Source organism: Streptosporangium sp. OZ121 (genome assembly GCF_051918885.1).
Lineage (GTDB): Bacteria > Actinomycetota > Actinomycetes > Streptosporangiales > Streptosporangiaceae > Streptosporangium.
The window spans coordinates 1-56626 of the sequence record NZ_JBPXMC010000037.1 but is presented as its reverse complement, the minus strand read 5'-3'; the positions used below and the strand labels follow the sequence as shown (position 1 = coordinate 56626).

The following is a 56626-nucleotide window of genomic DNA, read 5'->3' as shown; positions in this document are numbered from 1 at the left end:
CGGTCCTCACCGACCCCGAGCAGGCGCGGCGCATCGCCGAGCTGGGCGCGGAGGTGATCAAGCAGACCGGGGTGCTGGACCGGGTGGCCGAGATCGTCCGCCGCCAGTGCGACACCTGCGCGGAGCAGCCTCCGATGGCCAGCCGCATCATCAAGGCGGCCAACGCCTACGACGATCTCGTCGGTGGTTCCAGTGACCGCGACCGGGCGGGTGCCGCCCTGGAGCGGCTCCGGCTCGGCGTGGGGCGGGAGTACGACCCGACGGTCGTGGAGGCGATGGCCCGGGTGATCGACAGGCTGGCCCCGATTCACCGTCTCTAGGCCTCACGCGGGCCGCTCGGGCGACCCTGGGCGGTTCCTTCGTTCCACGCCGGGTCGCCCGAGCGGCCGGAGCTCGTCGGCGAAAACCGCGATACGAAACTGGCGGCCCGTATACGGACGTGATCGGCTCTGTCTGGCACAGTTGAAGAACGTTGACGATGGGAGTTTCCGGTGGCTGAGATCCGCGCCGAGATGGTGGCGAACGTCTGGAAGATCCTCGTGGCCGAGGGCGACCCCGTCGAGGCCGGTGACACCGTGGTCATCCTCGAGTCGATGAAGATGGAGATCCCGGTTCTCGCCGAAGACAGCGGCGTGATCGCCAAGCTGCAGGTCACCGAGGGCGACGTCATTCAGGAGGGCGACCTGATCGCCGTCATCGAGTAGTCCCGTCGTCGCGGACGAGCCGGGCGAGGAAGCGCTCGCGGTCGACGACCACGCGTTCGATCGTTCCCGAGGCGACGAGGGCCTTCCGGTCGCGGGCGGTGAAGCCGAAGACCAGGCGGCGCCCGTCGACCTCGGTGAGCTCGACGGCGATCTCGACATGCGTGCCGATCGGGCTGGCCTCCAGATGCTCCAGGGAGACCCGGGTGCCCACGGAGGTCTGGCCCGGGGCCAGGGCGCCCGCGATCGCCTGGACGGTGGCCCGCTCGGCGAAGGCGAGCAGGCGAGGAGTGGCCAGCACCGGCACGTCACCGCTGCCGACCTTCGTCGCGGTGTCCTCCCCTTCCACCATGATGAGAAGCCGTGCCTGCAGACCGGGAGCGAGCGTCATGCGCGTCAGCATAGGGTCTGGTCCCGTGACCCCGTACTGCGACCACTGCGGGCGCCCGGAGGGCGAGGCCGACCACGCCGCGTGCCTGGCGGCCCGTGCGATGGAGCCGCCCCGTTACTGTTCCCGCTGCCGCCGCCGGATGGTGGTGCAGGTGACCCCCGGCGGCTGGTCCGCGCGCTGCGCCGAGCACGGCACGACGAGCGGTTGACACCGGCCGGTTTCACCCCGGCTTAGGTGTTTTTTGCGTACCCTTGTAGGGTTTTAGGGAGTTCGCCCCGGATATCTCGGGGTGACGCCGTGGCACCCGGGTTGGCTGTTTCCTGCGTGACTCCCGAGTGGCCCTGGACACAAGGGCCTGCAAGGTGCACAAGTACGCCCAAAAGTGCCAGGTTTTGTGCGATGCTACGGCACGCGTCTCGTTTGTGAGCCATCCGGCACGCAGGGTTTCGTTACAGCGCCGTGACGATGCCGCGATACGGGTGCGCTTTGTTGAGAGCTCTGAGGTAGGAGTGGAGAGGGTTACGGGGGAGTCATGGTGGCCCAAGGCACGACGCTGGCGGGGCGGTATCGCCTAAGCACCCGCATCGGCGCCGGCGGTATGGGCGAGGTGTGGAAGGGCGAGGACATGGTCCTGGCCCGCACTGTCGCCGTAAAGGTGCTGCTCCCGGGCCGTACCGACGATCCGGGCTTCCTGGTTCGCTTCCAGGGTGAGGCCCGGGCGATGGCGACGATCAACCACCCCGGGGTCGTCGACGTGTACGACTACGGGGTTCACGAGGTGCCCGGCGCGGGGGCGACGGCATACCTAGTGATGAAGTTCGTCGACGGCGAGCCGCTCGACCGCCTGCTCGGGCGGCTGCGACGGGTCGCCCCCGGGGCCGCGATGGACCTCATCGCCCAGGCGGCCTCGGCACTGCAGGCGGTCCACGACCAGGGCATCGTCCACCGGGACATCAAGCCGGGCAACCTGCTGGTGCGCTCGGACGGCACGCTCGTGCTCACCGACTTCGGCATCGCCAGGTCCGACACCGCCAGCCGGTTGACGGACGCGGGCATGGTGCTCGGCACCGCCGCCTACTGCGCGCCCGAGCAGGCCGAGGGCGCGCCCGTCACGCCCGCCGTGGACATCTACGCGCTGGGCGTGGTGGCGTACGAGTGCCTGGCCGGGCAGCGCCCGTTCGACGGCGACACGCCCGTCACCATCGCGCTCAAGCACATCCGCGAGGCGCCGCCGCCGCTGCCGCCGGACATCCCGCCCGCGGTTCGCGCGCTTGTGGAGCGCTCCTTGGCCAAGGATCCGGCCCGGCGCTTCCCCAGCGCCGCGGCCATGAGCGCCGCCGCCAGGCAGGCGGCCTTCGGCGCGGAGGGCGGCGACACGCTGTCGGCGTCCGCGCAGCAGGCCGAGCCGCCGGGGACCGGATGGCAGGCGCAGGTCCCCCAGCCGGGCCCGCAGGGGCAGACCGGCTGGCAGCAGGGCCAGGGGCCGGCCACGCCGCAGACGGGCCGGCAGGGCGCTCAGGCTCCCGCCGGCGGCTGGCAGGATGCCCAGGCGCCGACCGGAAACTGGCAGGGATCGCAGGCGCCGACCGGAAACTGGCAGGGAGGCTCGCAGCACTTCACCGCGCCGACGGCGGGAGCCGGAGCGGCCGTCGAGGCGGGCGCGCAGGGCCGTGGCCGCCGTGCCGCGCAGAAGCCGCGGCGCAAGAGCGGGCTGGTCGTGGCGTCGGCGGTCGCGGCCGTGATGTGCGCCGGTCTCGTCGCGGTGGCGATCAACGGGATGGCGGCCTCCACGACGTCGAACACCGATCCCATGAAGTACCCGGTGGTCACGCCCAGCGCCGGCAAGCCGTCGAAGGTGTCCGGGACGAAGCCGCCCCGCAAGACGCCGACGGCCACCCCGAGAGCGTCGCGCCCGTCACAGAACCGGCCCACCCCGAAGCCCACTTCGGACGAGGGGTCACCGACTCCCACCCCGACGACGGCCACGAAGACGCCGAAACCGACTCCCACCCCCACGCCGACCCCGACGCCGAAGCCGAAGAAGAGTGTCCCGGACACCGTCGGCATGAAGCCGGAAGCGGCGACCGCGGCGCTCAAGCAGGCGGGTTTCAAGGTGACGCTCTCCTACAGCGCCGACGTCAAGCCGGAGAACTGCACCCAGATCGTCGAGTCCCGCCCGGGCGGGGGCACGATGTGGGACCCGTCCAAGCCGGTGGAGATCATCGCCGCCATCGCCGACTGCCCGCCGACGCCGTCGGCGACGCCGACGGCGACCGGCAAGCCCTACGCCAAGTGACGACCGGCTCGCGCCAGCGGACCTTCCGGTCCTCGTGCGCGAGCCCGGTTGCGCTCTCCTAGACGCCCGTGGTGTGCCGGGGGTAGGCCACCGAGGGGTCGGTGGCGATGTTGACCATGTAGGGGATGCCGGAGTCGAACGCGCGGCGCAGGGCAGGGCCGATCTCCGACGGGTCGGTGACGAGCTCGCCGCCGCCGCCGAGGGCGGTCACCACCTGGTCGTAGCGGCACTGCGGCTGCAGCTCGGCGGCCACGTCGTAGCCGTAGAGCATCTGCATGGGGTGCTTCTCCAGGCCCCACATGCCGTTGTTGCCGCAGATCATCACGACGGGCAGGCGGTGGCGCACGAGCGTGTCGACGTCCATCAGCGAGAAGCCGGCCGCGCCGTCGCCGAGCAGCAGCACCACCTGCGAGGAGGGACGGGCGATCCTGGCGGCGATGGCGTAGCCCAGGCCGGTGCCCAGGCAGCCGTACGGGCCCGGGTCGAGCCAGTTGCCCGGCTGCCGCGGCTCGACGTACTTGCCCGCGTACGAGACGAAGTCGCCGCCGTCGCCGATCACCACGGCGTCGTCGGCGAGGACCTTGCTCAGCTCCCCGTAGATCCGCATCGGGTGGATCGGGTCGGACGCGGACTCCAGCAGGGCGGTGTCGGCGGCGATGGCGGCCGAGGCGGCCTCGGACAGCTGCGTCACCCAGGGCGCGTAGGTCTTGGGGGAGACGCCCGCGTTGGCACAGGCCGCGCCGAGGCTCCAGAAGAGCAGCGAGAGGTCGCCGGCGGCGACGGCCGCGGGATCCATGTGCGTGGTCAGCTGCGACGGCGCGTCGGCCAGGTGCACGACCTTGGCGAGCGGGGCGCCGTCCTTGCCGCCGAACCAGCCGTAACCGAGGCGGAAGTCGATCGGGGCGCCCGCCACGATCACCAGGTCGGCCTGCGAGAACGCCATCCCCCTGGCCCGGGTGACCAGCAGCTCGTGACCGGCGGGCAGGATGCCGCGGCCCTGGCCGTTGGGGATGACCGGCAGGCGGTACTCCTCGACGAAGCTCCTGGCGACCTCCTCGGCACGGTCCATCCACACGTCCGAGCCGAGCACCAGCACCGGGTGCTGGGCTTCGGCGATCAGCTGGGCGATCGCGGCCAGCGCCTCGGGGTCGGGCTCCAGCGGCGACGGGGTCAGCGTCTCGGGGGCCTCCTCGAGGGCGGGCGCGGCCGAGAAGAGGTGGTCCATGTGGAAGTCGAGGAACACGGGACCGCGGTGCGGGGCGAGGGCCGTGCGGAAGGCCATCTCCACGTCCTGCGCGACGGAGTCGGCGCCGGAGCCGGTGAAGGCCAGCTTGGTGATGGGCGCGAACAGCGGCGGGTGGTCGATCTCCTGCAGCGCGCCCGACCCCCAGCGCGACTGCGGGGCACGGCCTCCCATGACCACCACGGGGGACCCGTTGAAGTGCGCGGTGGCCACCCCGCTGACGCCGTTGGTGATGCCGGGGCCCGCGGTGAGCACGGCCAGCCCGGGTTTGCGTGTCAGCCGCGCGGTCGCCTCGGCGGCGAAGACGGCACTCTGCTCGTGACGGACGTCCAGGATGGGCATGCCCTCGTGGACCGCGCCGTCGTAGAGCGGGAAGACGTGCCCGCCGGACAGGGTGAACATGGTCTCGATGCCGTATGCCTTGGAGACGGCGACCGCTATGTCACCTGCGTGCTTGGGAGACTCCATATCGCGCAACCTACCAGTCAGTCACTTAGCCGGACAGGGATTGTTCTCCCTGCCCAGATCCCTTCGCCTAATGCGGCCGTCGCATATCCCGTTTATCCGGAAATAGGCCACGCAACACCTGGTGGCGAGCCCGCGCGGGCCGTACGGCACCGGCGGGGGATCGGGTACGGGCCGGAGCGCGGACCCGCCGGGGTTATCGCCGGCTCGCGGGGCTTCTCGCGTCTCTCACGAGGAGCCTTCGCGCGGGGCTCAGAGGGTGTCGGAGAGCGCCTTGATGGGCATCTTGAGGTCCGCCAGCAGGCCGAGGTCGGCCTCGGGCGTACGGCCCAGGGTGGTCAGGTAGTTGCCCACGATGATCGCGTTGATGCCGCCGAGCATGCCGTCCCGGGTGCCCAGGTCGCCCAGGGTCAGCTCGCGGCCCCCCGCGTAGCGCAGGATCGTGCGGGGCAGCGCGAGCCTGAAGGTGGCGATCGTCCGCAGCGCCTCCGACCCCTCCAGCAGCGGGAAGGACGCGAAGGGGGTGCCGGGACGCGGGTTGAGGAAGTTCAGCGGGACCTCGTCGGGCGCCAGCTCGCCGAGCTGCCCGGCGAACTCGGCGCGCTGCTCCCGCGTCTCGCCCATGCCCACGATGCCGCCGCAGCACAGTTCCATCCCGGCCTCGCGCACCATCAGGCAGGTGTCCCAGCGCTCCTCCCAGGTGTGGGTGGTGACGACCTTGCCGAAGTGCGACCTCGCGGTCTCCAGGTTGTGGTTGTAGCGGTGCACGCCCATCTCGGCAAGCTCGTCCACCTGCTCCCGGGTGAGCATGCCCAGCGAGCACGCGACGTTGATGTCGACCGCCTCGCGGATCGCCTTCACACCCTGGCGGACCTGGTCCATCAGCCGCCGGTCGGGGCCCCGCACGGCGGCCACGATGCAGAACTCGGTGGCTCCCGTCGCCGCGGTCTCCCTGGCGGCCTCGACCAGCGATGGGATGTCCAGCCAGACGGCGCGGACCGGGGAGGAGAACTGCCCCGACTGCGAGCAGAAGTGGCAGTCCTCGGGGCAGCCGCCGGTCTTGAGGGAGACGATCCCCTCGACCTCCACCTCCGGGCCGCACCACTTCATCCGCACCTCGTGGGCGAGGGCCAGCAGCTCGGCCAGGCGGTCGTCGGGCAGCTCCAGGCAGCGCAGCGCCTGCGCCGCGTCGAGGCCGCGTCCCTCCTCCAGCACCTGGGTCCGGGCGATCTCGAGGATGTCGCTCATCAAATACCTCCAGCGTGGAGAGGAACTCCGCGGCTCCGGCTACGGGGAAAGCCTAAGGGTGGCGCGGAAGGAAGGGGGGTCGAAGCCGCCGCCCAGCGCCGGGCCCAGTCCCGCGCGGGCCGCGCGGGTGAAGGCGTCGCGCTCCAGCGACCCGGCCCCCTCAGGGAGGGCGCCCGCCAGCGGCCGGGCGGCCAGCATCTCCAGGTCCGCCACGTTGCTCCGCTCGGCGAGGCCGGGCTCGGCCGGCCAGGAGCCGATCACCACTCCGGCGGGCTCCAGTCCCCGGTGGGCCATCGCCTCCAGCGTCAGCGCGGTGTGGTTGAGCGTGCCCAGCCCGGCTCTGGTCACCAGGAGCACCTGGGCCGAGAGCGCCCGGGCGAGGTCGGCGAGGGTCGCCCCCTCCTCGTCGAAGCGGACGAGCAGCCCGCCCGCCCCCTCGACGATCACCAGCCGGTGCGAGTCGGCCAGCTCCTTGATCCGGGCCGCCGCCCGCGTGACGGAGACCGGCGGCAGGCCGGACAGGCGCGCCGCCGCGGCGGGGGACAGCGCGGCGGGATACCTGGCCAGCTCGAAGGTCGTCCGTACCCCGGACAGCCGGATGACGTTGTCCACGTCGCCCGGCTCGGCACCGGACACCCCGGTCTGCGCGGGCTTCACCACCGCCACCGAGGAGCCCCGCTCCCTGGCGAGCGCGGCCACCGCCGCGGTGACGACCGTCTTTCCCACCCCGGTGTCGGTCCCGGTGACCACGAGAATGCTCACCCGCCTCACCTTAGGCGGGCGGGGCCGCGCGGGCGCGTGCGTCCGCGCGGCCCGGCGCCGTCGTGGGCGTCAGGGGGCTGTCAGGGGGCGGGGCCGGGGCCGGGTCAGGGGCGGTGCAGGCGGGTGACGAACTTGTAGCGGTCTCCCCGGTACAGGGACTGGGCCCACTCGACCGGGTTGCCGTCCGCGTCGAAGGCGTGCCGGGTGAGCAGGAGCATCGGCAGGCCGACGTCGACGCCGAGCACCTGCGCGTCGTACGGGGTGGCCAGCACGGTCTCTATGATCTCCTCGGCGTCGGTCAGCCGTACGTTGTACGCGTTGTACAGCGTCTCGTACAGCGAGGAGTGCACCTCGAGCTCCCGCCGGAGGCGGGGGAAGCGCCGGGCCGACAGGTGGGTGGTGTCGATCGACATCGGCTCGCCGTTGGCCAGGCGCAGGCGGTGGATGCGCAGTACGCGGCCACCGGCGTTGATGGCCAGGCGGCGGGCCAGCGGCTCGTCGGCGGTGACGTAACTGGTGTCGAGGATCTTGGTGTCGGGTTCGAGGCCGGCGGTCCTCAGGTTCCCGGTGTAGGAGGTCAGCTGGAGGACCTGGGCGACCTTGGGCTGCGCGACGAACGTCCCCTTGCCCTGGATGCGCACCAGGCGGCCCTCGACCACGAGCTCGGACAGGGCCTGGCGCACGGTCGTGCGCGACGTCTCGAAGCGGACCGCGAGGGCCCGTTCCGGAGGCAGGGCGCTGCCCGCGGGCAGGCTCTTGGTGAGGGTGAGCAGGCTACGTTTCACGTCGTAGTACTTCGGGATCCTCGGGGAGTCGTCGCTCACATGGTCACCTTCATCTCGGCCACGGCGGTGAGTGCACCCCGGATCACCGTTAGATCATCGGAACTCAGATTGGCCCGTGCCGTCAACCGCAGGCAAGAGCGGCCGACCGGCACCGAGGGCGGCCGGAAGCATCCGGCGCGCACCCCGTGTTCCGCGCAGATGAGGGCGGCCCGAAGCGCGGTCTCGGGTGGGCCGAGCACGATGGGGACGACCGCACCCGCCGGATCGCAGGTCTCCAGGCCGAGATCGCGGGCCATCGCGGCCAGCTCCCTCGCCCTGGTTCGCACGCGTCCGGGCAGTTCGGGCTGATGGTGAAGGATATCGACGGCGGCGAGTGCCGCCGCCACGCTGCCCGGTGCCAATCCGGTGTCGAAGATGAACGAGCGTCCGGTGTCGACGAGGGTCTGGATCACCTCGGGGGCGCCCAGCACGGCCCCGCCCTGCGAGCCCAGGGATTTGGACAGTGTGATCGTTCTCACAACGCCCGGTTCGGCCGCGAGCCCGGCGGCGTGCACCGCGCCCTGCCCGCGAGTGCCGATGACCCCGATCGAGTGGGCCTCGTCGACGACCAGCAGCGCGCCCTGCCGCACCGCCGCCGCGTGCAACCCCGCGAGCGGGGCGAGGTCGCCGTCCACGGAGAAGACCGCGTCGGTGACCACGATCGCGTGCTCCTCGTCCCGGCCGGCCAATGCCTTCTCCACGGCCGCCACGTCCTTGTGCGGGGTGACCACGACCCGCGAGCGCGACAGCCGGCAGGCGTCCACGATCGACGCGTGGTTGCCCGCGTCCGAGACCACCAGGGCGTCCCTGCCCAGGGTCGCGACGGCGGCCAGGTTGGCCAGGTAGCCGGAGGAGAACACCAGGGCGCCCCGCGCTCCGGCGAAGGCGCGCAGGCGCGTCTCCAGGCGCGCGTGGAGGGCCGTGGAGCCCGTGACCAGGCGGGAACCCGTGGAGCCGGTGCCCCAGTCTCGCGTGGCCGCCACAGCCGCCTCGACCAGCCGCTCGTCCCTGGCCAGGCCGAGGTAGTCGTTGGAGGCCAGGTCGATCAGGCCGTCGTCGTCGGGGGTGCGGGCGCGCAGGACCCGCCGCAGCCCTGCCGCCTCCCTCGTGGCCGCCGCCGTGCGGAACCGGGCCAGCGGGTCGGGGGTCTGCTCCATAATCGGCATCTTTCCAGCCGGACTCACCCGATTCGCGTTCGGGCCTGCAAAGAACGCATGATGCACGGGTGCCGACTCTAAGCGACCTGGCGGTCCGTCACACCGCGCTCGACGATGCGGACCTGGAGTGGATGCACTCGCTGGTCTCCGACTGGCAGCTCCTCGCCGACCTCTCCTTCGCGGACCTGATCCTGTGGATCCCGCTGAAGGAGGGATCGGGCTGGATCGCGATCGCGCAGATGAGGCCCACCACGGGGCCGACGGTCTACCACGACGACATCGTGGGGATGACGGCGGCCAAGGGGGAGCGGCCGCTCCTGGAGACCGCCTGGAACGAGCGGCGCATCTGCCGCGAGGGCGACCCCGACTGGTCGAGCGGGGTGCCGGTCCGCGAGGAGACCATCCCGGTACGGCGGGCCGACCACTTCCTCGGCGTCATCCAGCGCTCGACGAACCTGTCCTCCGCCCGCACTCCCTCCAGGCTGGAGCTGACCTACCTGCAGAGCGCCTCCGATCTGGCCCAGATGGTGGCCGAGGGCCGTTTCCCGTTCTCCGGCGCCGAGCCGATCCTGGTCCGCTCGCCGAGGGTCGGCGACGGCCTGCTCAGGCTCGACCGGGCGGGCCGCGTCACGTACGCCTCGCCGAACGCCCTTTCCGCCTACCGGCGGCTGGGCCTCAACGCCGACCTGGTCGGCGCGGAGCTGGGCCGTACGACCGCGACGCTCTGCTACTCCGACGAGCCGATCAACGAGAACCTGATGCTCGTCGCGAGCGGGCGGGAGCCCAGGGAGACGGAGGTGGAGTCGGGCGGCACGGTCGTGCAGCTGCGGGCGATCCCGCTGGTCGTCGGCGGCGGGAGGATCGGCGCGCTGGTGCTCATCAGGGACGTGACCGAGCTGCGGCGCCGCGAGCGGGAGCTGATGACCAAGGACGCCACCATCAAGGAGATCCACCACCGGGTGAAGAACAACCTGCAGACGGTGGCCGCGCTGCTGCGGCTCCAGGCCAGGCGGATGCAGCTGCCGGAGGGCAGGGAGGCGCTGGAGGAGGCGGTGCGCAGGGTCGGGTCGATCGCGATCGTGCACGAGACGCTCTCCCACACGCCCGAGGAACAGGTCGACTTCGACGACATCGCCGACCGGGTGATCGCGATGACGGGAGAGGTCGCGGCCCCGGAGACGCAGGTGGTGCCGCACCGCGTCGGGACGTTCGGGGTGTTGCGCTCGGAGGTCGCGACGCCGCTGGCGATGGTTCTCACCGAGTTGCTGCAGAACGCGGTCCAGCACGGGCTGGCACAGCGCCAGGGCAGGCTGCAGGTGATCGTGTCACGGGGGGCCGAGCGGCTGGACGTGATCGTGTCCGATGACGGCAGCGGGCTGCCCGAGGACTTCGATCTCGACCGGACCACCAGCCTCGGCCTGCAGATCGTCAGGACTCTGGTGGTGGGCGAGCTGTCCGGGCGGCTCGCCATCGAGCCGCGCCAGGGCGGCGGGACCGAGGTGAGCCTGAGCATTCCCCTCCCCGCGATCTGAGCGGGGGAGGGGGAACGGCGTCAGGTCACGCCCTCGCCGCGGGGCGTGCCCGTCGCCCGGCCCGAGAGGAGAGGGGGCCGGGAAGGAGCGTTCTCACCGCGATGTCCGGGTGTGGCGGCCGGCTCGAAGGCCCGTACGGGAGCGGGCCTCTTCGAGACGATCAGGCGGGGCTTCGGTTTCAGACGCTCGTGCGGGTGCGGGCACGGGCCGTGCGGCGCTTGAGCGCGCGTCGCTCGTCCTCGCTCAGGCCGCCCCAGACACCGGCGTCCTGCCCGGACTCCAGCGCCCACTTCAGGCACGCCTCACTGATGCTGCACGAGTTGCAGACCTGCTTGGCTTCCTCGATCTGCATCAGGGCGGGGCCGGTGTTGCCGATCGGGAAGAACAGCTCGGGGTCCACGTCACGGCAGGCAGCTCTGTGGCGCCAGTCCATGCGTCCACTCCTTCGTATGAGGAGCCCTTGCGTCGGCTCCAGCGGCTCACTTTGTGAAGAGTTTCACTAACCAGCGCGAACGGTTCCCCGGTCCGTGGTCCGGGTCGGGGGTCCATCCGCTTGATCGCCGGTGACCTGGGAGCGAGGTGGTCGCTCAAAGGTCCTACGTTCCGACGTCAATCCTGAGATTGTCAGCCACGCTTAGTACACGCAAGAGGTTTGGGAGAACGTTTTACCCGAAATGGATGTCGGATGCGTCACACAGGCCGCATGTAACAGATCAGACCAAGACCTGTAACGCGTCAGGGATAGAGCGGAACGTTATCCGCTCGACCTCCCCCAGGTAGTCCCCGTCCAGCTGGAACGCCACGGGGCGCCTGGAACTCAGGGTGAACTCCTTCTCGTCGTGCAGCTGCACCAGGTGGCGGCCCGTCGGCAGGGTGTCGCGGGCGCCGATGATCTGGGGCATCAGCTGGAGCATGGCGGGCAGGCCGAGGCGCTGCAGGCCCAGCAGGTCGAGCCCGGTCTCGAAGCTCGCCCACGGGGTCGGGGAGACCGGCCGCGGGCCGATGAACGACCACGGGGAGGTGTTGGAGATGACGGCCATGAAGATGCCGCCGGTCCGCGGCACCTCCGGGCCCTCCACGGTCATCGGCGGGTGGCGCTTGTCGGTCGACAGGTAGTGGTGCAACGCGGTGTTCACATAGCGGGCGGGCGTCGCCTTGCGGCCGGTGCCCCGCATCCCCTCGACCGCCCTGATCACCTCGGCGTCGTACCCCAGACCGCTACAGAACGTGAAATACCTACTGTGGTCATCCCAGATCGCCTGGCCGAGCCCGACGGTCCGCCTCCGGCCGTCGCGGATCGCCTCCAGGATCGCCCCCACCGCCTCCACCGGGTCGTTCGGCAGGCCCAGAGCCCTCGCGAAGACGTTGGCGCTGCCGCCGGGGATCGCCAGCAGCGCGGGCCGGTCGGCCGAGCTGCCCTCGTCGCCCGCCTTGCCGTCCACCGGGTCGAGCAGCCCGTTCACCGCCTCGTTGATGGTGCCGTCACCACCCAGCACGGCCACCGCGTCGTAGCCGGAGGCGTGCGCCTTGCGGGAGAGCTGCGTGGCGTGCCCCCGGTATTCGGTCTCCTCGACGGTCAGGTTCATCGTCGCGCTCAGCGCCCTGATGAGAACGTCCCTGGTTCGCTGGTTGGTCGTCGTCGCCTTCGGATTCACCAGGAGCATCGCGCGCATGGCCTCAGCGTATCCGCCGGAAACCGGACTGAGGCGGCGAAGAGGCGGGCGACGATACCCGGCGATAGGGTTGGCCCCGTGCCGAACCGCCCGCTGACCCTCACCGTCGCCGCCGCCGTCATGGCGCTGGAAGGCGCGACCGCCCTGATCCTCGGCGGCTACGCCGGCGTGGAGACGGTGATCGGCCGTCCGTCCGACCTGATGAGCTCGATCGCCGTCGCCGCGTTCGGGATCATCATCGGCGCCGCCCTGCTCTGGGTCGGCTGGGGAATGATCCACTCAGAGCGGTGGGCGCGGAGCCCGGGCGTGCTGACGCAGATCTTCGCCATCCCGGTCTCGGTCACGCTGATCCAGTCCGACCAGCGGGTGATCGGCTTCTCGCTGATCACCCTCGCGGTGATCGGACTGGTCGCGCTGCTGTCCCCGCCGACGACGCACGCCCTCTACGGGGACCAGGACCAGCCGTCCGGCTAGTCGTCGACGGTCAGACCCTCGCGGAGTTGGGCGAGGGTCCTGGCGAGCAGCCGGGACACGTGCATCTGTGAGATGCCGAGCTCGGTGGCGATCTGGGACTGTGTCATGTTGCCGAAGAAACGCAGCAGCAGGATCCGCTTCTCACGCGGAGGCAGCCGCTCCAGCAGGGGCTTGAGCGACTCGCGGTACTCGACGCCCTCCAGGGAGTCGTCCACGATCCCGAGGGAGTCGGCCACCGCCGGCGCGTCGTCGTCGCCGGAGTCGGGCGCGTCGAGGGAGACCGTGGAGTAGGCGTTGGCCGACTCCAGCCCCTCGAGCACCTCCTCCTCGCTCATCTTCAGGAACGCGGCCAGCTCGGCCACGGTCGGCGCGCGCCCCTCCCGCTGGGAGAGCTCGCTGATCGCCTTGGTGAGCGAGAGCTTGAGCTCCTGCAGCCGGCGCGGCACGCGGACCGCCCAGCCCTTGTCGCGGAAGTGGCGTTTGATCTCGCCCACGATCGTCGGGGTCGCGTAGGTGGAGAACTCCACCCCGCGGCCGAGATCGAAGCGGTCGATCGACTTGATCAGTCCGATGGTCGCGACCTGGGTGAGGTCGTCCAGCCACTCGCCCCGGTTGCGGAACCGGCGGGCGAGGTATTCGACGAGGGGAAGGTGGAGCTCGACGAGCTCGTCGCGGATGCGCTGGCGTCGCGGGTCGTCGGCGGTCAACTCCACCAGTTCCGCGAAGAGCAGGCGCGCACGCACCCGGTCGGGCACCGCGTGGTCGCTGGCGGCCATGGCACGAGTCCTTTCCGTCACGCCGGCCTCGCCGCGCCTCGGCGCTTGCGGAGGACGATCGCCATACGGTCGGGGGAGTCGGTTACGGCATCCACATCGTCAGCCAGGGCGGTGAGCACCATCCACGCGAAGTCGTCGCGCTTCGGAGGGGTGCTTCCCACCGTGCTGACCTCGACCCGCACTTTCATCAGCTGCCCGGTGAGCTCGAACTCGGCAGTCAGATCGGTGCCGGGAACGGCCTGGGTCAGTAACATCGCACACGCCTCGTCGACCGCGATCCGAAGATCCTCGATCTCGTCCAGCGTGAAGTCCAGCCGTACGGCAAGCGCGGCTGTCGCCGTACGCAGCACGGACAGATAGGCACTCGTCGCCGGCAGCCGGACGCTCACCACGTCACGGATCCCGCCCATGCCGACCGCGGGCGCCTCGGTGTGTTCGGTCACGTTCCTCCTCGCAGAGTCGCTGACTGCAACCTACAGCCCTGGGACGGTAGTTGGCCCGCTTGGACTCGCGATCGAGGCGATTTGCCACCGTCAAGAACCCCTGAAGATACGCAAAAGGGGCACTGTACTTGTGGCGGCTCCGGCGCGTCGCGACCCGGCCCTGGCGACGCGGGCGCGCCGGGATCCGGCCTGTCAGGCGAGGTCGAGGCATCGCGGCCCGGACGACGTGCCGGCGGCGGCGCGTCCTCGCGGACCCCGATCCGGATCAAGGGAGTGTCCCGGGGGACGTTTCCTTGATCCGGACTACCGGCGCCCCATCACGAGATCGTTGTGAGGGTTTTAAGCGGCCTTGGTCTCCCAGAAGATCTTGGAGATGTCGTCGATCTTGCCGAGGAGCTCGTCGGCCTTGGCGACGTCGACCGTGCCCTTGCCGCCGGCCGCGCCCGCGAGCTTGGTGGCCTCCCAGAACAGCTGGTGCAGCTGCGGGTAGGTCTCCAGGTGCGGGGGCTTGAAGTAGTCGGTCCACAGCACCCACAGGTGGTGCTTGACCAGCTCGGCCCGCTCCTCCTTGATGGAGAGCGCGCGGGCGCGGAACACCGGGTCCTCGTTTCCGGCGTACTTCTCCATGATGGCCTTGACGGATTCGGCCTCGATGCGGGCCTGGGCCGGGTCGTACACGCCGCAGGGCAGGTCGCAGTGCGCCGAGGCGATGTGCTTGGGGCGCATAAGTCGTGCGAGCATCGGAAATCCTTCCTTGATGCCGGGTTCAGAATGGTCCGGTTAACGACCTTACTCGTCTCCGAATGCCCGCGCGGGAGGGGGTTACGCTCCATGAGAGTCCGTGTCGCAGGTGAGTCGATGCTGCCCGCGCTGCGGCCCGGCGACTGGCTCTGGGTACGGCGCGGCGCGGCCGTGCGGCCGGGGGACCTGGTCGTCGCCCGGTTGCCGTCCGATCCCGCCGTGCTCATCGTCAAGCGCGCCGCGTGGGAGGCGGACGGCGGCTGGTGGCTGGAGAGCGACAACCAGCGCGCCTCCGGCCGGCGCGACAGCTGGGACTTCGGGGCGCTGCCGCCGTCGTCGATCGTCGGCCGGGTGGTGCTGCGCTACTGGCCGGATCCCTGGCGGGCCCGGTGAGGAGCCTCCGGGTGTCTCCCGCCTACTGGACGACCTTCTGGCGGGCCCGGTAGGCGGCGACGTTGGCCCGGCTGGCGCACCGCTCCGAGCAGTAGCGGCGTGACCGGTTGGAGGAGGTGTCGAGGTAGGCCCTGCGACAGGGCGGCGCCTGGCAGAGGCCGAGCCGGTCGACGCCGAGATCGGTGATCATGGTGGCGAGTCCCATCACCGCGCCCACCGCGTACTGGTCGGCCATCCGGCCGCCCTCGGTGAGGTGCAGGTGCCAGCGCTCGCCGTCGTGACCGGAGATCTGCGGCTGGACCGGGTGGTGGATCAGCAGCGAGTTGAGCCGGTCGACCACCGCCTCCTCGTCGCCCGCCTCTGCGGTCTCGAACACGATCATCAGCTCCTCGCGCAGGTCGCGCAGGGCCTCCAGGTCGCTCCTGGTGATGCGGCAGCCGGGCCGGTAGCGGCCGCCCTCTTCCAGGAGCAGGCGCAGCCCGTCGAGGCCGGTCAGCCGGTCGGGACTGTTGATCAGTAGTACGGCCAGCTCCGCGTAGGAGGTCAGGTCCATCTGGGGATCCGTCGATGTAAGAGGCGGCATGGATTTTGAGTATTACACGATGTGGTGAGGTTAACACCGGGACGGCGAAAGTCGGCGCCTTCCCTCCACGGGCGGCAGTCTCAACATGTGGCACAATCGAGCAACGGGTGACCCCCGTACCCCCTCCAGGCGACCGTGCTCAGTGGGCAGGTCCCGAGCGGCTACCGAAGCCCGGGACATGCTTCCTCCGGCCGCCTCCGAAGGAAACATCCGTCTGTCTGACTGAACTACAGGGGTCGCTGTGGCCGTCACGCCATCCTCCATCTCCCTCGAAGCCCTCGAAGCCCTCGATCTTGACCCGGCCTTCGCCCTGCACCGCGGGGGCAAGCTGGAGGTCCGCTCCACCGTCCCGGTCCGCGACGCCGACGACCTGGCGCTCGCCTACACGCCGGGGGTGGCCAGGGTCTGCAGCGCGATCGCCGAGGAGCCCGAGCTGGCCCAGGACTACACCTGGATCTCCAACGTGGTCGCCGTCGTCTCCGACGGCACCGCCGTGCTCGGCCTCGGGGACATCGGGCCCGCCGCCGCCATGCCGGTCATGGAGGGCAAGGCCCTGCTGTTCAAGCAGTTCGCAGGCGTCGACGCGGTGCCTCTCTGCCTCGACTGCACCGACGTGGACGCGCTGGTCGAGACGGTCGTCCGGCTCGCCCCCTCCTTCGGGGGGATCAACCTCGAGGACATCAGCGCGCCCCGCTGCTTCGAGATCGAGGCGCGCCTTCGCGAGCTCCTCGACATCCCCGTCTTCCACGACGACCAGCACGGCACCGCGATCGTCACGCTGGCCGCGCTGAAGAACGCCGCGCGGCTGACCGGCCGCTCGCTGGGAGAGCTGCGCGTCGTGGTCGCCGGCGCCGGCGCCTCCGGGATCGCGGTCAGTCGGTTCCTGCTCAACGCGGGCATCGGCGACATCGCGGTGGCCGACTCCAAGGGCCTCATCCACGAGGGCCGCGTCGGGCTCAACCCGGTGAAGGAGGCCCTGGCGCGCGACAGCAACAGGGCGGGCCTGCGCGGTTCCACCGAGCAGGCGCTGGCCGGGGCCGACGTGTTCGTCGGGCTGTCGGGCTCGACGGTCTCCGAGGAGGCCATCGCGTCGATGGCCCCGGACTCGATCGTCTTCGCGCTGTCCAACCCGACGCCCGAGGTGCGTCCGGACATCGCGCGCAAGTACGCGCGCGTGGTCGCGACCGGCCGCTCCGACTTCCCCAACCAGATCAACAACGTGCTGGCCTTCCCCGGCGTCTTCCGTGGGGCGCTCGACGTCCGCGCCACCACGATCACCGAGAACATGAAGGTCGCCGCGGCCGAGGCGCTGGCCGCGGTGGTCGGCGACGACGAGCTGTCGGCCGACCGCGTGATCCCCAGCCCGTTCGACGAGCGCGTCGCCCCCGCGGTCATCGCCGCCGTCTCCGCGCAGGCCCGCGCCGACGGGGTCGCCCGCCTCTAGCGGTCACCTCCTCTGCCTCCGGTCGTCGCCTCCGTACGGCCGTTGGCGCGATCGCGCACCCCATGTCCCCTCATGCTCATCCCGTGCCCACCAGGCATGTGACCACGAACGCCCCTCGCCCGACCGGCGAGGGGCGTTCGCGCTTTCTGGAAACCCCGATATTCGTCACGGATCGTGCTATAAAAAGAGCTCTCAGTTACCTATGTGCGTAAGGTGTGCATCAGGCAGCGATGCGCGCACGACCGGACCATGCGCGCTGCCGGCACGCAGCTGGTTCTCGCGGTGAGGGGAGCTATGAGACGCGAGCCCAACCGACTACTCCAGAGGCTCATCGCCGAGGCGGGCTTCACCCACAAGGGGCTGGCCCGGCGGCTCAACGATCTCGGCGCGGCTCGCGGCCTGTCCGGTCTGAGGTACGACCACAGTTCCGTGCTGCGCTGGATCGCGGGGCAGCGGCCGAGAGACCCGGTCCCCGGGCTGCTCGCCGAGATCTTCGCGCTCCGGCTCGGCAGGGCCGTGAGTCCCGAGGATCTCGGCCTGCCGGCCGTCCTGACGCCTCTCGACCTCGGGCAGGAGTTCAACCACACGTGGCAGGAGGGAATCTCGACCGTGACAGCACTGTGGCGCGGGGACGTGGAGAGACGAAGGTTCTTACTCGACTCCACCTTCGCGATCGGGGCCGGGTCCGCCGGGGCGGTGCGCTGGCTGACCCTTCCGCTGGAGGGCCGCCCCGAGGGGCGGGGCACCCGGCGCGTCGGCATGGACGACATCGCGGCGATCCGGGAGGTCACCCGGTCCTTCGGTGAGCTGGACAACAGGTTCGGCGGCGGGAGGGTCCGCCCCGCTGTCGTGAAATATCTGGACACGGCGGTGGCGCCGCTCCTCGGTGACGGCTCGTACGCCGAGAACACCGGCAAGGCGCTGGCGTCGGCCGCCGCCGAGCTGACCCGGCTGGCCGGATGGATGGCCTACGACCTGGAGCAGCACGGCCTGGCCCAGCGCTACCTGATTCAGGCGCTGCGCCTGGCGCGCGGGGCGGGCGACCACGGGCTCGGCGGCGAGATCCTCGCCGGGATGAGTCACCAGGCCATATATATAGGACAACCCGCCCACGCGCTCGACCTGGCCAGGGCCGCCCAGCTCTCCGCCCGCCGGGCCGGGATCTTCGCCCTGCTGGCCGAGACGCACGTGCTGGAGGCCCACGCGCACGCGGCACTGGACGACCGGGAGGCGTGCGCGAGCTCCCTGCACGAGGCCGAGCTGTCCTTCGACCGGCGCCGGGCCGGCGACGAGCCCGACTGGATCTCCTACTTCGACGAGGCCTACCTGTCGGCGAAGTTCGCGCACTGCTTCCGCGACCTGGGCGACGGGCCGGGGACGGTACGGCACGCCAGGCGCTCGCTGGAGATGGACGGGCGCTACGTGCGCGGGCGGATGTTCAACCTGTCGCTGCTCTCGGCCGGGCTGCTCGCCTCGGGGGAGCTGGAGGAGGCCTGCTCCGTCGCGGTGGAGGCACTGGAGCTGGCCAAGGGCCTGGAGTCGGCCAGGACCCGGTCGTACGTCGCCGATCTGCGGCGGCGGCTGGATCCCCACGCCGCCGAGCGGCCGGTGATGGAGCTGAACGAACGGGTGGGGGAGCTCAACTCCGTCTGAGCGGATCGGGAGGTCTCGCCGGAGGCTTTCCGGTAGGAACCTGGGGCTCTTCCCCCGACGGGGATGCCCAACCGTTTCCGGTGGGGAATGGCCGTAGGGGCCCGGCAGGATCTGCCGGGCCCCTACGGGTGGAGCTGGTGGTGCTGTGAAGCTGTGAGCCTGGGGTTTGGACGCTCAGGCTCGGGTGATCGTCAGGGAGCTACTACTACTTGACGATCGAGCCGGACCACACCGCGGAGGCCTTGGTGTAGATGGCCGCGGTCTCACCGTCGAAGTACGGCGAGGTGATGGTGTCGAAGCGGCCGTTCTTGTCCTGGTCGCCGAACAGGCTGGTGACACCGTTGACGTAGCCGAGACGCTTGGCGTTGCTGTACTTGGCGAGCCAGGGGCCACCGTCGGCGCCGGGGGTGAAGGAGCTCTTGAGGCCAACGTGCTCCTCAACCTTCTCCGCGGCCGAGACGTACACCTTGCCGGAGGTCTTGCCGTAGGTCCACTTCGGCGTAACGCCGGTGTAGGCCTTGTTGCCGTCGGGGTGCGGCGCGGCCGGGTAGCCGAACACGAACACCGTCTGCTCGGGCTTCTGGTTCCAGGTGAAGCCCTGGCCACCGACGTTGTCGCCCAGGCGACCGGCGTCCTTGATGAAGCCGTCAATGACGATGAAGATCGCCTTGTAGTACTTCTTCTCGGTACCGGGCTTGACCCAGCTCTGCACGTAGTAGTGCGTGATGGTGTAGTTGCCCAGCTTGTCGACAGCCTTGGTGCCCTTGCCGGCGTAAGCGTCGTACTCGGTCTTGGTGACGCTCTCGACCTCGGGCTCGCCCAGCTTGTTGCCGTTGCCGGGGCCAACCTTGGCGGCCTTGTAGGTCGCCTCGGTGACCTCGACGCGCTCGAGCACGGCGCCGGGGTAGTTCGGGCCAACGACGTCGGCCGCGGTGTTCTTACCCTCGGACCAGCAGGCGCCCAGGTTCAGGACGCACTTCTTGTACTCCTCCTTGGAGATCTCGACCTGCTTGACTTCCTTACGACCGGTGAACTTGTCGTAGTCAGCCTTGGAGACTTCCTTGGAGGTGCCGCCACCGACCTGGATACCGTTGTACACGGTCACGAACGCGTAGTCGCGGTCGCGGTCGTTGTACACGCTGTAGTCGTAGTGGGTGTAGGCGGTCTTGCCGACGTAGATGCCCCACGGGGACTTGCCCTGGTAGTAGCCGGGGACGAAGACCCAGTTGTCCATGACGCTGGCGTTCTTCTTGTCGTCGTAGACGCAGTGACCGGCCGTGGAGACCAGGTTGCGGTACTTCGACTGGATCGAAGTGGCCGAGCACCACTTCAGGTCGCCGGCAGCGTCGACGAAGAACACCTTGCCGATGGTCTTCGGCAGGTTGATGTTCTTGACCTTCGCGGCGGTCTTCTTCTCTTCGCCGATCGGGGCCACGATGCCCGGCTTGCCGTCGGGGGTGTAGCCGCCGCCCGCGCTCAGCTTCGAGGCCGCGATGGTCTCGTGGGTGTACGCGGTCGCCTTGGCGAGGTTGTTGGTGTGACCGTTGGCCTTGAGCCAGAACTCGGCGACGTCAACCGCAGCCGGAGCGTCCTTGGCCATGGTGTCGCTGGCCCAGTCCGGAACGGCGTTGGCGGTACCGGCCAGACCAGCGGCCAGCAGACCGGTGGCCAGAACGGCGCCACCGGCGGGGAGGAGGATGCGCTTCAAGGGGAGCTCCTTGGTCTGATGTGGAACGCTTCTTGCGTCCCATGCGTCAGTAAAGGGAATGCCAGAAACATACAGGGCCGATCTTGAACACCGGAAGCCGCTTTGAGGATCAAAGACGGCCTTGATCGCGTCGATGCCATTCTGTGATGTTTGAGTACGCCTGAAGCTGTTGTGAAAGTTGATGGTCGAGCTACATGTTTACGCAGATAGGCGTAGGGTTGGTGTGAAAGTGACCGATGTGGCGTGAGTGGACCATCACGATCGGTTACCGATCATATGTGATGCAGATCACATCGACTTGATGGCACCGATTCCGGAGCGGGCACGTCTAAAGGCCCGTTAATTCGGGATCCGGGGCTTGGACGAGCCTGAGAACGTGCGGCGCGGACCCCCGAAACTAGTGCGAACGACCTCTCGTCGTCCCCCGTGCCCCGTGGGAGAGCTTGATCCTTCTGCTGCACGGGGTGGTGAGCCCCTGGCCGGAGAGAGCTGATGTCGGCTGAGAACGCGCCGGGGTGGTGCCGAAGCGAGATCGCCGCGTTCATGGCCACGAGGCAACACCGCGAGGAACGCGTGTGCGATCTCCGGACCTGATCCCCGTTCTCCGGATTCGGCCGCCAGGTTTGTTCTCCGGGCCCGGTTTTCAAAGCCGATTCCCGGAGCCGACGCCGTCGGCGCTCGCTCGGCAGGCGAATCGCCGCCACGTCGAAGGGCCCGGCAGAGTGCCGGGCCCTTCGACGTTTCCGAGAACCGACCACCGCTTTCACGGTCATCGGTGGGGAATGGCCGTAGGGGCCCGGCAGGATCTGCCGGGCCCCTACGGGTGGAGCTGGTGGTGCTGTGAAGCTGTGAGCCTGGGGTTTGGACGCTCAGGCTCGGGTGATCGTCAGGGAGCTACTACTACTTGACGATCGAGCCGGACCACACCGCGGAGGCCTTGGTGTAGATGGCCGCGGTCTCACCGTCGAAGTACGGCGAGGTGATGGTGTCGAAGCGGCCGTTCTTGTCCTGGTCGCCGAACAGGCTGGTGACACCGTTGACGTAGCCGAGACGCTTGGCGTTGCTGTACTTGGCGAGCCAGGGGCCACCGTCGGCGCCGGGGGTGAAGGAGCTCTTGAGGCCAACGTGCTCCTCAACCTTCTCCGCGGCCGAGACGTACACCTTGCCGGAGGTCTTGCCGTAGGTCCACTTCGGCGTAACGCCGGTGTAGGCCTTGTTGCCGTCGGGGTGCGGCGCGGCCGGGTAGCCGAACACGAACACCGTCTGCTCGGGCTTCTGGTTCCAGGTGAAGCCCTGGCCACCGACGTTGTCGCCCAGGCGACCGGCGTCCTTGATGAAGCCGTCAATGACGATGAAGATCGCCTTGTAGTACTTCTTCTCGGTACCGGGCTTGACCCAGCTCTGCACGTAGTAGTGCGTGATGGTGTAGTTGCCCAGCTTGTCGACAGCCTTGGTGCCCTTGCCGGCGTAAGCGTCGTACTCGGTCTTGGTGACGCTCTCGACCTCGGGCTCGCCCAGCTTGTTGCCGTTGCCGGGGCCAACCTTGGCGGCCTTGTAGGTCGCCTCGGTGACCTCGACGCGCTCGAGCACGGCGCCGGGGTAGTTCGGGCCAACGACGTCGGCCGCGGTGTTCTTACCCTCGGACCAGCAGGCGCCCAGGTTCAGGACGCACTTCTTGTACTCCTCCTTGGAGATCTCGACCTGCTTGACTTCCTTACGACCGGTGAACTTGTCGTAGTCAGCCTTGGAGACTTCCTTGGAGGTGCCGCCACCGACCTGGATACCGTTGTACACGGTCACGAACGCGTAGTCGCGGTCGCGGTCGTTGTACACGCTGTAGTCGTAGTGGGTGTAGGCGGTCTTGCCGACGTAGATGCCCCACGGGGACTTGCCCTGGTAGTAGCCGGGGACGAAGACCCAGTTGTCCATGACGCTGGCGTTCTTCTTGTCGTCGTAGACGCAGTGACCGGCCGTGGAGACCAGGTTGCGGTACTTCGACTGGATCGAAGTGGCCGAGCACCACTTCAGGTCGCCGGCAGCGTCGACGAAGAACACCTTGCCGATGGTCTTCGGCAGGTTGATGTTCTTGACCTTCGCGGCGGTCTTCTTCTCTTCGCCGATCGGGGCCACGATGCCCGGCTTGCCGTCGGGGGTGTAGCCGCCGCCCGCGCTCAGCTTCGAGGCCGCGATGGTCTCGTGGGTGTACGCGGTCGCCTTGGCGAGGTTGTTGGTGTGACCGTTGGCCTTGAGCCAGAACTCGGCGACGTCAACCGCAGCCGGAGCGTCCTTGGCCATGGTGTCGCTGGCCCAGTCCGGAACGGCGTTGGCGGTACCGGCCAGACCAGCGGCCAGCAGACCGGTGGCCAGAACGGCGCCACCGGCGGGGAGGAGGATGCGCTTCAAGGGGAGCTCCTTGGTCTGATGTGGAACGCTTCTTGCGTCCCATGCGTCAGTAAAGGGAATGCCAGAAACATACAGGGCCGATCTTGAACACCGGAAGCCGCTTTGAGGGGGAGGAAGCATGCTTGGCGGGTCGAGACCGTTTCGTGATGTTTGAAGACCCTTGATGCTGATGTTGCGATTGAGGTGAACCTAGGCTGTTTCCGCAGATAGATGGAAGCCTGGGGTGAAAGTGGCCGATGTGGCGTGTTCGGATGATCATGATGAGCTACGACTCTTATGTGATGCAGATCACATCGATTTGATGGCACCGATTTCGCGGCGGGCACGTCTAACGGCGCCCGCCCGCGACCGGGACGGCCCTCCGCGATGCCCCGTGACACGCCCTTACGGTCCCGGAAACTGGCCTTCTCGCCCCGGACAAGCCCCGTCAAAGCCCCGGAAACGGGTGCGGGACCCGGCGTCGCGCGCCGGGTCCCGCTGATGGTTCCGAAGCCGAGGGGAGTCCTTCGCTCCACGGTGTACGAATTACCTGTAGAGCTCGCCCCTCGGGCCGACGATCCTGCCGGACCACACGTTGGCGGCCTTGCGGTAGACGTCGGCGGTCTCGCCGTCGAAGTACGGCGAGGTGATGAGGTCGTAGCGGTCGTTCTGGTCCTGGTCGCCGAACAGGCTGGTGACACCGTTGACGAGGCCCAGGCGCCGGGAACTGCTGTACTGCGAGATCCAGGGGCCGCCGTCGGCGCCCGGCGTGAGGGCGCCCTTGAGACCGACGTGCTCCTCGACCTTCTCCGCGGCCGATACGTACTCCTTGCCGGAGGTCTTGCCGTACACGTACTTGGGCGTCACGCCGCTGTAGGGCTTGTTGCCGTCGGGGTGCGGGGCCTGGGGGTAGCCGAAGACGTAGACGGTCTTGCCGGTCCTCTGGTTCCAGGTGAAGCCCTGGCCGCCGACGTTGTCGCCGAGACGGCCGACGTCCTTGGAGAGCAGGATGTAGTAGTGCGAGCCACGTGACCACTTGGGCCCGGTGAACCCGCTGTACTCGCGCCTGGTGACCTGCTTGACCCCATTGAAGGCGACGCCGTTGTAGACCGTGACGAAGGCGTAGTCCTTGTCGTAGTCCTCGTAGTTGGCGAAGTCGTAGTGCGTCCACGCCGACTTGCCGACGTAGATGCCCCAAGGGGCCTTGCCCTGGTAGTAGCCGGGGACGAAGACCCACTTGTCGAGGGTGTCGCTGTTGCTGCCCGGGTCGTAGACGCAGTGCCCGGCCGTGGCGACCACGTTGCGGTACTTGCCCTGGATCGAGGTGGCCGAGCACCAGCGGTACTGGCCGTTGACGACGAAGAACACCTTGCCGATGGTCCTGGGCAGGTTGACGTTCTTGACGCGGCCGGACGGGGCCTTCTCCGAGCCGGTCGGACCGACGCTGCCGGGCCTGCCGTCGGGGGAGAAGCCGCCGCCGACCTTCATCTTCGGCGCACCGGGGTCGGGGTTGTAGACCGTCGCCTTCTTGAGGGCGGCGAAGTTGGAAGCGGCCCAGAAGTCGATGACCGAGACCGCCGAGGCGTTGTTCCTGGCCATCGGGTCGGTCGCCCAGTCGGGAGCGGCCTGAGCGGTGCCGGCCAGGGTGGTGGCCAGCAGGGCGGTGGCGGCTGCGGCGCCACCGAGGGGGAGAAGAGAGTGCTTCACGACAAAAGCTCCTTGCGCTGCAACGTTCCCGGACGGGACGTCCGGGAACTGCGGGACGACAAGCTACGAACCTATGCAGGGATCAAGGGAGCAAACACCGTATAAGGGTCTCTTAAGGATCTCTTAAGGTGACGTTATGATCGGGGCGCCTGCTGGGTCGCGGCCCAGTGATAGACGACGTAGGTCGACGCGATGAAGTACGGGGAGGAGATCCTGTCGTACTTGCGGTCGGTGTTGACGTCCCAGGCGAAGCTGTTGACGCCGTTGAGATAGCCGACGGAGTTCTTGTTGTCGTAGAAGATCAGCCACGGGCCGCCGCTCGCGCCGTTGGTGAACGGGCAGGCCAGGGCGACGCCCTGCTCGACCAGGCGGGTGGGGGCCTTCACTCTGACGGTGAGCCCGCGGCACCACTTCAGCTGCTGGCCGTTGTAGGGCCTGCTGCCGTCGGGGTGCGGGGCGGCGGGGTAGCCGAAGGCGAGGGCGGACAGGCCGGCGCCGCGGTTGGTCGCCAGGCCCTGCCCGCCGACGTTGTCCTCCAGGCTTCCGACGCTCTCCATCTCGTAGCTGCCGGACGTCTTGCCGGCCTTCCACCTGAAGCCGTCGTGCACGGTGACGAACGCGTAGTCGTAGTCGTAGTCGCCTCTGCCGACGAAGTCCTCGTGCAGGTTGAGCGAGTGGCCGACGTAGATGCCGTACGGGGTGCTGCCCTTGTCATAGCCGGGGATGAAGATCCAGTATTCGGCCGGGCTGCCCGTCTTGGCGTCGTAGGCGCAGTGCCCGGCCGTGGCGACCAGGTTGCGGTTGGTCGCCGCCACGGAGGAGGCGGAGCACCAGTAGTCCTTGGCGCCGATCCGGAAGAACACCTTGCCCACGGTCACCGGCGAGCTGCCGGAGGCCGGGGCCCGCTTCTTCGGCAGGGTGGGCTTGACGACCGGTGCGGAGCCTCCCGAGGCGGCGGAACCCTTTCCGCCGGTGGTCGCACCGGCCTCCGCGGCCATGGTCGTCGCGGCGGCGGACTCCCCGGTGGCGGACGCCGCGGCGGCCGTGGCGCTCCTGGCCGTCGCGCTTCCCGGGGTGGCCGCCGAGGAGGGCGGGCCATCGCTCTTCATCTCAGGCGCAGCCGGGACGTTGTCCATGGCCTGCTTAAGCCTCGTCGGACTCCAGTACTCCGCGATCCGCCTCATGTCGGCGCTGCTCTTGGTCAGGGTGATCGAGGTGATCCCGTTGGGCACCCCGTCCAGCGGGGTGGCCGCGGCGCTCCCGGCGAACACGGACGTCATGGTCGCACAGGCGGCGACCAGTCCGCCGAGTGTGGCCGTGATCCGCCGAGCGCGGGAGGACATGAGTGTTCCTTTCGGGGAATCGTGACGTTCGGGGAGTTACTGGAGGCGCAAGGGATGATTTTTCCAGATCAACTTAGTTTTGGGCAGTTCGTTGGACCGATCCGCTCATACTCTGTTATCTGGTCAGTGTGGCCGAAGGTGTATAAGCACCCCGTGAAGGCCAGGAAGGGCCCGGTGCGCACCGGGCCCTTCCGCGTTCACGAAGCCGGTGTCTAGGCGGGGAGCTTCCCGGTCCAGAGGTTGGCGGCGTGCTTGTAGATGCCGTACGTGTCACCGTTGAAGTACGGGGTGGTGACGCGGTCGTAGCGCTTGTTGCCGTCGCTGTCGACCGTCAGGCTCACGACACCGTTGAGGTAGCCGGTCCGCTTGCTGTTCTTGTACTGCAGCAGGAAGGGACCGCCGCTGGCGCCCGGGGTGAAGGCGCACTTGATCGCCTGCTGCTCCTCGGCCTTGTAGGCCGACACGACGGGCGCGGCGCCGGTCGTGCCGTAGCACCACTTCTGGGTGTGACCGGAGTACGGCTTGTCGCCGTCGAGGTGGGCCGAGGTCGGGTAGCCGAACGTGAAGACCTTCTTGCCCAGCTTCTGGTTCCAGCTGAAGCCCTGGCCGCCGACGTTGTCGCCCAGGCGGCCGGCCGCGGTCACGAAAGTGATGTAGTGCCGGAAGATGATGTACTTCGCCGACGACGTCTTCGCGATGTACTTCACTACGAAGTAGTACGTGATCGTGTAGTTGCCCCGCGAGTCGACCTGCTTGTGGCCGGGGCCCTTGTACGCCTCGTACTCGGTCTTGGTGACGTGCTCGACGCGGGGCTGGAGCTTGGAGCCGCTCGCGGGCCAGTCGGCCTGGTCGAGCGTCCTGCCGAGGGTGACCTTGTCGTCGTGCAGGCCGTAGACCTTGCCGGGCACCTTGTCCCAGCTGGACTTGTCGGTCTCCACCGCGACGGCGATCGCGCCCTTGTACTGCGGACCGACCTGGTCTTCCTTGTCCACACCCTCGACCTTGCCGAGGCCGCCCTTCTTCGTCCACGCGTCGTAGGTGTTCCGGTCGACCGCGGTGGCGGCCTCGCGGCCCACACCGCCCTTGTCCATGTGAGCCTTGAAGGTCTTGTAGTCGACCTCCTTCTCGGGCTGCTGCTTGATGCCGTCGTAGACGTTGACGAAGGCGTAGTCGTAGTCGTAGTCCTCGTAGACCGTGAAGTCGTCGTGGGTGTTGACCTTGGCGCCGACGTAGATGCCCCAGGGAGCCTTGCCCTGGTAGTAGCCGGGGATGAACACGAAGTTGCCGAACGGCTTGTTCGTGTCGGTGTCGTAGACGCAGTGGCCGGCGGTGGCGACCAGGTTGCGGAACTTCGACTGCACGGAGGTGCCGGAGCACCAACGCTCCTTGCCCTTGTCGTCGACGAAGAAGACCTTGCCGACGGTGATCGGGAGGTTCACGTTGCGCGACCTGCCGGCGGTCTTGCCGCCCTCGCCGGTCGGGGCGACGATGCCGGGCTTGCCGTCCGCGGCGGCCCTGGCGGCGCCGGTCTTGTTCAGCTTGGCGGAAACGGTGGAGTCGGCGAGGTAGGTCGTCGCCGACTTCAGCTTCGAGGCGGTCCAGTAGCCCGCGATGGCCTTCGCGTTACCGGAGGGGGTGAGCGCCGACGACTTGACGTCGGGATCGGCCGTGCTCGCCTGGGCGGTGGCGGGGAGAGAAGCACCGACCATGGTGGCGGCGGCGAGGACGCCGCCGAGGGGAAGGACGAGGCGCTTGGCTCGGGAGTTCAATGGAGCTCCTTCTTTGTCATGGGTCACTCGGGACGCAACCCACGCATGCGTAAAGAGACAAGAGGTGACCGTACTCGGCAAAGATGGGGTAAAAAGCTATAAATCGGGCAAGCAGCCGGACCGTTATGTTTTTGTTACTAAATCCGTGGAACCGGGAATCCTCGGAGTCCGTCTGATCTACCTGAACTTGATCGAGAGGCCCCCCGTGGGTCATGTGACCGTATGAACTGCGGAAACACCCAGGCTTGTCGGTGTCCCGCGAGGGCGTCCGAGGGCAGGCTGAGCCGGCATCCGCGTCACACGTCATCGGGGGATCTCATGCGGCGTCTTCTCTGCCTGGCCGTTGCCGGCCTCTTCCAGCTCTCGGGTACGGCCGTGGCGTCCACGGTGCCGCCTCGCGATCCCGGCCCGGGGTGGCAGGAGACGAGACCGCACCCCTACCCCGGCGACTCGGGACCGCAGGTGACGAGGCCGCTCCCGCTCCATCCGGGCGGGCCCGCCCACGTCATGCCGGGACCGGTCGAACCGTTTCCCGGCGCCAGGCCTCCGCGCAGCGCCAGGGCACTCGTGCTGAGCCTCGCGCGGGGCGACAAGCCCGTGCCCGTGGCGGGCCACGCGCTGCTGCTGTGCGACCGGCCCGGCGGCAACCACCCCGACGCGGTCCGCGCCTGCGAGGCGCTGGCCGAGGTGCGGGGCGATCCCGCCAGGCTCAGGCCGAGGACGGGTGTGGCGTGCACGCTGCAGTACGACCCGGTCACGGTGACCGCCGTCGGGATCTGGAACAACCGTTTCATCCGGTTCGAACGCACCTACGGCAGCCCGTGCGCGCTGCGGGCCGCCACCGGCACGGTCTTCGCCCTGGGAGGAGATCCCCGGCGGCCGGGATGGAACGTTCCGGACACGGTGACCGCCCTTCCCGGGCCGCCGCCCGGAACGTTCCCCGGACCGATCCGGCGGCCGGGTTCGTAGCCGTCCCCGCTTTTTCGAGAAAGGGCCCGGTCCCAGGACCGGGCCCTGCTCGCCGGCTGCTCGTTTCCTGCTCGTTCGCCGCGGCCGGCCGAATGGCCTTACGACCGGCCGCCGGCACGGGTCAGCTGGTCCAGCGGTTGGCCGCGGCCTTGTAGACCTTGTAGGTGTCGCCGTTGAAGTACGGCGAGGAGATCTTGTCGTACCGGTCGTTCTTGTCGGTGTCCCAGGCGATGCTGTTGACGCCGATCAGATAGCCGGTCCGGCTGGAGCTCTTGTACTTGTAGAGCCAGGGGCCGCCGCTCGCGCCCGAGGTGAAGGCGCACTTGAAGCCGATGTGCTCCTGGACGTTGTACTTCGGCGCGGCCGGCATGGCGCCGGTCTTGCCGTAGCACCACTTCATCGTGCGGCCGGAGAAGGGCTTGTCGCCGTCGGGGTGCAGGCCGGCCGGGTAGCCGAAGGAGAAGACCGTGTTCTTGACCTTCTGGTTCCAGGCGAAGCCCTGGCCGCCGACGTTGTCGCCGAGACGGCCGACGTTCTTGATGACCGGCTTCCACTTGTTGTCCTTGTCCTTCTCCCAGTTCACCTTGAACCCGGAGTGGACGTTGACGAAGGCGTAGTCGTAGTCGTAGTCCTCCTTCACCACGAAGTCGTCGTGCGCGTTGAACCACTTGGCCGCGTAGATGCCGTAGGGGTTCTTGCCGTCCCACGCCTGGTTGCCGTCCCAGTAGGACGGGATGAAGATCCAGTTGTCGTAGAACTGGTTGGTCTTCACGTCGTAGACGCAGTGCGCGGAGGTGGCGACCACGTTGCGGTACTTGCCCTGGACCGAACTGCCGGAGCAGTACTTCCAGCTCTTCGGGTCCGACGGGTTGGCGCCGGGCAGGGTGAAGAAGACGCGCCCGACGGTGTTGGGCAGGTTCACCTGCTTGCTCTTGGAGGACTTGGTGCCCTCCGCGCCGATCGGCGGGACCGACCCGCCGGGGCCGTCGGGGCCCGCCGCGCTGGAGGCCCTGCCGCCCTTGACGCTCAGGTCGAGGTCGCCGGTGGCGTCCGTGGCCTTGCGCATCCGCTCGGGCGACCAGAAGGAGGTGGCCTGGTTGGCCGTCTCCGAGGCCTGGGAACTGACCACGTCCTTGGGGGCCGTACCGGCGTTGGCACCGGTGGTGGCGCCGATCGCTCCAGCGATCATGAGAACGCCGGTGAGGGGGATCGTGAGGCGCCGTGCTCGGGAATTCATGAAGCTCCTTTCGTTCTCAGCGCGGAGACGGGACTTCTCCTCGCCGGGAAAACGATCGGAACGTTACTGACTGGATCAAGCGGCGGGCAGGAATTGACGGGAAAAAGTCTGAGATGGTTCCATCCGATGCTGTCTTGTTATTTAAATAGCTATTTGTTATAACTTAACGAATAGGCATTTCTGCAGCTCATCGCGGTTGTGGGGCGATCTCAGAGGCATCGCCGTCATCACCGGTAACAGCGATTACCGAGGGTTTCTCGAGCAACTTCGACACCTTTGGGATGTCGGGTGCGGTGACGTTCTCGATGCTGTTCCGCGCTGTCCCATGGTCGTTTTCCGTAAGATGGCCGCGGTGGACGAGGCGAATACCGGAACACCGGTCCCGGGACGCGGATGCCGCACCACGGATCCCGCGACGCGACCCTCGGAACACGGACACCGGAACGTCACGGGGCACCGGAGCACGGACCGCACGACCCGGACCGCACGACCCGGCCACCCGCGCGCGGGCGCCGGGACCCGGGTGCCGGAACCAGGGCGCCGGAACGCGGACGTCGCGGTGTGACGGTGCCCTCTCCCCGGGGCATCGATTCTGATTCGTGACGGTACTGACGCGGACGCCGAGACCGCCGGACCCCGAAGATGGGGCCGAGAACCGTACCTTCTGCAGGAGGCGGCCGAGGACGTGGCCGGTGGTCAGCACGACATCATCGAGGCGAGGTCCCGGAAGGGACCGTGGCCCTGGATCGGCGTCGCCGCGCTGGCGGCGCTCGTGGCGTGGAACCTGACGACGGCCCGGGAGCGGCCGGACACGATCTCGCCGTCGTTCCCCCCGCCGGTGCCCACCCGGGCCGGGACCGTCGCGGAGCAGGTCCCGAACGTGCTCCACCCGGGGTTCCGCCAGAAGGGCGGCAGGGAGATCCTCGACGTGGTCTTCCCCGACGGCTCGGCGGCGGAGGTGAGCTACCCGGCGGAGCTGGGCCTGGCCGGCCTGGGGGTCCGGCCCGCGATGTCGGGCCGGCTCGACGGCGACACCGGCCCGTACCGGCAGCTGACCGTGCCGTCAGGCGGTCCGGCGGGGGTCTCGCGAGGACAGCCGATGATCAGGCGACTGGCCGAGCGGGTCACCCTCTGGCATCCGATGAGCCCCGCGGAGGGCGAGGTGCTGCTGTTCGCGTTCGACCCGTGGTTCGTGGCGCTGCGCGACCTCAAGGACGGCATGCCCTTCGAGCAGCGCATGCTCTGGGCACGCAACCTGCGCGGCAAGGTGACCAAGGGCGGCTACCTCGTGCTCGAGGCCACGCCCCCGGTGCGGCTGGCCACGCAGGGGGAGATCCTCGACGGTGAGCCGCTGGGGCCGCAGCTGTGGTTCGGCGGGGCCAGGGAGACACTGCTGGTGCTGGCTCCGGTGCCGGGCTGTGACGTCGCGTCGATCGAGCTCTCCGTCATCGAGCAGCGGCGCCGCTTCTCCGCGGAGACCTGCCAGGACGGCGTGTACGTCGCGGCCTCGGGGGAGCGGGGACACGTCGAGAGGACCATGGCGGGCATGACCGTCAGGCGGACGGCGTAGCGGCGGCCCGTTCACCGTGATCGCCGCGCGGTTGGTGTGAGGCGCGGCCCCGTTCACCGCGCGGAGGGCGTGAGCCACGGCCCCGTACGCCGCGCGGAGCGCGTGAGGCGCGGCCCCGTACGCGGTGGTGGCCGCGCGGACGGCGTAGGGTGCGGCCATGTTCGCTGTAACCGCCACGCGGATCGATCCCGACAACCCCCTCGCCGGACTCACGCTCGGTGAGCGCCCGGAACCCGAGGTTCCCGAAGGGTGGACCACCGTCACGGTGAGGGCCGCCTCGCTCAACCACCACGACCTGTTCAGCCTGCGGGGGATAGGCCTTCGCCAGGAGCAGCTCCCGATGGTGCTCGGCACCGATGCCGCCGGGCTCGACGAGGACGGGAACGAGGTCATCGTGCACTCGGTGATCGGCAGCGGTGCCGACGAGACGCTCGACCCGAAGCGCTCGCTGCTCTCGGAGAAACACGACGGCACCTTCGCCGAGCGGGTCGTCGTGCCCCGTCGCAACCTCGTGCCCAAGCCCGCCGCGCTCAGCTTCGAGGAGGCCGCCTGCCTGCCGACGGCCTGGCTGACCGCCTACCGCATGCTGTTCGACAAGGCCGGGCTCGAGCCGGGCTCGACCGTGCTGGTCCAGGGCGCGGGCGGGGGCGTGGCCACCGCGCTGATCCTGCTGGGCCGGGCCGGGGGCTACCGGGTCTGGGCGACCAGCCGCTCGGAGAAGAAGCGGGCGCGTGCCCTGGAACTCGGCGCCGACCAGGTCTTCGAGAACGGTGCCCGGCTGCCCGAGCGGGTCGACGCGGTGATGGAGACCGTCGGCCAGGCCACCTGGGGACACTCGCTGAAGGCGCTGCGCCCCGGCGGCCGGATCGTGATCTCCGGCGCGACCAGCGGCGCCGTCCCGCCGGCCGACCTGAACCGCGTCTTCTTCCTGCAGCTGTCGGTGATCGGCTCCACCATGGGCACCCGCGACCAGCTGGGCAGGCTGGCCCGCTTCCTGGAGCAGACCGGCACTCGCCCGCTGATCGACCGCTCCCTCCCGCTGGCCGAGGCCCGCGAGGGCTTCGCGGCTATGCACGAGGGCGAGCTCTTCGGAAAGGTCGTCTTCACCCTGCCGGGATGAGCCCGGCGGGCGTCTTACGAGGCGTCGCCGGGATCACCGGAGCGCGTCGCGGATGCGGCGGGCCGCGTCGTACAGGGCGTCCTGGGCGGTCGCCAGGGTCTCCTCGCTGACCTGCGCGGCCGCCGCGTCCCTGCGGACCTCCTCGACGAACTCGGCCAGCATCTGCCCGAGCCGGGCGTCTCCGGCGCGTGAGCCCTCGCCGGTGAAGCCGTTCGCCCAGACGCGCTTCCACTCGTCCTTCCACTCGTCGGTCTGGCGCTGCCACTCGTGCTTCTGGCGCTGCCACTCCGTCTTCTGCTCGCGCCAGGCCTTGCGCGCGTCCTGCTCGGACCCCTGGCGCACGTCGCGCGCCATCTGGGTGAGCTCCTCGCGCAGCGACTTGACCGTGTCGCGCACGTCCTCCTTGACCTCGCGGGCGATGTCGCGGACGGAGTCGGAGATCTCCTGCTCCAGGTCGGCGAGCTCGTCGAGCCGCTCGTTGAGCTCGTCGCGGCCCCGGTCGCTGATGGTGAAGACCTTCTTGCCGTCCACCACCTCGTGGGTGACCAGGCCCTCCTCCTCCAGGCGGGCCAGGCGCGGGTAGATCGTGCCGGGGGAGGGAGAGTAGACGCCGAGGAAACGATCCTGGAGCAGCCGGATCACCTCGTAGCCGTGGCGCGGGCTCTCCTCCAGCAGCTTCAGGAGATAGAGCCGGAGCCTTCCGTGGCCGAAGACCGGGCTCATGCCTGGACCCCCTTCAGAAGAGTGACGTCGGCGGAGACGGTGTTGGCCGTCAGCGACGCCATGCCGCCACCGATCCGGCCGCCCAGCGTCTTCGCGCCGGGCTGGGCGGAGTGGTCGAGTTCGGGGAAGGCGGCGTCGAGCCTGCCCGAGTTGGAACGGATCTTGACGTCGGTCTCGACCGTGTGCGGGAGCCGGAGCACGATGTCGCCGGAGACGCTGTTCATCGTGACGTGGCCGGTCGGCGGGAGCTCCAGGTCGGCGGTGATCCGGCCGGAGACGGTGGTGACGCTCAACCGCCGGGGCGTGCCCTGGGCGACGGTGAGATCGCCGGAGACGCTCTTGAACGACAGGTCGCCGACCAGGCCGCGGCTCTCCACGTCGCCGGAGACGGTGTCGGCGTTGATCTCGCCGCTCACCCCGTCGAGCACGATCCCGCCCGAGACGCTCCTGACCGAGGTGCGGCCCTCGAACCCGGTGACGACCGCGGACGCGGAGACGACCCCCACGTTGACCGGGCAGTCCTTCGGCACGGTCAGCGCGAGCGTGGCCCGGCGGCGGCCGGGGCGCAGCCAGCCCAGCAGGCCGTCCCAGGTGAGATCCCTGTAGGTGACGGTGAGCGTGCCGTCGTCGTCGTGGGTGACGAGCAGCGGGGGGCTGTCGATCTCGGTGACCTCGAGCCTGGAAGGGCCGTCGCTGGCCAGCACCGCCAGCTTCCCCGCCACGATGCGCACGTTGAGTTTCCTGACGGAGTCGAAGGTGAGCTGCTCCGGCTTCTCTATCGTCCATTGCCGCATGTACGTGACCTCCTTGTACTGAACACGATATGTCGCGTTGTCCGGAGGGTCAAGATATATCTCGTTTTTCTCAGTCGTCCTCGTCGTCCAGCCGGGCCAGCCAGGTGGCCAGCCGTTCCACCGGCGTCTCGAAGTCGGGGTTCAGGTCGACGAACTCGCGCAGCCGCTCGGCCAGCCACACGACGGTGACCTCCTCCTCGCCCCGGCGCGCGACGAGTTCCTCGATGCCCCGGTCGGTGAAGTACATCGCGTTCTCCCTCAATGACACTGATGACGCTGTGGTCGTGCTCGCGACCTCGTGATGACGCTCGCGACAAACGGGGAAGTCCCCCGCAGAGGCTCCTGCGGGGGACTTCCGTGGTGACGCCTGCGGCGGACCGGCCTGGGCCGGTCGCCTAGTTGAAGATCTCGCCCAGCATCTGCTGCAGCTCCGCCTCGTGGGTGGAGTGCGAGCCGGTCGCCGGCGAGGAGTTGGCCTTGCGGGAGACCCGCTTGATCGAACGCCCGCCGAAGACCCCCGGGTTCTCGGCCATCTTGAGCGCCAGGAACGGCCACGGACCCATGTTGAGCGGCTCGTCCTGCGCCCACACCAGCTCGATGTCGGCGGCGTAGCGACTCAGCTCGGCCTCCAGCGGGTCGGCGGGGAACGGGTAGAGGCGCTCGAGGCGGATGATCGCCACGTCGTTGCGGCCCTGCTTGTCGCGGGCCGCCGCCAGGTCGTAGTAGAGCTTGCCGGAGACCAGCACGACCTTGCGGACGCCGGCCGGGGGAGCCGTGGTGTCGCCCAGCACCGGCTGGAACGACCCCGAGGTGAAGTCGCTGACCGCCGAGATCGCCGCCTTGTGCCGCAGCAGCGACTTGGGCGTGAACACCACCAGCGGGCGGTGCCGGTTCGACAGCGTCTGCCAGCGCAGCAGGTGGAAGTAGTTGGCCGGCAGCGTGGGCTGCGCCACGGTCATGTTGTCCTGGGCGCACATCTGCAGGAAGCGCTCGATGCGGGCCGAGGAGTGGTCGGGCCCCTGCCCCTCGTAGCCGTGCGGCAGCAGCAGGGTGACGCCGGAGCGCTGGCCCCACTTCTGCTCGCCCGACGTGAGGTACTCGTCGATGATCGACTGGGCGCCGTTGACGAAGTCGCCGAACTGCGCCTCCCAGGCGACCAGCGCCTCGGGCCGCTCCACGCTGTAGCCGTACTCGAAGCCGAGCGCGGCGTACTCGCTCAGCAGGGAGTCGTAGACGTAGAACTTCGTGGTGCCCTGGTTGAACGTCTTGAGCGGGGTGTGCTCCTCGCCCGTGACGCGGTCGACCAGCACGGCGTGCCGCTGGGTGAACGTGCCGCGCCGCGAGTCCTGGCCGACGAGGCGGACCGGGTGGCCGTCGATCAGCAGCGACCCGAAGGCCAGGGTCTCGCCCATGCCCCAGTCGATGTGGTCCTCGGCGACCATCTGCCCGCGGCGCTGCAGCACCGGCAGCAGGCGCGGGTGGACGGTGAAGCCCTCGGGCATGTTGAGCTGGGTCTCCACGATCCGCTTGACGGTCTCCTCGGAGACGGCCGTCTTGACGTCCTCGTGCGACCAGGGGACGTTCTCCATGTCCACCGGGCGGGAGAACTCGCCCGTCGGGTCCTTGGCCGCCGCGCGGGTCTCGGCGAAGGCGTTCTCCAGCTTGGCCTGGTAGTCGCGGAGCGCGCCCTCGGCCTCCTCCACCGTGATGTCGCCCCGGCCGATCAGCGCCTCGGTGTAGAGCTTGCGGGTGGAGCGCTTGGCGTCGATCAGGTCGTACATCAGCGGCTGGGTGAAGCCCGGGTTGTCGGCCTCGTTGTGCCCCCGGCGCCGGTAGCAGATGAGGTCGATCACCACGTCCTTGCGGAACGCCTGGCGGTACTCGAACGCCAGCTTGCCGACCCGGACCACGGCCTCGGGGTCGTCGCCGTTGACGTGGAAGATCGGGGCCTGGATCATCCGGGCCACGTCGGTGGCGTACACGCTGGAGCGCGAGCTGGCCGGGCTGGTGGTGAAGCCGACCTGGTTGTTGACCACGATGTGCACGGTGCCGCCGGTGCGGTAGCCCCGCAGCTGCGACAGGTTGAGCGTCTCGGCCACCACGCCCTGGCCCGCGAAGGCCGCGTCGCCGTGCACGAGCACCGGCAGGACGGTGAAGCCCTCCTCGCCGCGCTCCAGGAGGTCCTGCTTGGCGCGGACCACGCCCTCCAGGACCGGGTCGACCGTCTCCAGGTGGGAGGGGTTGGCCACGACCGAGGTCTTGAGCTTGGAGCCGTCGGGCGAGACGAAGTCGCCGCTGGCGCCCAGGTGGTACTTCACGTCGCCGGAGCCGTGGGCGCTGCGCGGGTCGATGTTGCCCTCGAACTCGCCGAAGATCTGCCCGTACGACTTGCCGACGATGTTGGCCAGCACGTTGAGGCGGCCGCGGTGGGCCATGCCGACCACGGCCTCGTCGAGCCGCTCCTCGGCCGCGGCGCTCAGCACCGAGTCGAGCAGCGGGATCAGCGACTCGCCGCCCTCCAGCGAGAAGCGCTTCTGCCCGACGAACTTCGTCTGCAGGAACGTCTCGAACGCCTCGGCGGTGTTCAGCCGCTCCAGGACGCGCAACTGCTCCTCGCGGTCGGGCTTGGCGTGCGGCCGCTCGATGCGGGCCTGGATCCAGGCCCGCTCCTCGGGGTTCTGCATGTGCATGTACTCGACGCCGATGGTGCGGCAGTAGGAGTCGCGCAGCACGCCGAGGATGTCGCGCAGCTTCATCAGGGGCCGGCCGCCGAAGCCGCCGGTGGCGAACTCGCGCTCCAGGTCCCACAGGGTGAGGCCGTGCGACTTGATGTCGAGGTCGGGGTGCTTGCGCTGCTTGTACTCCAGCGGGTCGGTGTCGGCCATGAGGTGGCCGCGGACCCGGAAGGCGTGGATCAGCTCGATGACCCGGGCCGACTTCGCCACGTCGTCGTCGTGGGTGGTCGAGATGTCCTGGACCCAGCGGATGGGCTCGTACGGGATCCGGAGGGCCTCGAAGATCTCGTCGTAGAAGCCGTCCTCGCCGAGCAGCAGCCGGTGGACCTGCCGCAGGAAGTCGCCCGACTGGGCGCCCTGGATGATGCGGTGGTCGTAGGTGCTGGTGATCGTCATCACCTTGCTCACCGCGAGGCGGGAGAGCGTGTCGGGGGAGGCCCCCTGGTACTCGGCGGGGTACTCCATCGCGCCGACGCCGATGATCGTGCCCTGCCCCGGCATCAGGCGCGGCACCGAGTGCACGGTGCCGATGGTGCCCGGGTTGGTCAGCGAGATCGTCGTGCCGCTGAAGTCGTCGACGCCCAGCTTGCCCGCCCTGGCCTTGCGCACGACCTCTTCGTACGCGACCCAGAACTGGCGGAAGTCCATCCCCTCGGTCGCCTTGATCGACGGGACCAGGAGCTGGCGGGTGCCGTCGCTCTTGGCGACGTCGATGGCCAGGCCCAGGTTGACGTGCTCGGGCTTGACCAGCACCGGCTTGCCGTCGACCTCGGCGTAGGAGTGGTTCATCTCCGGCAGGACCTTGAGGGCCTTGATCACCGCGTAGCCGATGAGATGCGTGAACGACACCTTGCCGCCGCGACCGCGCGACAGGTGGTTGTTGATCACGATCCGGTTGTCGATGAGCAGCTTCGCCGGGACCGCGCGCACGCTGGTCGCCGTGGGCACGACGAGGCTGGCCTCCATGTTGGCCGCTGTCCTGGCGGCGGCGCCGCGTAGTCGGACTTCCTCGGCACCGGCGGCGGCGGGCAACTGCGTCTCCTGCTTGGGTTGGGCCGCCGGGGCGGGCTTGGCCGCCGCCGGCGCTGGGGTCGTCGCCGCGGGGGCCGGGGTGGCCTGAGCCGCAGCCGGGGTGGCCGAGGGCGCAGCGGGGGTCGGTGGAGCGGGCGCGGCGGTGGCCGCCCCCGGGGGTGCGGCACGGCCGGACCCCGAATCAGGGCTGTAGTCGGCAAAGAAGTTCCACCAGGCCCGGTCGACCGACTCGGGGTCCTGGAGGTACTTCTGGTACAGCTCGTCGACAAGCCATTCGTTCTGACCAAAGGCTGCCAGCGGGTTTGTCCGCGACGACTCAGACGACACGGCGGAAATCGCCCTCTTCCGCAGATCGGCGTTGATGATAGAGAACCTGTCCAAGGCTACTCGCCTCGGCTCGGACCTGCGCCAGTCTGACGACAGCTTCCTTGCCGATCCTCTCAGCATGGGTTAAAACGGTCAGCCACCGGGTAACTGTTTACCCGCTCAGGCGCTGGTCAGCCCGATGTGGCAGGCATGATCAGCCCGGCCAGACCAGCCGGGACTCCACGCGTATCCCCGGGGTGACATCTTCGAGCAACCCGGCCAGCTCGTCCCCGGCCGCGCGCAGTTCCTCCGAGGACAGGGGGGCGAGCCGCTCCAGCAGGAACAGCGCGTCCGTCGTCTCCTCGGTGATCCGGGTGCGGACGCACTGCCGCCAGTTCCAGCGGCGGCAGGTGACGCCCCTGTCGTCGCGCCAGACGACCTCGCCGGCCTCCGGGTGGTCGATCGCGGGCTCGCCCTTCTCGACGATCTCGAACGGCTCGTCGCCGCTCGCGCGCACCAGCCTCGCCGTCCCCTCGTAGCGGGCCAGGTCCTCCCCGCCGATCGGCAGGCCGTGCCTGATGCTGATCGCGTTGTAGGCGTCGACCACCCGGTTGATCTCCGGCGGCGGCATCCGCCTGACCAGCGCGTCCACCGACGGCCTGGTCCGCTGCGGCTTCGCCCCGAACCCCCGGTAGGCCTCCCGCCACGCCTCGACCTTCGGATCGTCGACGGCCACGGCCTTCTCCGCCGCCTCCGCCAGCCAGGCCCGTGACCTGTCGTCCGTGGGCCCGTTGCGCAGCCCGTACACCCCCATCACCAGCACCCCGAAGTCGGGCCTGAGCATGCTGACGGCGGGGTCCACCCGGATGTCCTCGATCACGCCCCCAGTTTAGGGCGCCCACCGCCCTCGTCCCCCGGGAGCGGCGTCAGGCGGCCGCGTGGGGGGTGAAGGTGACGTTCAGGTCGGCGTCCAGCGCTTTCGCCAGGCGCCGGAGCAGTGCCAGCGTCGGGGTGACCCCCCCTGTTTCCAGGCGGGACACCTGCGGTTGGGTCATCCCGGCCCGCTCGGCCAGCTCGGCTTGCGAGAGGCCGAGTTCCGTCCGGCGGTTGTAGACCTGCTGCCCCAGAAGCAACGCCTCGCGGGCCTCCTGGTAGGCGTCGGCCCGGCGCTCGGCGCCCGTCCGCTCCCACGTGCTGTGAGCCATGCCCCACTCAGTCCTTCCAGACGCGGTCGTAGACCTCCGAGGCGACCACATGAAGATTCTCACATTCGACCTGTGCTCGACGAGCGCGTTCAACCTGACCGGTCTCCCTGCGGCGTGTCTTGGTGAAGACGGTGAGAAGGACGACGCGTCGGCGGGGAGCGAGCCAGTAGGTGATCCTGACCTGACGGCGCGTGAGCGAGAGGCGCAGCTCACGCACTTTGCCGCCAAGGTGCTTGGAGTACGGCTCGTCGAGCGTCTCGGCCTGTTCGGAGAGGAGATCGGCCAGGGCTTCGACCTTCACGTAGTCGCGCTCGGACAGCGACTCAAGCCAAGATCGGATCTCAGGCTCGATCTCGATGACATATAGCCTCACGGAGCGTGAGGCTATATGTCATCGATTATATAATCCGCGATACGCTGAGATCGGTAACCGCAGGTCACCGGCTCGCGCCTCCGATTGTGGACGTACGGGGTCAAGCCGCGCCGGTCATGTGCAGAGGGTGCCGTTGAGGAGGAAGCGTTCCGGTCTGGGGTTGGGTCCGGGGGCGTCGGCGCCGATGAAGCCGAAGGTGATCGAGCGGCCGGGCTTGATGGTCTTGTTCCAGGCGAGGTTCTTGGCCGTCACGGTCGCGCCGTCCTGGGCGAGGTCCGCGCTCCAGTGCCTCCGGACGGCCTGGCCGCCCAGGAAGGACCAGCTGAGGGTCCAGCCGTCGATCGCCTTGGTCCCGGTGTTGGTGATGGTGACCTGGGTGTTGAACCCCTCTGGCCACTGGCCGTGGTTGGTGTAGGTGATCTTGCACGGGCCGGGGGCGGCGGGGGTGTCGAGGTAGGAGGCGATCCAGGAGAGCGGGGAGTTCCAGTTGATCGTCAGCTCGTTGGTGGCCCACGACTCGATGTCGTCGATGTAGCAGAACTGGGGCTTGCAGCCCTGGAGCTTGGCCTGGGCCACCGGGTCCTGGATGGCGGAGTTCGGGCCCCCGGCCAGGGTGCCGCGCGGCGGGTTGGGCAGGGACGGGTCGAGCTGGCGGGCGTACCAGCGGCTGTGCTGGTTCTTCGAGGCGACCTCGCCGTAGCCGGTCACGTACGACTGGTTGAGGGCGTTGCGCCCGAAGATGTAGTCGAGCCCCTCCAGCACCCCGTCGCGGTATTTCGCCTCGCCGCTCAGGTCATGGGCGACGGCCATCACGACCATGTTGTTGAGCACCAGGTTGTTGGAGCCCCAGTCGTAGTCCGGCGGGTTGTACGGAACGCCGTACGGGTGGGCCTTCTGGACGGCGAGATACTTGTCCGCACCTTCCAGGACGGATTCGCGCACCCGCGCCCGGTCGGGGAGCGCGCTGGGCACGGAGGCCAGCTGCAGGCGGCCGAGCTGGGCGGTGTTGCCCCAGTCGAAGCCGCGCTCGCGCCAGATGTCGCCGGTGTGGTGCGGCGAGGCGAGCACGTAGTCCTTGAACTCCTTCTCGCCGGTGGCGAGATAGAGCTCGGCGGCGGCCCAGTAGAACTCGTCGGTCACGTTGTCGTCGTTGTAGGCGCCGCCGCCCACCCCGTCCGCCGGGTCCGCGTACCGCGCGGGGTTCGCCTTCGCCGCCGCCCACGCCTTCCTGGCCGCCGCGAGGTTGCGCGCGGCGAACGCGGCGTCGTACGGGGCGAAGAGGCGGGCCGCCTGGGCCGCGGTGGCGGCCAGGTTGAGGGTGGCGGCGGTGGAGACCGGGTGCAGCTCGCGTGGCTGGGGGTCCAGGTGGGGCATCAGGGGCAGGCCGGTCCACGCGGCGTCGTGGATCTTGTGGTGGGCCATCCCCGCGTACGGCTTGCCCTCGGGGACCTGCATGCTGAGCAGGAACTCCTGTTCCCAGCGGGCCTCGTCGAGGATGTCGGGCACCCCGTTGCCGCTCTCGGGGATGTCGAGGTCGCCGTCCTTGTGGACGCCGTCGGCCTTGGCACGCTCGAAGGCGGACATCAGCTGGTGGACGGAGATGCCGCCGTTGACGACGTACTTGCCGTGGTCGCCCGCGTCGTACCAGCCGCCCTTGACGTTCAGCGTGTAGTCGCAGACGCCGGGCTGGCAGGGCACCTCGACGTCGCCCCGGTTGGGGGCGACCCCGACGTGGCCGGCGGGCCTTCCGTAGCCGGGGCGGAGCTCGTCGAGGATCGGGATGCCGCTGCGCTGGGTGTAGTAGAACTTCAGCGCGTCGGTCCTGAGCTCGCCGTAGACGTCCGCGCCGATGTCGAAGGGGCGGCTGGTCTCGCCGTCGGCCTCCAGCGTGTAGCCGGTGCCGGGCGCGGTGACCGCGCCGAAGTCGATCGAGTGCACGTTCTGGCCGGAGCTCCCGTCGACGCCGCGCGGGACGGTGTCGCCCTCGGCGACGACCTCCCCGCCCTCACCGCCGCGCCTGAGCTTCCAGGCGACCGGCTCCGTCCCCTCGGTGACGAGGGTGGCGTTCTTCGGCCCCGAGGGCAGGTAGCCGACCATGTTCACCCGGACGCGGGGCCCGGTGTCCGGTTCGTAGACGTCGGGTTCGGCCCCGCCCTTGAGGGAGACGTTGTCCACGCAGAACCTCCATGGGGTGGCGCTGCCCCCGAGTTGGAACGCCACCTGCGCGCCCGGCAGGTCCACGGGCGAGGTGAAGGTGTAGCGGTAGTCGTTGCCGGACACGCTCAGCTCGGGGTTGGCCGACAGGTACTGCGTGTAGGGGTCGACCGGGAGCTGGACGAGGGCCTTGGCCACCCGGCCCGGCGTGGCGATCCCGAAGAAGGAGAACTCGTACGTCTCGTCCTTGACCAGGGGGATGTCGTTCTGGCCGATGATGACGTCCCAGGGGTTGGCGGTGCCGCCGGGTACGTCGGCGCACAGACGGCCGTCCTCGACCTCCAACGCGGTGTTGCCGGTGCTCCACCAGGGAGCCGTGCCGGTGTCGAAGGTGCCGTTGACGATCTGTTCCGGGCCGTCCGCGGCGGCGGGCAGGGGGGTCAGGGTCACCAGGGCGGCGGCCGTGGCGAGGGCGAGCCAGGCAGGTGGTCTGATCACGGGGGGTCCTTTGGGCGGGGGAGGTACCAGGTTGCGGGAGCTTGGGTCCGAGGATCCCGTTGCGGGGATCCAAGTGGGAGCGCTCCCACAACCTGGGTGCCCGATGTTTCCAGCGCGTTTCGCCCACCGTCAACCGGCCACTCTCCCCGACCACTCGCTCACCGGGTCAATGACCGATTTGTCGGATGAAACTTTCAAGCCCTACCGGAGTCCGTCTCAGGGAGCGGTCCAGTCGACCTCCGGCCCCCGGGGCACGATCCCGCTCGGGTTGACGTTCGGCTGCGTCACGAAGTAGTGCCGCTTGATCTGGTCGAAGTCGGTCGTGTCGCGGAACGTGGGAACGGCGTACAGCCGGCGTGCGTAGGCCCACAGGACCGGGTAGTCGATCAGCCGCCGCACCGAGCACTTGAAGTGCGAGTTGTAGACGGCGTCGAACCTGGCGAGCGTCGGGTAGAGCCGCACGTCGCTCTCGGTGAGCGCGTCGCCGTGCAGGTACCGGCGGGTGGACAGCCGCTCCTCCAGCAGGTCGAGCGTGGCGAAAACGTCGGTGACCGCCTCGTCGTACGCCTCCTGCGAGCGGGCGAACCCGGCCCGGTAGACGCCGTTGTTGAGACCGCGGAAGATCACCTCGTTGAGCGCGTCGATCTCCTCGCGAAGCTCCTCCGGGTAGAGGTCGGGGGCGCCCTCGGCGTGCCAGGGCGCGAAGGCCGTCTCCAGGGTGAGGGTGATCTGCGGGTAGTCGTTGGTCACCAGGCGCCCGGCGGTGATGTCCCAGACGCAGGGCACCGTGTAGCGGCCCTCGTAGCCGGGGTCGGTCGCCAGGTAGAGCTCGGAGAGGTACTCCGCCCCGGTCACCGGGTCGCCCCCGGGGATCCGCCAGCCCTTCTCGTCCCTGATCGGGTCGACGATCGTCACCCCGACCACCTCCCGCAGGCCCAGCAGCTCGCGGACGATGAGAGAGCGGTGCGCCCACGGGCAGGCGTAGGAGGCGTAGATCTGGTAGCGGCCGGGCTCCGGCGGGTGCTCGCCGCCCGCCTCGATCCGCGTCGTGAACCGGTTCGGCTGCCTCTCGAAGCGACCGCCGCCGGAGATCTCCTTTTCCAGCTTCATGCTTCGACGGTACGGGACCTTCGGCCGGGAGAGGCACCCCCTCCGCCGAGGTATTTCATGTACAACCAGTAGGAAATATTGACTTACCGCGAAGCGATGCGTAGCTTCTCCGGTATGGGCATCTATCTGACTCGGTGCGCGCACGTCGACCTCTGCCGCGTGTTCAGCGCACAGTGTCCGTGATCATGAATCCACCCGCCGTCCCATCCCACACCTCACAGGACGCATAGGACGCCTCTCGTGATCATGATCAGACATGTCCCCATCCCCCTCCCCGCCGCTCCCGTCATCCCCGTTCGTGCCCTCCGGGGAGGTGCCCGGTGAGACTCCGGATCCAGGGGGTCGGCAAGGAGTTCACCGGCCGCGACACCCACCGCTCCTTCGCCGCCCTCGACGACGTCAACCTCGACGTACGGGAGGGGGAGCTCCTCACCCTGGTCGGGCCGAGCGGCTGCGGCAAGTCCGCCCTCCTCGACCTGATCGCCGGGCTGGCCGCGCCGACCACCGGCCGGATCCTGCTGGACGGCGTCCCCCTCGACGGCCCCGGTCTCGGCCGGGGGATCGTCCTGCAGCAGTACGCGTTGTTCCCCTGGCGCACGGCGCTGTCCAACATCGAGTTCGCGCTGGAGGGCAGGGCCGCCACGAAGGGGGAGCGCGCCGAGCTGGCCAGGGGGTATCTGGACCTGGTGGGGCTGGGCGAGTTCGGTGACCGTTATCCCCACGAGCTCTCCCCCGGGATGCCCCAGCGCGTGGCCGTCGCCAGGAGCCTGGCCGCGGATCCGGCCGTGCTGCTGCTGGACGAGCCGTTCGCCGCGCTGGACGCCGGGACCAGGGAGTCGCTCCAGGAGGAACTGGTGCGGATCTGGGAGAAGACCGGTATGACGATCCTGTTCGCCACCCGGAGCATCGACGAGGCCGTCTACCTCGGCCGGAGGGTCGCGGTCATGACGTCCCGGCCCGGCCGGATCGGGCGGACCGTCGAGGTGGATCTCGGCTCCCGCGAGGGAGATCCGAGGGGCGGTTCCCGCTTCGGGGAGTACCGCCACGAGGTGTGGAAGCTTCTCCGTTCCGACGTCGACCAGAAAGCGCCGGTGGCCTCATGAGCATCGTGACCGTGGTGGGAAACCCGCGGCCCGGATCGCGCACCCACGGGGTAGCCGTCCGGGCGGCGGAGGCCGTCGCCCGGCGGATCGGGGACGGGGAGGCTCCCGAGGTCGTCGACCTGGCGGCCCTGGCCCCGCTGCTGTTCGCCCCGGAGACGGCGCCGGAGGTGAGGGCCGCGCTGGAACTGGTGGCCGGAGCCGACGTGCTGGTGGTGGCGAGCCCGACCTACAAGGCCACCTACACCGGCCTGCTCAAGGTGTTCCTCGACCGGCTGCCGGGCGGCGCGCTCGCCTCGGCCGTCGCGCTGCCGCTCCTGGTGATGGGGGACGCCAGGCACTCGCCGGCGGTGGAGGTCCATTTCCGCCCGCTGCTGGTGGAGCTGGGGGCGACGGTGCCCACCCCGGGCCTCGCGCTGCTGGAGTCGCGGATTCCCGACCTCGACGCCGCCCTCGGTCCCTGGGCAGACCGGGTCGGCCCGCAGGTGATCGCGGCACTCGGGAAAAGGGCTCCCGCGTGACGCGGGAAGAGATAGGGGCTCCCATGGGTTTTGAGTAGTGTCCTTTGTTCCTTAAAGGGGAAAAAGTGACGAAGTGGATCATCTTCACAGTAACCCACACAGTCCTAAGCGAGGCGGCATGACCGAGACACTGTCCGGCAGGGCGGTCGACGCGGAGCGTTTCCGGCAGGCGCTCGCCGTCCACGCGGCGGGAGTCGTCGTCGTCACCGCTCAGGTCGAGGGCATGCCGGTCGGTCTCACGGCGACCTCGTTCTCATCCGTCAGCCTCACGCCCCCGCTGGTCTCCTTCTACGTGGACCAGTCCTCGACCACCTGGCCCTGGCTCAGGCAGGCGGACCACTTCGCGGTGAACGTGCTGGCCAGCGACCAGGCCGAGGTGGCCTCGCGCTTCGCCAGGAAGGGCGTCGACCGCTTCGCCGCCCCCACCTCCTGGACTCCCGGGCACCTGGGCGTCCCGCTGCTGGAGGGCGTCTCGGCCCACCTGATCTGCGCTCCCCACTCCACCGTCGACATCGGCGACCACGTCCTGGTCGTCGGACTCGTGATCGATACCAGCCTCGAACCCGGCGGACGCCCGCTCCTGTATCACCAGGGCCGCTTCGGGCGCTTCATCCCGCACCCCTGACCCCTCTCGATCCCTCCTGATCCCGCGGGAACCCTCCGGCCGATCTCGCGGGGGACGTCCGCGCCGGAGCGTTCCTCGCGGGTGCCGCGGCCGGCGCGGGAGGGGGGCGCGGCGCGGGAACCGGAGGTGTCGCGGGCGGCCGGCGCATTGGCGCACGCGCGGAGGCCCGCAGATCCGTTTGTTGAATGAAATGCTGATTGCCGCAATTTCTCACTTATGGCATTACATATGCCAGTTGTCGTGAATGAGACTTCTATCTGTCGTACCCAGGCTCATCATGCGGCTCGTCCGGCCCGCCCGCGGGGCGGAGCCGTGGAGTGTCCACGCGGGGGATGCCTCGGAGGGGGCCGAGGAGGATCCTCAGGCGAGGCGGACGGTGCCCCGGCCGGTGGCCAGGGGGAGCTCCACCGCGGTGCGGATGCCCGGTGGGGCGGCGCAGAGGGCGGCGACGGAGTTCACGGCGTGGGCGGCGGCGCCGGCCAGGCCGTGCGAGATCTCACCCACGGTGAGCATCAGCTGGGGCACACCCTCGATGTGGACGCTGAAGCCGGGATCGGCCCAGCGTTCCACCCGGGTGGCGTCGGCCTTGTAGACGCACTCCACCGTCATGAAGGGGCGGCCGCGGACCAGCCCGCTGAACATCCAGCGGGACGCGCACACGGTGCCCGCCCTGACCAGTCCCGCGCTGATCTCGAACTCCTCGGACGCGAGCTCGAACTCGTCGCTCTCCTCGACCTCGTCGAGGGCCACGCCGAGGTTGTCGGCCACGAACTGGACGCTCTCGGCGAACAGCGAGCGCTGGAAGGCGCGGAAGGGGCGCACGGCGGCGACGTAGTCCTTGGCCGAACGCGTGAAGCCGAACAGGTCCACCACGATCTGCCGGGAAGGGTGCCCCCGGAAGTCGGAGGACTCCCGGACGTAGATGTGGTCGACGCGGCTGGACAGGCCGGTCAGCGTGAGCGGCAGGATGTCGCTCATGAAACCGGGGTTGACGCCGGTGCCGTGCAGGGACGTGCCCCCCGCGCGGCAGGCGGCCTCCAGGCGCTCCACCACCCCCGGGCCGTAGCACTTGGGATACACGAACCCGGTGGTGGTGATGACGTTCTTGCCGGCGGCGAGCAGTGCGCAGATGGTCTCCATGTCGCTCGGATACTCCCCGCCGAAGTAGGACGCCGGCAGCGGCATGTGCAGCACGCAGTCGGCCTCCGTGGCGAGAATCTCCTCGACGTCGTCGGTGCAGGTGACACCGGCCTCGGGGAGCCCCACGAGGGTCCCCGCGTCCTGTCCTACCTTGTCCGGGTCGTAGACCAGGACTCCGGCCAGTTCGAACTCCGGCCGGGTGATCACGCTGCGCAGGGAGTATCTGCCGACGGCGCCCGTGGCCCACTGGACCACGCGCAGGGGCGGCGATAAGGACATATAGGGCCTCCAGCCCAAAATATTGGGCGGGGCCGTACTAGGAAAAAGTGAGGGGTGTCGTCGTTGACCCTCGCCCGTGTGGGGCAAAAACTTTAGCAGAAATTAACACGCGTGCTTACTATCCGCAATGATCCCACGCGTTTTTGGTTACCACTCCGCGCCTTTCTTTCCGGTGCCGGGCCGGTGCAGGGAAGGTCTCTCCGGCGATTCGTCATGGTTCGGCGGATGTCGTCCCGGTGATTTCGCAGGTGGTGTCCCGAGGATCCCCATGGCATCACGAGGGCCGGGCGAGCTATTGTTCAAACGACTAGAATTATGTTCTCGTGGGAGGGTTGCGGATGTCAGAGCTGCGGTTTGACGGCAGGGTCGCGGTCATCACCGGCGCCGGGCACGGACTCGGCCGCTCGCACGCGCTGTCGCTCGCCGAGCGCGGCGCCAAGGTGGTGGTCAACGACCTGGGCGGGGCACTGGACGGCACCGGCGCCTCCGCGGGCCCGGCCGCCGAGGTGGTCGAGCTGATCAGGAAGAACGGCGGGGAGGCGACCGCCAACACCGACAACGTCGCGACTCCCGAGGGGGCCCAGGCGATCGTGGGGACCGCGATCGACACCTACGGGCGGCTGGACATCGTCGTCAACAACGCCGGCATCCTGCGGGACAAGTCCTTCGGCAAGATCAGCGTCGAGGAGTTCGACCAGGTCCTCGCCGTCCACGTCCGCGGCTCGTTCCTGGTCAGCCGGGCGGCGTTCCCTTACCTCAAGGAGCAGGGGTACGGCCGGATCATCAACACCTCCTCGCCCGCCGGGCTGTTCGGCAACTTCGGCCAGGCCAACTACTCCACCGCCAAGATGGGCCTGGTCGGCCTCACCAAGACGCTCGGCATCGAGGGTGCCAGGGCCGGGATCAAGGCCAACGCGATCGCGCCGATCGCCTGGACCCGGATGACCGAGGAGATCCTGCCCGCCGAGTTCGAGGCCAAATTCACCGCGGAGCGGGTCAGCGCCCTGGTGACCTTCCTGGCGCACGAGGCCTGCGAGACCAGCGGCGAGGTTTTCAGCGTCGGCGGCGGCCGGATCGCCCGGGTGTTCGTGGCCGAGGGGCCCGGCTGGCGGCAGGACGACCACACGGTGGAGGACATCCGGGACAACTGGGAGGCGATCCTCGCCGAGCAGCCGTACCTGACCCCGACCACTCTCGGCCAGCAGGCGACCGCCTCGATGAAGGCCATGCTCTGACGGTCACGCACCGGCCGGGGCGGCCGCCGTGGCCGTGACGGCCGGCCGGACGTTCGAGGGCGCTCTCGTTTCGAGGGCGCCCTTTTCGTTCGCGTCGAAGGGGCAGGGGGCGAATCCCCTAGGCGCGGGTCGGCTCTTCCGGCCAAGGCTTCGCGGGCGTCACTGCGACGGCCAGCCCATCGTGATGAGCTTCCGCACGTCGACCATCCCGGTGGCCAGCGCCTCGCTGATCTCCCGCAAGGCCTCTTGCTGCTCACGGGTGAGGCGGTCGAACATGAGTGCCCGAACCTGCTCGGCGTGGCGGGGGGCGGCCTGCCGGACCTGCTCCATGCCTTCGTCGGTGAGTTCCGCCAGCTGGCCACGCGCGTCCGAGGGAGACGGCACCCGGCGGACCCAGCCGTCGCGCACCAGCCGGTCGACCGCGTGGCTCAGCCTGCTGCGGTCGAAGACACACGCGGCCGCGAGGTTGGCCATCCGCATCGAGCGTCCGGGTGCTTCCGAAAGCCTGGTGAGGATCTCGTAGTAGGTGAAGGAGAGATCCGCCTCCTCCTTCAGATCTCGTTCCAGTCGATCGAACAACAGCCTGCTGGCGATCAGGAAGCTGCGCCACGTCCGCTGCTCCTCCTCGTCAAGCCACCGGGTCTCCGTCATCTCGACCTCGCACGAGTTAGTTGAAATTTCAGCACCTTATGCTAGCGTAGGGGAAGGTGCTGAAATTTCAACTACTTCGCGAGGAGGAGATAGATGGACCGTTTGAAGGGCAAGGTGGCGATCGTCACCGGTGCCGCGGGCGGCCTTGGGTTCGCGGGAGTGCGGGCCATGGCGGCCGAGGGGGCACGCGTGGTGATGATGGACCTGTCTTCGTCCGTCCACGAGCGGGCGAAGGAGCTCGTGGGGGAGGGCTTCGACGTCGCGCCGTACGGCGGTGACGTCAGCGTCGAGAACGACATCGCAGGAGTCGTGGCATTCGCCAAGGAGACCTACGGCGGGCTCGATGTGCTGTGGAACAACGCCGGATTGGTAGGCAGCGACTGGATCAAACAGGACACCGACGTGGTGGGTGTCAGCCGTGACTACCTGATGCGGACCTTGGAGGTGAACATGGTCAGCGTCTTCCTCGGCAGCAAGCACGCCATCCCCCTGATGGCCGAAGCCGGGGGTGGATCGATCATCAACACTTCGTCGGTTCAGGCCGCAGGCGGAGACCTCGCACTGGTCTCGTACGGCACGAGCAAGGCGGCGATCGACTACTTGACGAAGTCCATCGCCACCTCGTTCGGCCATCTCGGCATCCGCTGCAACGCGGTGGCTCCGGGGCTGATCCCGCCGCCCGCCGCACCAGAGGCGCCCGGTGGCGCACACCCCCTGGAGGACGTCGCGCCGGTGAAGCTGGTCCTCGACTCCCAGATGCTCGCGTACGTCGGAGAACAAGCCGATGTGGCCAACGCGGTCGTTTTCCTCGCGTCCGACGAGTCGAAGTTCATCACCGGCCAGCGGATCAACGTCGACGGTGGAACGACCGGTCACCTGCCGACGCTCTCGGATCGTCGCAAACTGGCCGGAGCCTGAGCAGCCGGCGCACGACCGCCTCGACCACGACCACCATCAAGTGACGTCCGGGTGAACTCGGTGACCATGCCCGAGAGTTCCCTTTCCGGATCCCCATTGACGATGCGAGCCGTTCTCGCCGGAGGGCGTGCGAATGCCCCCGCCACCGCGGATCACATCCAAGGGGGGCATCGTCGGATACGAAATGCGTGCCATGCAGGTCATGATCCGTTGACCATGGATCAGCAGACCACATGACCGCTCGGCAAGACGCCGGAACGCCGAGACGCGGAAACAACGACGCAACGATGTGAACCGTGCCGGCCTGCGTGCCCGCGCCCGGCCGGATGCCGTGGGTGACCGGCCCTTCTCCCCAGGTCTCGCCCGTCGGGGCGAACCGGCTGGAACCCTCAACCGCGGGCTTTCTTGCGCATACCGCAGATCAACCGCCCGGCACATCACGAATTCCTGAACCCTTCACAAGAGAGGACCCATTATGTCCGATATCGTCAACCTTGCCGTGATCTACTACTCCTCGACGGGCACCGGAACGGCGATCGCCAAGGAAATGGCCGAAGCGGCTGAGGTCGCCGGTGCGAATGTCCGTGTCCGCAAAGTACCCGAGCTGGCACCGCAGGCCGTGATCGACTCGAATCCGCTCTGGGCCGCCCACCACGCGGCCACCGCCGAGGTGCCGGCCCCGAGCCTTGACGACGTCGCTTGGGCGGACGCCGTCATCTTCGGCTCACCGACCCGGTTCGGCAACGTCGCCGCTCAGCTGAAGCAGTTCATCGACACGTTGTCTCCCCTCTGGCAGACGAATGCGCTGGCCGACAAGGTCTACAGCGCCTTCACCTCGACCGGCACCCGTCACGGTGGGCACGAGTCGACCTTGCTCGCCATTTACAACAGCATCTACCACTTCGGTGGCCTGATCGCGCCGCCCGGCTACACCGACCCCGTCAAGTACGTCGACGGCAACCCGTACGGCACCTCACACCACGCGGTGTTCGGCCCCGACCTGGGCTCGATCGACGATGACACCCGCAACGCCGCCCGCCACCAGGCCGAGCGTGTCGTGCGGCTCGGGCGGGCGCTCAAGCGAGGAAACGCCGCCTGACGGACGGCTCTTCCGGCAATTGCCGGCCGCATGGAGCGGAAGAGCCCCAGGAAGGTGTCCTGGAACGCGTCAGGCCTGCCACCGGAGCGGGCGCCGGTCTCGACCGGCGCCCGAAAGGTTCGTCGCATGAAAGGTTCATGATGACTTCCGGCGATTGTGGAACGGTCCGGACGGTGGGCTGAGGTTGTGGAAATCAGATGAATTGCCCGGTAGGGCGGGTGAAAGGGGTCGGGAGGACCGGGGCCGCTTTCGCAGCGCGGGCGAGAGGTTCTGCTTGACGCGAGCAATCTTTTGCTTGACGGTCGGCAGAACTCGTCCCTACCATCCTGAAATGAGGAGGAAATAAGCTAGAAATCAGCAGATTTCGAGATTTGTACCACTCTGCCGGTGCCGCAACCGGCTCGCCCACCCTCTTCCTCCCGATCTTCCGGCATGCCCGCCCAGGCCGTCCGGTTCGTTTCGCATGTCCTTCTCGTTCCCCCCAGGAGATTCCATGCGCCGCCCGCTCACCGCCTTAATGGTCCCGATCCTGCTCCTGTTATCCGTGGTCTCCGGTTTGTCGATGTCCCCGGCGAACGCGGGAACCGCGAAGGCGGCCGCCTTCCGGGTGCTGCTGTTCACCGAGGCCGCCGGCTACGTGCACGCCTCGATCCCGGCCGGCATCACGATGGTCCAGCAGCTCGCCGCCGCCAACGACTTCGAGGTCGTCCAGTCCGCGAACTCGACCGTGTTCAACGACGCGAACCTGGCCACCTTCGACGCGATCATCATGCTGCAGAACTCCGGCATGGTCTGGGACAACGACGCCCAGCGTCAGGCCACCCAGAAGTTCGTCAACGACGGCGGTGGGATCGTGGCGATCCACAACACCACCGACATGGACATCGAGACCCAGTTCCCCTGGTGGGACCAGCTCATCCAGGGCGGCGCGCACATGACCGCGCACTCGGCCATCTTGCAGGGCACCGCCAAGGTCCTGGACAAGAAGCACCCCTCCACCGCGGGCCTGCCCGACCGCTGGGTCCGTACCGAGGAGTGGTACAACTTCAGCAAGAACATGCGCGGCGACGTCCACGTCCTGGTCGCCGCCGACGAGAGCACCTACAACGCCGGCAGCAACAGGATGGGCCCCGACCACCCGATCTCCTGGTGTCGCACCACCGAGGGCGGGCGCGTGTGGGCGACCGCGATGGGCCACGAGAGCGCCTCCTACAGCGAGGCCAACTTCCGCCAGCACGTGCTCGGCGGCATCAAGTGGGCGGCCGGCAACGCCGCGGGCGACTGCGGCGGCACCGTGTGGAACCGGTACCAGAAGGTGACGCTGGACGGCGCGCCCGACCAGCCGATGGGCCTGGACATCGCCCCCAACGGCGACGTCTACTACATCGCCCGCTCCGGCAAGCTCATGCTGGTCCGCAAGAGCAACGGCCAGATCGTGAACACCGGCACGCTGAGCGTCTACACCGGCGGTGAGGACGGGCTGATCGGCATCGCCCTGGACCCGAACTTCGCGACCAACCGCTGGGTCTACCTCAACTACTCGCCGACCGGTTCCGCGGCGATCAACCAGGTCTCCCGGTTCACCCTCAACGGCGCCGGTGACAGCCTCGACCTGTCCAGCGAGAAGAAGCTCCTCAGCATCCCGGCCACCAGGGTCGACGAGCCGGGGCACACCGGCGGGTATCTCACCTTCGGTCCCGGCGGGAACCTCTACATCGGCGTCGGCGACGACATCAACCCCTTCGCCTCCGACGGGTACACGCCGATCGACGAGCGTCCGGGCCGCGCCAACTTCGACGCGCAGAAGACCAGCGCCAACACCAACGACCTGCGCGGCAAGATCCTGCGGATCCACCCCGAGACCAACGGCACCTACACGATCCCCTCGGGCAACATGTTCCCGCAGGGCACCGCGCAGACCCGCCCGGAGATCTACGCGATGGGCTTCCGCAACCCGTTCCGCTTCTCGGTGGACTCCGAGACCGGCTGGATCTCGGCGGCCGACTACGGCCCCGACGCGGGATCGGCCAACGCCAACCGCGGGCCCGAGGGCACCGTGGAGTGGAACCTGATCAAGTCGCCCGGCTTCTACGGCTGGCCGTACTGCGTGGGCAACAACATCCCGTTCAACGACTACAACTTCGCCACGAACACCTCGGGGGCGAAGTTCAACTGCTCGGCGCCGGTGAACAACTCGCCCAACAACACGGGCATGACGAACCTGCCCGCGGTCAAGCCCGCCAACGTCTGGTACAACTACCACCTCGTCAACGAGTGGCCGGAGATGGGCAACGGCGGTGGCGCGGCCCCGATGGGCGGCCCGTTCTACCACTACGACGCGGCCAACCCCTCGGAGACGAAGTTCCCCGCGTACTTCGACGACACCCCGTTCTTCTACGAGTGGAGCCGCAACTACCTGATGGAGATGCGGCTGGACGGCAGCGGCAACGTCCTGAAGACCAACCGCTTCCTGTCCAACCTCGGGTTCAGGTCGCCGCTGGACATGAAGTTCGGCCCCGACGGCGCGATGTACCTGATCGAGTGGGGCGTCGGCTACGGCGGCACCAACCCCGACGACGGCGTCTACCGCATCGACTACATCAACGGCGGCTCACGCTCCCCGATCGCCAAGGCGGGCGGAACGCCCACCTCCGGCCAGGCCCCGCTCACCGTCCAGTTCTCCTCGGCGGGCTCCTCCGACCCCGACGGCGACACCTTCACCTACGCGTGGGACTTCACCAGCAACGGCTCGACCGACTCCACCGCGGCGAACCCCTCGTTCACCTACACCTCCAACGGCACCTACACCGCCAAGCTCACGATCACCGACCCGTCGGGCAAGAGCGGCTCGGCGACGGTGCCCATCACGGTCGGCAACACCGCGCCGGTCGTGAGGTTCGGCTCGCCGCCCGACGGCACGACGATCAACTTCGGTGACTCGGTCCCGTACACGGTGACCGTCACCGACCCCGAGGACGGCACGATCGACTGCTCCAAGGTCAGGGTGGTCACGGCGCTGGGCCACGACACCCACAGCCATGACACGGGCCAGTTCACCGGCTGCTCGGGGACCGTCGTGACCACGAACTCCGGACACGACGCCGACGCCAACACCTTCTACGTCCTCACCGCGACCTACACCGACGCGGGAGGCCTGTCCAACACCGCCAACCTGATCCTGCAGCCCCGGCAGAAGCAGGCCGAGTACTTCACCGGCTCCTCCGGGGTCCGGGTCATCGACCAGGCCGGCGCGCAGGCAGGCAAGCGCGTCGGGGACATCTCCAGCAACGACTGGATCTCCTTCTCGCCGATGAGCGTCCAGGGGATCACGTCGGTCTCCTACCGGCTGTCCTCGCCGTCGGGCGGCGGCACCATCGAGCTGCGCGCGGACTCGCCCACCGGGCAGCTGCTGTCCACCACGACCGTGCCGAGCACCGGAGGCTGGGACACCTACCAGCAGACGGCCGCCACCTCCGTGACGGCGCTGTCCGGCAGCCACCCGCTGTTCCTGGTGTTCAAGCCCTCCGCGGCGAACCAGTTCGACCTCGACTCCTTCACCCTGAACACGACAGGAGGACCGACCGGGCCGGTGGCCGGCGGCGTCTACAACCTGGTCGCCGCGCACAGCTCCAAGGCGGCCGACGTCGAGGCTCAGTCCACGGCCGACGGGGCCAGGGTGATCCAGTGGACGGCCGGCACCGGCACCAACCAGCAGTGGAGGTTCGCCGCCGCGGCCGGTGGCGCCTTCACCCTCACCGGAGTCCAGAGCGGCAAGTGCATGGACGTCAACGGCGGCTCCACCTCACCGGGTGGGCTGATCATCCAGTGGACCTGCCACAACGCCGCCAACCAGCAGTGGAGGTTCACCGCCAACTCCAACGGCACCTACAGGATCGCCTCGGTCGCCAGCAACCTGTGCCTTGAGGTGCCCGGCGCCTCGACCGCCAACGGTACGCAACTGACCCAGGCCACCTGCGGAAGCGCCACCAACCAGCAGTGGAGGCTCACCCGAGTGAGCTGACCTGACATGGTCAAGTTCGCCGACTTTTGCCGATTGAGGCAAAAGTCGGCGAACTGTTAGGTAAAAGTGATTCACAAACCCGCCTAAAGAGGGTTAGCTTCTGCACACCTGCTCGGAACAGGGAGGGTGTATTGAAGCGGACCGTCGTCCGGCCGGAGAACGCGCACCAGGCCGCGTTGCTCCGGCTGCTGCGCGAGGGGGCGCGGTCGCGCGCCGAACTCGGCGACGTGACCGCCCTGTCGCGCTCCCGGCTCAACCTGGAACTCGACCGTCTCGTCGAGCTGCGCCTGGCCGAGCAGGCCGGGCTGGCGGCCTCGCGCGGCGGGCGCAGGTCCGGCCTGGTGCGGATCTCCGGAGATCTCCGCTTCGCCGGGATCGACATCGGCGCGACCTCCATCGACGTGGCCGTCACCGACGGCGAGATGGAGATCCTCGGCCACCTGAGCGAGCGGTGCGACGTGCGCGACGGCCCGGTGGCCGTGCTCGACCAGGCCATGGAGATGATCGCCAAGCTGGGCGAGCAGGGCCTGTTCACCCAGCTGTACGGCGCGGGGATCGGCCTCCCCGGACCGGTCAGCTTCCGCGAGGGGGTGCCGGTGGCGCCCCCGATCATGCCCGGCTGGGACCGCTTTCCCGTCAGGGAGGCGGTCGGCCAGGCCCTCGGCTGCCCCGCCGTGGTCGACAACGACGTCAACATCATGGCCCTCGGCGAGCTCCACTCGGGGCTGGCCAGGCAGGTGGACGACTTCCTGCTCGTCAAGATCGGCACCGGCATCGGCTGCGGCATCGTGGTGGACGGCAAGATCTACCGCGGTGTCTCCGGCAGCGCCGGCGACATCGGCCACATCCGCGTCGACGACCAGGGGCCCGTCTGCGCCTGCGGCAACGTCGGCTGCCTGGAGGCCTACTTCGGCGGGACCGCCCTCGCCAGGGAGGCCACGGCCATCGCCGGGCGCTCGGCCTACCTGAGCCGGCGCCTCGACCTGACGGGCACCCTCACCGCCGAGGACGTCGCCAAGGCCGCCGAGATGGGCGACGCCGAGGCGGTACGGCTCATCCGCGACGGCGGGCGCAGGGTCGGCACGGTGCTGGCCGGGCTCGTCAGCTTCTTCAACCCCGGCCTCGTGATCATCGCGGGAGGAGTGGCCCAGCTGGGCCACGTCCTCCTGGCGGAGATCAGAAGCGTCGTCTACCGCCGGTCGCTGCCCCTGGCGACCGGCAACCTGCCCATCGTGCTCTCGGAGCTCGGACCCGACGCCGGCGTGGTCGGCGCGGCCAGGCTCAGCAGCGACCACGTCCTCTCGGCCCCATGATGAACCAGCGAGGCCCCATGTCAGAAGCCAACCCCCTGCTCCTCATGCGCGGGATCGTCAAGCAGTTCCCCGGAGTGCGCGCCCTCGACGGCGTCGACCTGGAAGTGCTGCCCGGAGAGGTGCACTGCCTGCTCGGCCAGAACGGTGCCGGGAAGTCCACGCTGATCAAGACCCTGGCGGGCGCTCACCA

50 protein-coding genes (1 of these 50 cut by a window edge) are annotated in these 56626 nt (G+C 68.9%); 21 read left to right on the top strand and 29 right to left on the bottom strand.

The annotated features are described in order from the left end of the window. Both ACTOQ1_RS38380 and ACTOQ1_RS38375 read left to right on the top strand, forming a co-directional pair. Window positions 1–320: the 3' portion of an HD-GYP domain-containing protein gene (locus ACTOQ1_RS38380; protein WP_440073022.1), read on the top strand. It extends 961 nt beyond the left edge of the window; 320 of the gene's 1281 nt are visible here — the last part of the coding sequence; the start codon falls outside the window, past its left edge; it ends in the stop codon at window positions 318–320. 171 nt (window positions 321–491) lie between these two features. Beyond that, the gene (locus ACTOQ1_RS38375; protein ID WP_440073021.1) at window positions 492–704 is read left to right on the top strand and encodes a biotin/lipoyl-binding carrier protein; all 213 of its coding nucleotides are present in this window, start codon (window positions 492–494) and stop codon (window positions 702–704) included. Here the strand turns inward: ACTOQ1_RS38375 and ACTOQ1_RS38370 are convergent. After that, window positions 694–1092 (bottom strand): thioesterase family protein, encoded by a 399-nt coding sequence (locus tag ACTOQ1_RS38370; RefSeq protein WP_440073020.1) that lies wholly within the window; start codon window positions 1090–1092, stop codon window positions 694–696. The genes ACTOQ1_RS38375 and ACTOQ1_RS38370 overlap by 11 nt on opposite strands. Here ACTOQ1_RS38370 and bsaP point away from each other — a divergent pair. Both bsaP and ACTOQ1_RS38360 read left to right on the top strand, forming a co-directional pair. Further along, window positions 1091–1300, top strand: a complete 210-nt coding sequence (gene bsaP, locus ACTOQ1_RS38365) for a biotin synthase auxiliary protein BsaP (protein WP_440073019.1) — start codon at window positions 1091–1093, stop codon at window positions 1298–1300. The two genes, ACTOQ1_RS38370 and bsaP, sit on opposite strands and share 2 nt — an antisense overlap. A 324-nt stretch (window positions 1301–1624) precedes the next feature. Then, on the top strand, window positions 1625–3388 hold the full coding sequence (locus ACTOQ1_RS38360; protein ID WP_440073018.1) for a serine/threonine protein kinase: 1764 nt from the start codon (window positions 1625–1627) through the stop codon (window positions 3386–3388). Window positions 3389–3446: 58 nt separating this feature from the next. Here the strand turns inward: ACTOQ1_RS38360 and ACTOQ1_RS38355 are convergent, their stop codons facing one another. The 5 genes from ACTOQ1_RS38355 to ACTOQ1_RS38335 all read right to left on the bottom strand — a co-directional run bounded on the left by ACTOQ1_RS38355 (window position 3447) and on the right by ACTOQ1_RS38335 (window position 9087). Beyond that, window positions 3447–5099 carry an acetolactate synthase gene (locus tag ACTOQ1_RS38355; RefSeq protein WP_440073017.1) on the bottom strand — a complete coding sequence of 551 codons (1653 nt, stop codon included), beginning with the start codon at window positions 5097–5099 and terminating at the stop codon, window positions 3447–3449. A 249-nt stretch (window positions 5100–5348) separates the two neighbouring features. Beyond that, window positions 5349–6344, bottom strand: a complete 996-nt coding sequence (gene bioB / locus ACTOQ1_RS38350) for a biotin synthase BioB (protein ID WP_440073016.1) — start codon at window positions 6342–6344, stop codon at window positions 5349–5351. A 39-nt stretch (window positions 6345–6383) separates the two neighbouring features. Beyond that, window positions 6384–7106 carry a dethiobiotin synthase gene (gene bioD / locus ACTOQ1_RS38345; protein WP_440073015.1) on the bottom strand — a complete coding sequence of 241 codons (723 nt, stop codon included), beginning with the start codon at window positions 7104–7106 and terminating at the stop codon, window positions 6384–6386. A gap of 104 nt (window positions 7107–7210) precedes the next feature. Next, window positions 7211–7930 carry a GntR family transcriptional regulator gene (locus ACTOQ1_RS38340; RefSeq protein ID WP_436764206.1) on the bottom strand — a complete coding sequence of 240 codons (720 nt, stop codon included), beginning with the start codon at window positions 7928–7930 and terminating at the stop codon, window positions 7211–7213. Further along, the gene (locus ACTOQ1_RS38335) at window positions 7927–9087 is read right to left on the bottom strand and encodes an 8-amino-7-oxononanoate synthase (RefSeq protein WP_440073014.1); all 1161 of its coding nucleotides are present in this window, start codon (window positions 9085–9087) and stop codon (window positions 7927–7929) included. Before ACTOQ1_RS38335 ends, ACTOQ1_RS38340 begins: the two co-directional genes overlap by 4 nt. Before the next feature lie 68 nt (window positions 9088–9155). On the opposite strand from ACTOQ1_RS38335, the gene ACTOQ1_RS38330 reads away from it, so the two are divergent. Next, window positions 9156–10619, top strand: a complete 1464-nt coding sequence (locus ACTOQ1_RS38330) for a sensor histidine kinase (RefSeq protein WP_440073013.1) — start codon at window positions 9156–9158, stop codon at window positions 10617–10619. A gap of 178 nt (window positions 10620–10797) precedes the next feature. On the opposite strand, the gene ACTOQ1_RS38325 is transcribed toward ACTOQ1_RS38330, so the two are convergent. Together ACTOQ1_RS38325 and ACTOQ1_RS38320 are read right to left on the bottom strand one after the other, a co-directional pair. After that, a complete protein-coding gene (locus tag ACTOQ1_RS38325; RefSeq protein ID WP_440073012.1) occupies window positions 10798–11052 on the bottom strand; it encodes a WhiB family transcriptional regulator in 255 nt (84 codons plus the stop codon). Between the two features lie 280 nt (window positions 11053–11332). After that, complete coding sequence (locus tag ACTOQ1_RS38320; protein ID WP_440073011.1) at window positions 11333–12292, bottom strand: diacylglycerol/lipid kinase family protein; 960 nt, start codon at window positions 12290–12292, stop codon at window positions 11333–11335. A gap of 78 nt (window positions 12293–12370) precedes the next feature. On the opposite strand from ACTOQ1_RS38320, the gene ACTOQ1_RS38315 reads away from it, so the two are divergent. After that, complete coding sequence (locus tag ACTOQ1_RS38315; RefSeq protein WP_440073010.1) at window positions 12371–12766, top strand: hypothetical protein; 396 nt, start codon at window positions 12371–12373, stop codon at window positions 12764–12766. Here the strand turns inward: ACTOQ1_RS38315 and ACTOQ1_RS38310 are convergent. From ACTOQ1_RS38310 to sodN, 3 genes are all read right to left on the bottom strand, one after another. Further along, complete coding sequence (locus ACTOQ1_RS38310) at window positions 12763–13542, bottom strand: RNA polymerase sigma factor SigF (RefSeq protein ID WP_362697768.1); 780 nt, start codon at window positions 13540–13542, stop codon at window positions 12763–12765. The genes ACTOQ1_RS38315 and ACTOQ1_RS38310 overlap by 4 nt on opposite strands. A 17-nt stretch (window positions 13543–13559) precedes the next feature. Continuing rightward, the gene (locus ACTOQ1_RS38305; protein WP_030924831.1) at window positions 13560–13985 is read right to left on the bottom strand and encodes an anti-sigma factor; all 426 of its coding nucleotides are present in this window, start codon (window positions 13983–13985) and stop codon (window positions 13560–13562) included. 339 nt (window positions 13986–14324) lie between these two features. Next, window positions 14325–14726 carry a superoxide dismutase, Ni gene (gene sodN / locus ACTOQ1_RS38300; protein ID WP_362697771.1) on the bottom strand — a complete coding sequence of 134 codons (402 nt, stop codon included), beginning with the start codon at window positions 14724–14726 and terminating at the stop codon, window positions 14325–14327. Window positions 14727–14816: 90 nt separating this feature from the next. On the opposite strand from sodN, the gene sodX reads away from it, so the two are divergent. Continuing rightward, window positions 14817–15119 (top strand): nickel-type superoxide dismutase maturation protease, encoded by a 303-nt coding sequence (sodX, locus tag ACTOQ1_RS38295; RefSeq protein ID WP_440073009.1) that lies wholly within the window; start codon window positions 14817–14819, stop codon window positions 15117–15119. Window positions 15120–15141: 22 nt separating this feature from the next. On the opposite strand, the gene ACTOQ1_RS38290 is transcribed toward sodX, so the two are convergent. After that, a complete protein-coding gene (locus ACTOQ1_RS38290) occupies window positions 15142–15672 on the bottom strand; it encodes a CGNR zinc finger domain-containing protein (RefSeq protein ID WP_362697777.1) in 531 nt (176 codons plus the stop codon). Between the two features lie 271 nt (window positions 15673–15943). On the opposite strand from ACTOQ1_RS38290, the gene ACTOQ1_RS38285 reads away from it, so the two are divergent. Both ACTOQ1_RS38285 and ACTOQ1_RS38280 read left to right on the top strand, forming a co-directional pair. Further along, window positions 15944–17146 carry an NAD(P)-dependent malic enzyme gene (locus ACTOQ1_RS38285; RefSeq protein ID WP_440073008.1) on the top strand — a complete coding sequence of 401 codons (1203 nt, stop codon included), beginning with the start codon at window positions 15944–15946 and terminating at the stop codon, window positions 17144–17146. 294 nt (window positions 17147–17440) lie between these two features. After that, window positions 17441–18799, top strand: coding sequence for a hypothetical protein (locus tag ACTOQ1_RS38280; RefSeq protein ID WP_440073007.1), 1359 nt, complete (start codon window positions 17441–17443; stop codon window positions 18797–18799). 205 nt (window positions 18800–19004) lie between these two features. Here ACTOQ1_RS38280 and ACTOQ1_RS38275 read toward each other — a convergent pair whose 3' ends face one another. From ACTOQ1_RS38275 to ACTOQ1_RS38255, 5 genes are all read right to left on the bottom strand, one after another. Next, on the bottom strand, window positions 19005–20507 hold the full coding sequence (locus tag ACTOQ1_RS38275; RefSeq protein ID WP_440073006.1) for a hypothetical protein: 1503 nt from the start codon (window positions 20505–20507) through the stop codon (window positions 19005–19007). A 900-nt stretch (window positions 20508–21407) separates the two neighbouring features. After that, window positions 21408–22910 carry a hypothetical protein gene (locus ACTOQ1_RS38270; protein ID WP_440073006.1) on the bottom strand — a complete coding sequence of 501 codons (1503 nt, stop codon included), beginning with the start codon at window positions 22908–22910 and terminating at the stop codon, window positions 21408–21410. A gap of 525 nt (window positions 22911–23435) precedes the next feature. Then, on the bottom strand, window positions 23436–24596 hold the full coding sequence (locus ACTOQ1_RS38265; RefSeq protein WP_440073005.1) for a trypsin-like serine peptidase: 1161 nt from the start codon (window positions 24594–24596) through the stop codon (window positions 23436–23438). Window positions 24597–24730: 134 nt separating this feature from the next. Continuing rightward, complete coding sequence (locus ACTOQ1_RS38260; protein ID WP_440073004.1) at window positions 24731–25939, bottom strand: trypsin-like serine peptidase; 1209 nt, start codon at window positions 25937–25939, stop codon at window positions 24731–24733. A 212-nt stretch (window positions 25940–26151) separates the two neighbouring features. Further along, window positions 26152–27708 carry a hypothetical protein gene (locus ACTOQ1_RS38255; protein ID WP_440073003.1) on the bottom strand — a complete coding sequence of 519 codons (1557 nt, stop codon included), beginning with the start codon at window positions 27706–27708 and terminating at the stop codon, window positions 26152–26154. A gap of 318 nt (window positions 27709–28026) precedes the next feature. Here ACTOQ1_RS38255 and ACTOQ1_RS38250 point away from each other — a divergent pair, with 318 nt between their 5' ends. Next, on the top strand, window positions 28027–28677 hold the full coding sequence (locus ACTOQ1_RS38250) for an SSI family serine proteinase inhibitor (RefSeq protein WP_440073002.1): 651 nt from the start codon (window positions 28027–28029) through the stop codon (window positions 28675–28677). Between the two features lie 121 nt (window positions 28678–28798). Here ACTOQ1_RS38250 and ACTOQ1_RS38245 read toward each other — a convergent pair whose 3' ends face one another. Further along, window positions 28799–29914, bottom strand: a complete 1116-nt coding sequence (locus ACTOQ1_RS38245) for a trypsin-like serine peptidase (RefSeq protein WP_440073001.1) — start codon at window positions 29912–29914, stop codon at window positions 28799–28801. A 685-nt stretch (window positions 29915–30599) separates the two neighbouring features. Between ACTOQ1_RS38245 and ACTOQ1_RS38240 the strand changes: the two genes are divergently transcribed. Together ACTOQ1_RS38240 and ACTOQ1_RS38235 are read left to right on the top strand one after the other, a co-directional pair. Then, window positions 30600–31484, top strand: coding sequence for a hypothetical protein (locus tag ACTOQ1_RS38240; protein WP_440073000.1), 885 nt, complete (start codon window positions 30600–30602; stop codon window positions 31482–31484). A gap of 157 nt (window positions 31485–31641) precedes the next feature. Further along, entirely contained in the window at window positions 31642–32604 is a 963-nt protein-coding gene (locus tag ACTOQ1_RS38235) for a zinc-binding dehydrogenase (protein WP_440072999.1), read from the top strand. A gap of 33 nt (window positions 32605–32637) precedes the next feature. Here ACTOQ1_RS38235 and ACTOQ1_RS38230 read toward each other — a convergent pair whose 3' ends face one another. The 9 genes from ACTOQ1_RS38230 to ACTOQ1_RS38190 all read right to left on the bottom strand — a co-directional run bounded on the left by ACTOQ1_RS38230 (window position 32638) and on the right by ACTOQ1_RS38190 (window position 43534). Further along, window positions 32638–33327, bottom strand: coding sequence for a helix-turn-helix transcriptional regulator (locus ACTOQ1_RS38230; RefSeq protein ID WP_440072998.1), 690 nt, complete (start codon window positions 33325–33327; stop codon window positions 32638–32640). Beyond that, a complete protein-coding gene (locus ACTOQ1_RS38225) occupies window positions 33324–34121 on the bottom strand; it encodes a DUF4097 family beta strand repeat-containing protein (RefSeq protein WP_440072997.1) in 798 nt (265 codons plus the stop codon). Before ACTOQ1_RS38225 ends, ACTOQ1_RS38230 begins: the two co-directional genes overlap by 4 nt. Before the next feature lie 70 nt (window positions 34122–34191). Beyond that, on the bottom strand, window positions 34192–34368 hold the full coding sequence (locus ACTOQ1_RS38220) for a DUF6104 family protein (RefSeq protein WP_329094229.1): 177 nt from the start codon (window positions 34366–34368) through the stop codon (window positions 34192–34194). 148 nt (window positions 34369–34516) lie between these two features. Then, window positions 34517–38215 carry a multifunctional oxoglutarate decarboxylase/oxoglutarate dehydrogenase thiamine pyrophosphate-binding subunit/dihydrolipoyllysine-residue succinyltransferase subunit gene (locus ACTOQ1_RS38215; RefSeq protein WP_440072996.1) on the bottom strand — a complete coding sequence of 1233 codons (3699 nt, stop codon included), beginning with the start codon at window positions 38213–38215 and terminating at the stop codon, window positions 34517–34519. Between the two features lie 193 nt (window positions 38216–38408). Next, window positions 38409–39074: a B3/B4 domain-containing protein gene (locus tag ACTOQ1_RS38210; RefSeq protein WP_440072995.1), complete on the bottom strand. Its 666-nt coding sequence runs from the start codon at window positions 39072–39074 to the stop codon at window positions 38409–38411. A gap of 46 nt (window positions 39075–39120) precedes the next feature. Further along, on the bottom strand, window positions 39121–39399 hold the full coding sequence (locus ACTOQ1_RS38205) for a helix-turn-helix domain-containing protein (RefSeq protein ID WP_362846078.1): 279 nt from the start codon (window positions 39397–39399) through the stop codon (window positions 39121–39123). 7 nt (window positions 39400–39406) lie between these two features. Next, entirely contained in the window at window positions 39407–39772 is a 366-nt protein-coding gene (locus ACTOQ1_RS38200; RefSeq protein WP_440072993.1) for a type II toxin-antitoxin system RelE/ParE family toxin, read from the bottom strand. 114 nt (window positions 39773–39886) lie between these two features. Beyond that, a complete protein-coding gene (locus ACTOQ1_RS38195) occupies window positions 39887–42424 on the bottom strand; it encodes a glycoside hydrolase family 9 protein (protein WP_440072992.1) in 2538 nt (845 codons plus the stop codon). Between the two features lie 216 nt (window positions 42425–42640). Further along, complete coding sequence (locus ACTOQ1_RS38190; RefSeq protein WP_440072991.1) at window positions 42641–43534, bottom strand: glutathione S-transferase family protein; 894 nt, start codon at window positions 43532–43534, stop codon at window positions 42641–42643. Window positions 43535–43854: 320 nt separating this feature from the next. Between ACTOQ1_RS38190 and ACTOQ1_RS38185 the strand changes: the two genes are divergently transcribed. The 3 genes from ACTOQ1_RS38185 (at window position 43855) to ACTOQ1_RS38175 (ending at window position 45780) form a co-directional block, all read left to right on the top strand. After that, window positions 43855–44637 carry an ABC transporter ATP-binding protein gene (locus ACTOQ1_RS38185; protein ID WP_440072990.1) on the top strand — a complete coding sequence of 261 codons (783 nt, stop codon included), beginning with the start codon at window positions 43855–43857 and terminating at the stop codon, window positions 44635–44637. Next, window positions 44634–45155, top strand: a complete 522-nt coding sequence (locus ACTOQ1_RS38180) for an NADPH-dependent FMN reductase (protein ID WP_440072989.1) — start codon at window positions 44634–44636, stop codon at window positions 45153–45155. Before ACTOQ1_RS38185 ends, ACTOQ1_RS38180 begins: the two co-directional genes overlap by 4 nt. Before the next feature lie 118 nt (window positions 45156–45273). Next, the gene (locus tag ACTOQ1_RS38175) at window positions 45274–45780 is read left to right on the top strand and encodes a flavin reductase family protein (protein WP_440072988.1); all 507 of its coding nucleotides are present in this window, start codon (window positions 45274–45276) and stop codon (window positions 45778–45780) included. Between the two features lie 360 nt (window positions 45781–46140). Here ACTOQ1_RS38175 and ACTOQ1_RS38170 read toward each other — a convergent pair whose 3' ends face one another. Continuing rightward, the gene (locus tag ACTOQ1_RS38170; RefSeq protein ID WP_440072987.1) at window positions 46141–47199 is read right to left on the bottom strand and encodes an NAD(P)H-dependent amine dehydrogenase family protein; all 1059 of its coding nucleotides are present in this window, start codon (window positions 47197–47199) and stop codon (window positions 46141–46143) included. A gap of 338 nt (window positions 47200–47537) precedes the next feature. Between ACTOQ1_RS38170 and ACTOQ1_RS38165 the strand changes: the two genes are divergently transcribed. After that, window positions 47538–48434 (top strand): SDR family oxidoreductase, encoded by an 897-nt coding sequence (locus tag ACTOQ1_RS38165; RefSeq protein ID WP_440072986.1) that lies wholly within the window; start codon window positions 47538–47540, stop codon window positions 48432–48434. A gap of 159 nt (window positions 48435–48593) precedes the next feature. Here the strand turns inward: ACTOQ1_RS38165 and ACTOQ1_RS38160 are convergent, their stop codons facing one another. Further along, a complete protein-coding gene (locus ACTOQ1_RS38160) occupies window positions 48594–49085 on the bottom strand; it encodes a MarR family winged helix-turn-helix transcriptional regulator (protein ID WP_440072985.1) in 492 nt (163 codons plus the stop codon). 93 nt (window positions 49086–49178) lie between these two features. On the opposite strand from ACTOQ1_RS38160, the gene ACTOQ1_RS38155 reads away from it, so the two are divergent. The 5 genes from ACTOQ1_RS38155 to ACTOQ1_RS38135 all read left to right on the top strand — a co-directional run. After that, the gene (locus ACTOQ1_RS38155) at window positions 49179–50003 is read left to right on the top strand and encodes an SDR family NAD(P)-dependent oxidoreductase (RefSeq protein WP_440072984.1); all 825 of its coding nucleotides are present in this window, start codon (window positions 49179–49181) and stop codon (window positions 50001–50003) included. A gap of 475 nt (window positions 50004–50478) precedes the next feature. Continuing rightward, a complete protein-coding gene (wrbA, locus tag ACTOQ1_RS38150; protein ID WP_440072982.1) occupies window positions 50479–51102 on the top strand; it encodes an NAD(P)H:quinone oxidoreductase in 624 nt (207 codons plus the stop codon). Between the two features lie 562 nt (window positions 51103–51664). Beyond that, complete coding sequence (locus ACTOQ1_RS38145; protein WP_440072980.1) at window positions 51665–55123, top strand: ThuA domain-containing protein; 3459 nt, start codon at window positions 51665–51667, stop codon at window positions 55121–55123. Window positions 55124–55254: 131 nt separating this feature from the next. After that, complete coding sequence (locus ACTOQ1_RS38140) at window positions 55255–56436, top strand: ROK family protein (RefSeq protein WP_440072978.1); 1182 nt, start codon at window positions 55255–55257, stop codon at window positions 56434–56436. Further along, window positions 56433–56626: ATP-binding cassette domain-containing protein (locus tag ACTOQ1_RS38135; protein ID WP_440072976.1), on the top strand; the 194-nt coding region annotated here is incomplete at its 3' end. The genes ACTOQ1_RS38140 and ACTOQ1_RS38135, both read left to right, overlap by 4 nt.

What these genes read in the sequence shown, in the direction of transcription:
- ACTOQ1_RS38180 (WP_440072989.1), top strand. Translation starts at nt 44,634, where the DNA reads ATGAGCATCGTGACCGTGGTGGGAAACCCGCGGCCCGGATCGCGCACC.
- ACTOQ1_RS38325 (WP_440073012.1), bottom strand. Translation starts at nt 11,052, where the DNA reads ATGGACTGGCGCCACAGAGCTGCCTGCCGTGACGTGGACCCCGAGCTG.
- ACTOQ1_RS38245 (WP_440073001.1), bottom strand. Translation starts at nt 29,914, where the DNA reads ATGAATTCCCGAGCACGGCGCCTCACGATCCCCCTCACCGGCGTTCTC.
- ACTOQ1_RS38225 (WP_440072997.1), bottom strand. Translation starts at nt 34,121, where the DNA reads ATGCGGCAATGGACGATAGAGAAGCCGGAGCAGCTCACCTTCGACTCC.
- ACTOQ1_RS38335 (WP_440073014.1), bottom strand. Translation starts at nt 9,087, where the DNA reads ATGGAGCAGACCCCCGACCCGCTGGCCCGGTTCCGCACGGCGGCGGCC.
- ACTOQ1_RS38175 (WP_440072988.1), top strand. Translation starts at nt 45,274, where the DNA reads ATGACCGAGACACTGTCCGGCAGGGCGGTCGACGCGGAGCGTTTCCGG.
- ACTOQ1_RS38320 (WP_440073011.1), bottom strand. Translation starts at nt 12,292, where the DNA reads ATGCGCGCGATGCTCCTGGTGAATCCGAAGGCGACGACGACCAACCAG.
- ACTOQ1_RS38370 (WP_440073020.1), bottom strand. Translation starts at nt 1,092, where the DNA reads ATGACGCTCGCTCCCGGTCTGCAGGCACGGCTTCTCATCATGGTGGAA.
- ACTOQ1_RS38355 (WP_440073017.1), bottom strand. Translation starts at nt 5,099, where the DNA reads ATGGAGTCTCCCAAGCACGCAGGTGACATAGCGGTCGCCGTCTCCAAG.
- ACTOQ1_RS38290 (WP_362697777.1), bottom strand. Translation starts at nt 15,672, where the DNA reads ATGGACCTGACCTCCTACGCGGAGCTGGCCGTACTACTGATCAACAGT.
- sodN (WP_362697771.1), bottom strand. Translation starts at nt 14,726, where the DNA reads ATGCTCGCACGACTTATGCGCCCCAAGCACATCGCCTCGGCGCACTGC.
- ACTOQ1_RS38235 (WP_440072999.1), top strand. Translation starts at nt 31,642, where the DNA reads ATGTTCGCTGTAACCGCCACGCGGATCGATCCCGACAACCCCCTCGCC.
- ACTOQ1_RS38155 (WP_440072984.1), top strand. Translation starts at nt 49,179, where the DNA reads ATGGACCGTTTGAAGGGCAAGGTGGCGATCGTCACCGGTGCCGCGGGC.
- ACTOQ1_RS38160 (WP_440072985.1), bottom strand. Translation starts at nt 49,085, where the DNA reads ATGACGGAGACCCGGTGGCTTGACGAGGAGGAGCAGCGGACGTGGCGC.
- ACTOQ1_RS38220 (WP_329094229.1), bottom strand. Translation starts at nt 34,368, where the DNA reads ATGTACTTCACCGACCGGGGCATCGAGGAACTCGTCGCGCGCCGGGGC.
- ACTOQ1_RS38190 (WP_440072991.1), bottom strand. Translation starts at nt 43,534, where the DNA reads ATGAAGCTGGAAAAGGAGATCTCCGGCGGCGGTCGCTTCGAGAGGCAG.
- ACTOQ1_RS38360 (WP_440073018.1), top strand. Translation starts at nt 1,625, where the DNA reads ATGGTGGCCCAAGGCACGACGCTGGCGGGGCGGTATCGCCTAAGCACC.
- ACTOQ1_RS38310 (WP_362697768.1), bottom strand. Translation starts at nt 13,542, where the DNA reads ATGGCCGCCAGCGACCACGCGGTGCCCGACCGGGTGCGTGCGCGCCTG.
- ACTOQ1_RS38280 (WP_440073007.1), top strand. Translation starts at nt 17,441, where the DNA reads ATGAGACGCGAGCCCAACCGACTACTCCAGAGGCTCATCGCCGAGGCG.
- ACTOQ1_RS38205 (WP_362846078.1), bottom strand. Translation starts at nt 39,399, where the DNA reads ATGGCTCACAGCACGTGGGAGCGGACGGGCGCCGAGCGCCGGGCCGAC.
- ACTOQ1_RS38145 (WP_440072980.1), top strand. Translation starts at nt 51,665, where the DNA reads ATGTCCCCGGCGAACGCGGGAACCGCGAAGGCGGCCGCCTTCCGGGTG.
- ACTOQ1_RS38170 (WP_440072987.1), bottom strand. Translation starts at nt 47,199, where the DNA reads ATGTCCTTATCGCCGCCCCTGCGCGTGGTCCAGTGGGCCACGGGCGCC.
- ACTOQ1_RS38250 (WP_440073002.1), top strand. Translation starts at nt 28,027, where the DNA reads ATGCGGCGTCTTCTCTGCCTGGCCGTTGCCGGCCTCTTCCAGCTCTCG.
- wrbA (WP_440072982.1), top strand. Translation starts at nt 50,479, where the DNA reads ATGTCCGATATCGTCAACCTTGCCGTGATCTACTACTCCTCGACGGGC.
- ACTOQ1_RS38165 (WP_440072986.1), top strand. Translation starts at nt 47,538, where the DNA reads ATGTCAGAGCTGCGGTTTGACGGCAGGGTCGCGGTCATCACCGGCGCC.
- ACTOQ1_RS38230 (WP_440072998.1), bottom strand. Translation starts at nt 33,327, where the DNA reads ATGAGCCCGGTCTTCGGCCACGGAAGGCTCCGGCTCTATCTCCTGAAG.
- bsaP (WP_440073019.1), top strand. Translation starts at nt 1,091, where the DNA reads ATGCGCGTCAGCATAGGGTCTGGTCCCGTGACCCCGTACTGCGACCAC.
- ACTOQ1_RS38260 (WP_440073004.1), bottom strand. Translation starts at nt 25,939, where the DNA reads ATGTCCTCCCGCGCTCGGCGGATCACGGCCACACTCGGCGGACTGGTC.
- sodX (WP_440073009.1), top strand. Translation starts at nt 14,817, where the DNA reads ATGAGAGTCCGTGTCGCAGGTGAGTCGATGCTGCCCGCGCTGCGGCCC.
- bioB (WP_440073016.1), bottom strand. Translation starts at nt 6,344, where the DNA reads ATGAGCGACATCCTCGAGATCGCCCGGACCCAGGTGCTGGAGGAGGGA.